The organism is Desulfitobacterium dehalogenans ATCC 51507 (genome assembly GCF_000243155.2).
In the GTDB taxonomy this organism is placed as follows: Bacteria; Bacillota; Desulfitobacteriia; order Desulfitobacteriales; family Desulfitobacteriaceae; genus Desulfitobacterium; species Desulfitobacterium dehalogenans.
This window is the reverse complement of record NC_018017.1, coordinates 2,995,704-3,053,374: the sequence shown is the minus strand read 5'-3', so window position 1 is coordinate 3,053,374 and position 57,671 is coordinate 2,995,704. Positions and strand designations below refer to the sequence as shown.

Sequence of the window (57,671 nt, the reverse complement as noted above, 5' to 3'; positions counted from 1 at the left end):
AACTATAAAAAGAGAAGAGAGCAAATGCAGGCTCTCTTCTCTTTTTATGAAAACGTGTTTATTCGTTAGGGAAAATGAACAAACTAAGCAATGCCAAGCTAATTTTATGAATGCAAAAAGGAAAAGGGTCAAAAGGAGGAAGGTATTTTGAAATCCAAGAGAAGAATATTACTCGGACTGCTAGTGATCGCATTGGCTATTACAGTACTCATAGGCTGTAAGAACCAAAAACCTGGCCCAGGGACAGCTGTTACTCCGCCGCCAACGGGTCAACAGACGGCGCAATATGTGGGCAGTGACAGCTGCAAAACCTGCCACGCAGAATATCATACCAATTTTGAGAAATCCCATCATGCCGGTGCCTTTAAGCCTCTGTCAGATTATTCCTTAACCCAGCCCGCGGGGCAAATCAAGCTTTTTGATTCCAAAGCTACGGATAAGACGGGGAACCTCGATCTGGCCAATAAGGACCAAGTCTATGGGGTCATGATGGATCACTACGTTGTCGCCAAAGCGCCCGAAGGTTTCACAGATAAGGTATATCGTGTTGCTTCCCTCGAAAAGTCGGGAGATAAGTACGTCATCAAACCTGCGAAAGAAACGGATGTTGACAAGGATGGCAAGCCCGACTATACAGCGGAAAGCTATACATGCGGCAGTTGTCATTCACCGGGTATCGAAGTCAGTTCAAAGGACTATGGAGTATCTTGTGAATCCTGTCATGGCCCTGGAGGAAACCATGTTACCGCCACTACGAAGGCAGGAACGATGGATACAAAAGCGGCGGCCAACGCCTGCAATTCCTGTCACGAAAGCAACCCCAGCAAGAACGATAAAGGAGTATGGACAGCTAATACTCACTATGGAGCACGGAACTATTTTGCCAGCAAGCATGGACAAAGCTCCATGAACTGTATGACATGTCACGAAACCCATAAACCTAATGCCAGTGGCTTGCTTCTCAAGGCGGATAAAGCTCAGGATATCTGCGCTAAGTGCCACGAAGGAAAATCCTTTGATCTTGATAAAATGATGTGGAAGAACCCCACCGATGCACGAGGACATTTTACCAAGGATCATAGCTTTGGCGCCCTTCCCTACGAAAAATTAGGCGATGATAAAAAGACGCCTGAGATTGAGATTACTAACCAGGAAGCCATCGATTTGATTACCAAGCTGCTTCCTGATACCGCTAAAAAATAAGCAGACTTTTTAATTGTTTTGTCCAATATAGGCTCCCTTGAGGTAGAAAGAGGATTCTTCCTACGATCAAGGGAGCCTTTTTATACCTATAAAACCCATGCCTTTTGGCGGTACTGCAAAATAAAGATTCTGCTCCCGTTGGCAAGTTGAATAATGCATTTAAGCAGAGATTCAAGACAACTGAGTGAGAATTTCTTGTATAGATGGAAAATTCATAATATTATGATAAGAACACATATTATCGATATAGTCAGGACTTCAGTAGAGTGAGAATAAGCAAAGGAGTGGGGATTATGAAAGAGCCGGTCTGGTATAATTGTTATGAGGAAGGGGTACGGAAAACTCTCGAGATCGAAAACATATCCTTATACGAAATGTTCGAGCGCAGTGCTAAAAGTTTTGGACAGCGGCCGGCTATCGTTTTTGGAGGTAAGACCTGGACTTATACTGACATGGAACTGGATGTCGATCGTTTAGCCAAGGCCTTAATCAGACTTGGTGTAAAGCCCAAGGACCGGATTTCTATCAATATGCCCAACTCTGCAACCTGGATGATTAGCTTCTTTGCCATTATGAAAATTGGCGCCATTGTGGTTCAGACCAACCCCCTCTATGTCGAAAGCGAGCTGAAAGCGCTGATGAATGATTCCGGCGCGATAGGTATGATTACAGTTGCACCCCTTTATCCGAGAGTTCAGGGAATCCGTCAGGAAACCTCTCTTAAATGGGTTCTTGTGGAAGGACTAAGGGCCATGGGTATGGATGAAGGAGAAGGAACTTGTGATTTCCATACTTGCGTTAGTGATGATTCTGAGGTTGAATGGACCAAGCCGGATATTGACCCACAGACGGACATTGCCGTGTTGCAATATACCGGAGGAACCACAGGCACTTCCAAGGGTGCCATGCTCTCCCACAGCAATCTATATGCCAATGCCTATCAGATTTGGGAATGGCTTAAAGGAACACCGGGACAAGAGAAATCCTTATGTGCCATCCCCCTGTTTCATATCTACGCCTTATCCGTCTGTATGAATACTTCGATCTTTGGGGGGAGTGCAGTCATTCCTATTCCCAAATTCGATGCGGATCTCATCTTAAAATTGATTAACGATGAAAAGCCCACCCTTTATCCAGGAACGCCAACCATGTATGTGGCGTTGATTAACCATCCCAAGATTAAAGAGTTTGATGTTTCCTCCATACGAGCATGTGTCAGCGGTTCTGCTCCCTTGCCTGTGGAAGTCGCACTGCGCTTTGGGGAATTGACCGGCGGAAAATTAGTGGAGGGCTATGGATTATCTGAGGCATCTCCTGTGACCCATATTAACCCCTTCTGCAGCGCCCGTGTCGGCTCAATTGGAACCCCTGTTTCCAATACCCAGGCCAAGATTGTGGATATAGAGATAGGGGATAAAGAACTTCCTGTAGGGGAAGTAGGAGAGCTCGCCGTAAAAGGTCCCCAAGTCATGCTGGGGTATTGGCAAAGAGAAAATGAAACCAGAGCGGTGCTGCGGGACGGATGGCTGTATACTGGTGATCTGGCCCGGATGGATGAAGATGGGTACTTTTATGTTGTTGATAGGAAAAAGGATATGATTATCACCGGCGGCTATAATGTTTATCCCCGCGAAATTGAAGAAGCATTGTATGCCCATCCCGCTGTCAGAGAAGCGATATGTGCCGGGGTTCCGGATTCATACTGGGGTGAGAAAGTAAAAGCTTATGTAGTGCTTAGAGAGGCACAGCAAGTTACAGAAGAAGAACTTCTTAATTATTTGAAGAAAGAATTAGCTTCCTATAAAGTTCCTAAGCAAATTGAAATCAGGGATAATCTTCCTAAGACAGCAGTTGGTAAGGTCCTCAGAAGATTTCTGGTTGAGGAGGAAAAACAAAAACTGGAAGAACAGGCCAAGGAAGCTTGATAAAGAAAGCACGGCATGAAAAGTCTAATATATTAAGCAAAAGAAGCGAGTTCAACCTCGCTTCTTTTGCTTGTAAGTGCTCTCTGAGAGAGTCACCTCATTTGCATGGAGATCATGCTGGCCGTCATGATGTCCTTGCACTATTTAATTTGTTTTTACCCTTTAATATCGGTGCCTTTACCCATCTGTTCTTCAGCAAATGCCACCATCTTTTTGACCATGTTACCACCAATTTGTCCGACTTCTCGGGTGGTCATGTTGGCAAAACCTCTTTCCTGGATGTCGTCGTCCAAATGGAGCTCTTCTGCAACTTCCCATTTAAGTTGATCCAATTGTCTTTCGGATTCAGGAACCATCGGCGTTTTATTGCTCATGTAACCTGCCTCCTTTTTTATTAGAACATTTGGGAAATCTTCAAGAGTCATTATTAGAATAACCCAATCAAAGAATTCTATACATAAAAATAAAAAGAGCCCAACACTTTGCTGGGCATAGAGCAGAGGGGTTAGATTGAGGAGGAGTGAAATGAGAAGGTAACTAATGTACCACACAAAATTAGATTGATGTGCATTTCACAATAAGATTGTAACCTATTTCGCAAGCTTTGGCTAGCCCTTTTTAAAATTTCCGAAAATTAAAATTATTTACTTAATACCTCTTTCGAGTGTAGAATGTATTTACATGGTTAGGTAGGACAGAAAGCGGGTAAAGTTTATGAGGACAGCTTATTTTATCCATCTCAATGGTATCGTTCAAGGTGTAGGCTTTCGACCCTATGTCTACCGTTTAGCTCAGGAAATGGGGATTAAGGGATGGGTAAATAATTCCAGTCATGGAGTCACTATTCATGCTGAGGGCCCACAAGTTCCAGCCTTCTATAGGCGCTTGCTTCAAGAGGTGCCTCCTTTAGCGAAAATTACTCATCAAGAATACCGTGAAGTGGCCTTTGCCAATTATCCAGGTTTTGAAATCCTCCAAAGCCAGGATGAAGGACAGGCTGATGTGCTCATTTCACCGGATATAGGGACCTGCGGGAATTGCTTGGCCGATCTCAGGGATCCGGATAATTTACGTTATCAATACCCCTTTACCAACTGCACCAATTGCGGTCCACGCTACACGATTATTCGAGATGTACCCTATGATCGTGTTCACACGACTATGGAAGCCTTTCCCATGTGCCCCGTCTGTGCTCAGGAATATGAAGACCCCCTGAACCGGCGCTTTCATGCTCAGCCTGTAGCTTGCTCCCGATGCGGTCCTACTGTTCAGCTTATGAATGTTCAAGGTGATATTTGCTCTGGTCTGGGTGTTGAACAAATAGCCCGGGGAGAGATTTTGGCCGTCAAGGGGTTAGGCGGATTTCACTTAGTCTGTGATGCAGGGAATCCGGAAGCTGTCCGGCGCTTACGTCAGCGTAAAGAAAGAGGAGCAAAGCCTTTTGCTTTAATGGCTCGTAACCTTGAGGTCATTCAGAGATACCTTAAGATATCGTTGAAAGAGGAAGAACTTTTAAAGAGTTCTTCGGCTCCTATTGTGATATTAGAAAGAAAAAAAGGTGATGAGGAAGGTCTGCCCTATGAGCTTGCTCCAGGACTTCATACCTTAGGAGTGATGCTTCCTTATACCCCGCTCCACGCCCTGCTTTTCGACGGACCCTTTGATTTTTTGGTTATGACCAGCGGGAATCTCAGTGGTCGTCCTCTGATTTATATCAATGAAGAAGCTGTCCGGGATCTAAAAGGGATTGCCGACTATTTTCTCCTTCATAATCGGGATATTTTTCATCCCTGTGATGATTCGGTGGTTCAGGTCATTGGGGATGAGGCTGTCTTTCATCGGCGGGCTCGCGGTTATGTTCCGCTGCCTCAAAAATGTCCAAAGGAGTTCAATGCTTCAATCCTGGGAGTGGGCGGAGAATTGAAAAATGCCTTTTGTCTGGGTGCCGGGAGCAGAGCCTTTACCAGTCAGTATATTGGAGATATGGAAGGGTACGAGAACTTTCAGCGCTTTCGTCAGGAGCTGGCATCCTTCCAAAAGGTCGTACAAATTGTTCCTGAGGTGGTAGCTTATGATGCGCATCCGAATTTCCAGACCACAAACTTTGCCTTGGCAGGTCCATGGCCTCAGAAGATAAAAGTTCAGCATCATCATGCCCACCTAGTGAGTGTCTTGGGAGAGCATGGCATAACAGCCCCTACCTTAGGCGTGGTTTGTGATGGGACAGGCTGGGGTGAGGATCAAAAAATTTGGGGATTTGAGTTTTTAAAAGGGAATGCTGAAGGATATCGGCGTTTGGCTCATTTGGAATATCTGCCCTTGCCCGGAGGAGATACTGGGGCCAAGCATCCCTTGCGTATTGCTTATGCCTATGGGAAAGCGCTGCTCTCCGAAAAGGAATGGCTGATGACGGAGAGATTATGGGAAAGGCTCCCAGCTCATGAGCAAAAGATTCTTAATCAGCAATTAGAAAAAAAACTTCAAATCTTTGAGACATCCAGTGGAGGCAGGCTATTTGACGCTGTGAGCGCCTTGCTTGATATCTGCACGAGAGTTACCTATGAAGGGCAGGCTGCTATTGAATTAGAGAGTCAGGCTACCCAGTGGCTCTTCAGAAATAGTGAAGCCGCTCTTTCTTATAGCAAAACGTCTCCAAATGTTTGTGACCTTGAACCGCGCTATCCTTTAGAGTGGGCTAAGGATGGGGAGTGCTTAATCCTAAAGGTGAAAGAACTATATCAGGGTATTATTCAGGATGTGCTCGAGGGAAAAGACCCCGGTTTTATTGCTTATCATTTTCATGATTCCATCGCTCATGGGATTATCCGGACGGTGCTTAAGCTCCAGGAAAGTGCAGATCCCCTTGTGTTGACCGGTGGAGTCTTTCAAAATAAACTCTTAACGGAAAAGGTATTGGCGCTATGTCAAGCCTTTGCGATCCCAACCATCCGGGCCAAGGAGCTGCCGCCGGGTGATGGAGGACTGGCCTTAGGTCAAGTATTGATAGGGAATGAGAGGTGCTCATAATGTGTATAGCTATTCCTGCCCGGGTCGTATCCATAGATGAGATGCTGGCCAAAGTGGATATGATGGGCAATGAACGTATCGTCGGTACCCATTTAGTGCCTGAGGTGCAAGTAGGTGATTATGTCTTGGTTCATGCCGGGTTTGCGATTGAAATCGTTGACCAGCAGTATGCTAAGGAGACAGAAGAATTATTAATAGAGGAAGCGAATGCTCGTGAAGAATTATAATTCGGGTCAATCTGTTAAAGAAGCGGCGGAAAACTATTTAAGAGAAATCCGGGAATTAGCGGCTGTTCCCTATACCGTAATGGAGGTATGCGGAACCCATACCGTGGCTATTGCTAAGAATGCCTTGCGGGATTTGCTGCCGCCCCAGATTCGCTTGGTCTCTGGTCCCGGGTGTCCTGTATGTGTTACAGACGGCAGCGATATTGATCAGTTTCTTTATCTGGCCGCCCAGCCGAATGTCATTACCGCAACCTTTGGGGATATGATTCGGGTGCCCGGATCGAAAAAAAGTTTGCAAATGCTCCGTGGAGAAGGTGCGGATATCCGCATTGTCTATTCCACACTGGATGCTTTAGATCTTGCCCGGAAGAACCCGGACAAGGAAGTTGTATTTCTCGGGGTAGGCTTTGAGACTACAGTTCCCACGGTGTCTGTCAGCATTGAACAGGCCCAAAAAGAAGGCATCGGGAATTACAGTGTCTTATCCATGCATAAGCTTGTTCCTCCTGTCCTTCGTGCTTTAGCGGAGGACGAGGAGACTGAAGTAGACGGGTTTTTAGACCCGGGTCATGCTTGTGCAATTATCGGAAGCGAAGCATTGGCCTTTATGGCTGAGGATTATGGCATGCCCGGAGTCGTTACAGGTTTTGAGGCTCTGGATATCCTGGAAGGGTTGGCCATGCTTCTCCGGCAAAGAGCCCAAGGCCGCTCGGAAATTGAAATTCAATATCATAAGATCGTAAAACCGGAAGGTAATCCTGTGGCTCAAGCTTTAATTCATAAGATCTTTGAGCCGGTTGATGCAGCATTTCGGGGACTCGGTATCATCCCTCAAGGAGGACTGGGGATTCGTAAGGAATACGAAGATTGGGACGCCGCGAGAAAATTTGATCTCCCGGAGTTTGAGAGCATAGAAATCCCTGGCTGCCGTTGCGGGAATGTCCTGAAAGGGCAGATTGCTCCCACCGAGTGCCCATTATTTGCACGGAAGTGCACCCCCTTGTCGCCTGTGGGACCTTGCATGGTTTCCTCAGAAGGGTCTTGTGCGGCCTATTACCGATATACTCAAAGGAGTGGGATGTAGATGGAGCGAATCATTATGGCCCATGGCAGTGGGGGGCGTCTAAGCCATCAATTGGTAGAGGAGATTTTTCAAAAGCATCTGAGCAATGATTTTCTTAACCAAATGAATGATGCCACTTATATACCCGGAAGTGAAAAACTAGCCATAACCACGGACTCCTTTGTAATTTCTCCTGTTTTTTTTCGAGGGGGAGATATTGGTAAGTTAGCCGTATGCGGTACCGTCAATGACCTGGCCGTATCGGGAGCTCAGCCCCGCTACCTTTCCCTGGCAGTGATCCTGGAAGAAGGATTTCTGATTGAGGATCTCGAAAGAATTGTGATGAGCATTGCTGAAACTTCTCGAAAAGCCGGTGTCCCCATCGTCTGCGGGGATACCAAGGTAGTAGAGCGCGGTAGTGCGGATAAAATCTTCATTAATACTACGGGAATAGGATCGATCCAGGAACGATGGGTAGGGCCTCAGTATATTAAACCAGGGGATTATGTCCTGATCAGCGGTACTATTGGCGATCATGGGATTTCCATTCTTGCCGATCGGGAGGGGCTGGAATTTGAGACTCCTGTCATCAGTGATTGTGCACCTTTAAATCACCTGATCGACAGCTTTTATATGCCGGGAGTGCATTGCATGCGTGACCCTACCCGGGGTGGCGTAGGGACAACCTTAAATGAGCTGGCACGTCAGGCCCATGTCAGCATCCTTCTTGAAGAAGAAAAGCTACCTCTCCATCCTGGAGTCGCAGGAGCTTGCGGAATGTTAGGATTGGACCCTCTTTATCTTGCCAATGAGGGGAAAGTGCTAGTGATCGCTTCACCGGAAGCGGTAGAAGGGGTCTTATCACAGATGAGAGCTCATCCCCTTGGTAAAGAGGCAACGGTTATAGGCAGGGTCGCAGAAGACGATCCGGGATTTGTCCTGCTCAAGACTCCTCTGGGGGGAAAACGAATTGTTGGAATGCTTGAAGGAGAGCATTTGCCAAGGATTTGCTGAAGACCATTGAGATATTAAGAGGTGTGGAGGTTTGGGATGAGAGTTGCAGTCATTGATGGACAAGGCGGAGGAATGGGGAAGCATATCGTGGAACAATTGCGCAAACGCATGCCGGATCTGGAGATATTAGCTCTCGGAACCAATGCTTTAGCCACGGGCGCCATGCTTAAAGCTGGTGCCACCGAAGGGGCTTCCGGAGAAGCTGCGATCTGCTACAACGCCCATCGGGTCGATATTATAGCAGGCTCTTTAGCCATTTCCACAGTTCATGGTCTGCTGGGTGAGATTACACCAGAGATTGCCGGAGCACTATCCTCAAGCCCGGCCCTGAAACTTCTCATACCTATTCAGAGAAGCAATACCATCATAACAGGAATTACCCGTATGCCCTTGCCCCATCATGTCGAGCAATTGGTGGATGAGGTTGAGAGAAGAATAAAAGAGTAAAAAGGAAATAAGAAAGGGAGGCCGCTGACCAAGTAGTTTTGCGGCTTCCCTTGTTGTACTTAGAAAAAGACTTGTCAACTGATTCTCCAGGATTTTGCTTTACACCGTTCGCTCCATAAGCTGCGCGGACAAAACTAACGCTCAAGCTCTCCGCTCCGAAAGGTGCCCGGCCAAATCGCTCCTGCTCAATGGCCGGTTGGAAACGTCCTGTTTCCAACCTTTCTCCGCTACATGCTTTTCGCGAAGTTTTGTTACCGCTCGCTTAAATTCGCTCACTTTTGTAAAGCAAAATCCTTGGGTTATCTTTCGGGTCTGAACAGTGCAGCTACCCGACTCGTATCGCCCTTTTCATCCTCTGCTGGTGCTACGGCAGCGGCATGACCGTCTACTCTGAAAAAGACCCCAAAAAGGGCTAAGAAAGACCCACAAGCGTAGCTTTACGCACAAGAGCGAACGGATTTAGCGGAGGGGCGGTCGGGTCAACGAGGCTTTCTTAACGCAGCGAGCCACTGGTTCACATGCAGAAAGCAGCGGGGTTTGGCAGAGCTGTTAAGAAAGCGAGTTGGCCAGCCCCGGAGCTATAGAGTGAGCGTTGTGCGTAAAGCTACACGACCCGGACAACGTTTTTTATCAGTCAGTGGGCTTCTGATCATTGTTCTTATTGTCGGGGAGCGGTGTAGCACCGCCTGCGGCTTCATTGGCGGTTCCTGCGCCCGGGGTTTGCCCTGCATCGGGATTGGCCGCACCGCCGGCGGTTGCACCCATGGCAAGATTAGCCTGAAGCTGAGCCTGGCGGGCAAAGTCAATTCCTTCGCCAAGGACACGAAGGGCTTCATTGGGGCTGTGGAAGCCCATACTGTTTTCGGCGGCAATATAATCCCAGCGCCACTGGGCTTTACGGTGCAGATCCCGGGCTTTACTCATGGCATCGGCTTTGGCGTTGGGATTTTTATCGGCGGCCACGATAGCATCTATGGCATCACCCAGAGCGTTTTCAAGGATTGTCCGTGTAGCAAAGACTTTATCCTGGGTCGTGATGACCTGATTTTTCAGATAGTCCTCGCTTTGACGATGGCAAGTCTGGCAGGACTCACTAATGGTGTTCAGGGGGCTTTGAATATGGTGGGAGGAGATCTTCGAAGTTCCTTCCTTGACATAAGGCATATGGCAGTCAGCGCAAGCCACACCATTAGCGGCATGAACTCCGGTGGAACTTAGCTCATAATCGGGATGCTGGGCTTTCAGCATGGGAGCCCCGGTCTCAGCATGATTCCAATCTTTAAAGTTTATTTCTTCATAATACTTTTCTGCGTCATCGGCGGTAAGGCCATACTTCCAGGGATAAGTTACTTTCTTATTCTCATCAGCGAAATGATATTCCACATGGCACTGGGCACACACCATAGTGCGCATTTCCTGACGGCTAAGTTGGTTAGGATCAATTCCCCGCTCCTTTAGTGCATTGAGTAGAGTAACCCGGGTAATGCGCAGATTCATGGTCTCCGGGTCATGGCAATCCGCGCAGGCAATGGGGATGGTGATTTGATCTTTGAGCTGCAGGAAAGGGGTGGACCAAAAGTCATCCCCCATTTTCTCGATTAAACCGGGAACTTGAGGGCTTTTGCAGTTCCAACAGGAACTGATGGTTTTTTCGTTAACCCGTAATGTGGTGGTGACATCCTCCAGGGCATAGATATGACCCCGATCATCATTATAGTCTTCTGAGAATCCATAACCGGCAAAAAGTCTCTTTTGGATAGGATATTTTTCAAGATGGGATTCAGGCAAAGAACCTTCGTATTTGGAGTTGCCCTTTGTCATTTCCTTCTGTTTGTTTTGGCTGGCATATTGATCAGGGTAGACCTTTCCCCAGGTCTCGGAATCAAGGGCCCCTTCCGGGATGGTGGCAGCGGTTCGAGGGGAGGGAGTGATTTCCGAAGCACAGCCAAAGACCAGCACAGATGAGACTGCTAAGAACAATGAGACAAGTAAAAAGCTTTTCCAAGGTTTTTGCATTTATGAGCCTCCTATCGAGTGAAGTGGTGTTGAAATGGTTTGTGTACCAAAGGATTGGGTACCTTGTCCGTGGGGGGTATTTCTATGACAATCAAAACATTGAGGACCATCCGCGATCCGGATGTTGGCTACCACCGCTTGATGACAGCGCAGACAATTCTTCTGAATGACATTTTGGCTCCATTCTGAAGTATGCAATACTACCGGTTGATCAAAAGCGTTTTTATAGACATCCTTCATTCCGGAATATCCTTTATAGACCAGGGAATAGGCGATATTGGAACCATGATAAAGATGACAGTCACCGCACCCCACAAGTTCTTCCCGGTGAACACTGTGCAATTGCGTTTCATAAGCTTCTTCCATGATGTGGCAAGTGGTTCCGCAATAATGAGTGGTTGAAGTGTATTCATATATGTAGGCAATAAAAAGGACAAATAGGGCCAGCGCAGGTATGCTGATCACAAGAAGTTTTTTGTATTTACGTGGTATGGGTGCCAAAAACAAAACCTCCTCTCCGTTTTTGTCTAGTATGATGAGCTAGAAGGTTTTTCATTCCCTTAAATGGCTTTACAGGCCAAAATTCTCTTGGTACAATAGGCTTTGGACTTAAACTAAGGAGGAGTCGCTGTGGCTGGACATTCGAAGTGGGCGAATATTAAACATAAAAAAGCAAAAGCTGATGCGCAAAAAGGAAAAATCTTTACAAAGCTTGGCAGGGAACTCATTGTGGCTGCTCGGGCCGGCGGTGGAGATCCTAATAATAATTTCCGATTAAAAATTGCTGTTGAAAATGCTAAATCTGCCAATATGCCTAACGACAATATACAAAGAGCCATTCAAAAAGGTGTTGGGGGCGGAGAAGGGGAAAGTTATGAAGAACTTCGCTATGAAGGCTATGGTCCAGGGGGAGTAGCTATCATGGTGGACATCATGACCGATAACCGCAACCGCACGGCCGGTGAAGTGCGTCATATCTTTTCTAAGCATGGAGGCAATCTGGGAGAAACGGGCTGCGTGAACTGGATGTTCAATGAAAAGGGCCAGTTGACGATTCTCAAAGAAGATTTAAAATTTGATGAAGATGAACTGATGCTTCTTGCTCTTGAAGCAGGGGCAGAGGATCTGCAGCAGGATGAAGAGAGTTTTATTGTCTATACAGCTCCTGATGATATGGAGGCGGTGCGGCAGGCATTGCTCGATCAGGGAATTGAGATAGAGGAAGCGAAGATTAACCAGGTTCCTCAAAATACCATTGAGATAGCCGATATGGATCAGGCAAAGAAGCTGGTTCGTATGATGGAACTCCTGGAAGACCATGATGATTCCCAAGGAGTCTATGCAAACTTTGAGTTTGCTGATTCGATTAACGAAGAGGAACTGGACTAATTGTAACGAATTGAGAGTTCTGCGCTGTTTAATCTGCGTAGAACTCTTTTTGGTATTTCTTAAATACGCTCCCACACAAGGAATACATCGTCTTCCTGTCGAATCTTAATGAAGAGAGAAAGGAAGGCGTTTATGCTTATATTAGGTATTGATCCAGGAACCGCGATTATGGGGTATGGATTAATTGAAAAAAAGGGAAATCGTTTATTTCCAGTGGATTATGCTTGTTGGCGTACACCGGCTCATACACCCATGCCGGAGCGGCTGCTTATGCTTTACAATGAGATTGAGGGATACATAAAAGAAAAACAGCCTCACCATGTGGCTGTTGAAGAGCTCTTTTTTAACCGCAATACTACAACCGCTATTTCCGTGGGACAGGCAAGGGGAGTTGTTTTATTAGCTGCAGCTCAATTTGGCATCCCCGTCTATGAATATACCCCGTTGCAGGTTAAACAAGCTGTTGCAGGTTATGGAAGAGCGGATAAACAACAAATTCAACAGATGGTTAAAGCCCTGCTGGGCCTTCAAGCGATACCGAAACCGGATGATACTGCGGATGCTTTAGCCATTGCCATATGCCATGCCCATAGTGTGAATTTGCTCAATAGAATGGGGGGATCCCTTTGATAGGAATGCTTAGAGGAAAAGTATGGGAAGTTCAAGCGGATAAATTGATTCTGGATGTTCAGGGAGTGGGATATCAACTATCGGCCCCTCATGGACTCTTAGCCAAAGCACATTCCGGTCACGAGCTTATCGTGTATACTCATGTGATTTTGCGGGAGGATGAACTGGCTCTGTATGGTTTTTCCTCAGCGGCTGAGAAAGAACTCTTCTTATTGATGCTTTCTGTATCGGGCATTGGACCCAAGGCAGCCTTATCGATCCTGTCTACTTTAGGCACGGGTCAGACAGAGAGCGCTATCGCCAGTGAAAATATTACTCTTTTGACCAAGGTTCCCGGTATTGGCAAAAAGACGGCACAGCGCTTGATTTTAGAGCTGAAGGAGAAGTTCAAAGGCAGGGTCCTCTCCTCCGACGGGACAGAGGGCTCAGCTATCCTACCCCAAGCTGCTTCTCTTTCGGAAGCTATGGAAACTCTCCTTGCTTTAGGGTTTAGTCAGGAGGAAGCTAAGAAGGCACTCCAAGCCCTTCCGGATTCAGTCCGGGAAGCAAGTACAGAGGAGCAGGTGCGGATAGCCCTTCGATCCCTTGCGGCTTCAAAGTAAAATGGGTGCCGGTTTTTCAGGGATTATTAACATAGAGGAGAAAAGTTATGGAAGAACGGATGATAACTCCCCAGCAGCTTCCAGGGGATCAAGAGGGAGAAGTCCTCAGACCCCATCGGCTGGCGGACTATATAGGTCAGACTAAGGTTAAGGATAATCTGCAGATTTTTATTCAAGCTGCCCTGGCCAGGGGAGAAGCTCTGGACCACGTCCTTCTCTACGGGCCGCCGGGTCTGGGCAAAACCACGCTGGCCAATATTATCGCTACGGAGATGGAGGTAAACATTCGAACCACTTCGGGACCGGCTATTGAGAGACCGGGAGATTTAGCGGCTATACTTACCTCCTTGGAACCCAGGGATGTATTGTTCATCGACGAAATTCATCGTTTAAGCCGTACCACTGAAGAAATACTCTATTCCGCCATGGAGGACGGGTGCCTGGATATTGTCATCGGCAAAGGCCCCAGTGCCCGGTCCATCCGTCTCACCTTACCGCCCTTTACCTTAGTGGGAGCAACCACACGGGCTGGACAATTAGCTTCACCTTTAAGGGATCGGTTCGGAGTCATCAGCCGCCTTGAGTTTTACGAAGTTGAAGACCTGATCAAGATCATTACCCGGGCCGCAGGAATCTTAAATCTTCAGATTACCCTGGAGGGAGCGGCGGAGATTGCCAGGAGATCCCGGGGAACCCCGCGGGTAGCCAACCGTCTCTTGAAACGGGTTCGGGATTATGCCCAGGTCTGGGAAGACGGTATGGTTACTGAAGGATTGGCCGGCAAATCCCTGGACCGGCTTGAAGTTGATCCTGCGGGACTGGATCGCATTGACCAGAAATGCCTCCTTACCATCATTCAGATGTTCGCAGGAGGTCCTGTGGGTTTGGAAACCCTCTCGGCAACCATCGGGGAAGAGGCTGAGACTATAGAAGATGTGGTGGAACCTTATCTACTCCAACAAGGGTTTATTCAAAGGACACCCCGGGGACGAGTAGCCACTGTTCGTGCCTATCAACATCTCAATATTCCTCTAAATCCTTCATCTAAAGAAGGTGGGCAGGAGGACAGTTTATTTGATAGTGCAGACGAATAAGGTTAAGGTGCAGGAATAGATAAAACCTGAAACGGGCAATCTGTTTGAAAAGAGTTGTGAGGTGGTTGAGTTGCTGCCTTTCTCGGACAGATTGTCTTTTCCCGTCAAGAAGGTATTCTTTTTGCTTATGGTCGCTTTTGTTCTGCAGGCTGCCCCTTGTCAGGCGAAAGAAATCGACGTGGAGTTAGTATGGAAATTTAAAGAGGCCGGATGGATTAAAGTTCAGGTGGAGCAAGGAAATTATATTCTTAAAGAAGTGGATAAGGATAAGCAGATTGAGACCCCTTTTCCAGCGGGCTCTGCTCTTGAGCTTACCTGGGGAGGCTGGTCTCCCGCTCTGAAAAAGAACTATGATCCGTTTCAGATTTGGAGGGGAAAAGAGCTGGAGCTGAATCGGAAAGGGGAGTATGGGTCTTTCCTTGTTCAAACTCCGGATGGCCAACAGGTAAGCTATCGGGGGAGCCTGAGGATACGTTGGGAGGATGGCGGTTGTAAGCTTATCAATCGAGTGGAGCAGGAGGACTATCTCAAAGGAGTGGTACCCATCGAGATGAGCAATTCTTGGGCGGGCGACGGTTTAGAGGCGCTTAAAGCACAAGCTGTAGCCGCTAGAACCTATATGGTAAGAAAAACCCGCGCTACATCTCAGATTACGGATTCTCCTGATTATGATCAGGCTTATTTAGGAAGGAATGTCGAAGGTACGGCCAACCAAGCCGTAGAGGCTACGCGGGGAGAAATCATGGTGGATTCCATAACCTACCAGCCTATTGATGCCCTTTATTCTTCTCATAATGGCGGTTATACAGAACGGGCGGAAAATGTCTGGTCTAATCCGGATCCTCATTTTACCTCCCAGCCGGATCCTTTCTCCCAAGGAATCGGAGGCCCGGCCGACCGCTGGCGGTTTATTATTGGGGCGGATGTTCTGGGGCAGGCCTTCGAAATGGGTCCCATTGCCAAAATTGAACTTGACAAACTCCCTTCAGGTAGGGTAAAAAAGGTAAGTATACGGGACATTGATGGTAAGGTTCATGAGGTTGGCGGCAGGGCTTTTGTGCAGAAATTTTATCCCTATGGCCAGCCCATCACCGTCCAAGCCTTTCTGGGCAACTTATTTAATGTGCAGCAGATACCTGGTGATGAACCCCTCTTTTCTTTCGATCTGAAGGAATTGGGTGTTCCCTCCCGCCTAAGCGGGCTGGTCGATAAGCAAAAAGCCCAGGAGGTTGGCTCCGGACCCCGTTTAGGCCGTATTTTAAGCACTGCTCAGGGGATTCGGGAGTTTCCCGCTTCCTATGATGTTTTTGTTTTTAATGGCCGTGGCTGGGGGCATGGGGTGGGTATGTCCCAATGGGGAGCCTATCATATGGCTCAACGAGGATATACCTATGGGGAAATTCTGAAATTTTATTACCAGCAGATGGATTTAATCAAGTACTATTTATAGTGCACAAAGGAGAATCATTTTGAAATTAGAGGATTTCGATTTTGATCTGCCCGTGGATCGTATCGCTCAGCACCCGGTGGAACCCCGGGATTCTTCCCGCCTTATGGTTATGAATCGCTCCACCGGAGAGATTGAGCATCATGTGTTCCGGGAACTTCCCGAACTGCTCCAGGCGGGAGATGTCCTGGTGGTCAATAATACCAGGGTCATCCCCGCCCGATTGATTGGTGAAAAAGAGGATACCCAGGCAAAAATTGAGTGCTTACTCCTTACCCGCCGGGAAAAGGATGTGTGGGAGACCCTGATAAAGCCCGGCAAACGGTTAAAGGCAGGGCAGACTGTGGTATTTGGAGAGGGCCTCCTGCGGGGAGAACTTATGGAGATTTTACCCGATGGCAATCGGCTTGTGAGATTTGATTATGAGGGAGTCTTTGAATCGGTGCTCGATCAATTGGGGAATATGCCCTTGCCACCCTATATTACTGAGCAGCTGGAGGAAAAGGAGCGGTATCAAACCGTCTATGCTAAAGAAAGCGGATCCGCCGCCGCTCCCACCGCCGGTCTCCACTTTACTCCGGAATTGCTGGAGCGCTTAAAGGATAAAGGGGTGGAAATCGTTGAGATCCTGCTCCATGTGGGGCTGGGAACCTTTCGTCCGGTCAAAGTGGACAATGTGGAAGAACATGCCATGCATTCAGAATATTATCGGGTCAGCCATGAGGCGGCGGAGCGGATCAATCGCGCTAAAGGCCAAGGGCGCCGGGTTATCGCTGTGGGAACCACGGCTTCCCGAACCTTAGAATCCGTGACTAAGGAAAATGGCCGGGTCGAAGGGAAAGAAGGGTGGACCGACATTTATATCTATCCGGGCTACACCTTTAAAATTCTCGATGGCTTGATTACGAATTTTCATTTTCCCAAGTCCACCCTGGTCATGCTGGTAAGTGCTTTTGCCGGCAGGGAAGAGATTCTCAGAGCTTATCATATCGCCATCGAAGGGGGCTACCGCTTTTATAGCTTTGGCGATGCTATGATGATATTGTAATAAAGGAAGTGAACGCATTGGCAGTTCGTATAGAAATTCTCAAGGAAGATTCCCGCACCCGTGCCCGCCTCGGCAAGCTTCATACCCCTCACGGGGTGATCGAAACCCCTGTTTTCATGCCCGTGGGAACCCAGGCCACGGTAAAAACTATGACCCCTGAGGAATTAAAGGACCTGGGAGCGGGCATAATATTAAGCAATACCTATCACCTTTTTCTGCGCCCAGGTCATGAGCTCATCCGGGAGGCAGGGGGTCTTCACTCCTTTATGCATTGGGACGGGGCGATTCTTACCGATAGCGGCGGCTTTCAAGTATTCAGCCTCGGTGATTTGCGCAAAATCACTGAAGAGGGAGTGGAATTCCGTTCTCATCTGGATGGCTCAAAGAAATTTTTAAGTCCGGAGATTGCGACCCAGGTTCAGATGGCATTGGGTTCCGACATCGTTATGGCTTTTGATGAATGCACCCCTTATCCCGCCACCCGGGAATATGCCAAAGCTTCTTTGGAGCGTACCACCCGGTGGCTTAAGCGTTGCCAGGAGACCTTGACCACCACGGACCGGCAGGCCCTTTTTGGAATCGTCCAGGGAAGCATGTACGAGGACCTTCGCAAGCAAAGCGCGGCAGAAATCACAGAATTGGATTTGCCGGGTTATGCCGTAGGAGGGCTGAGTGTTGGAGAGCCTAAGGAGCTGATGTATGAAGTCCTGGATTATACGGTTCCTCTGCTGCCTAAAGATAAGCCCCGTTATTTGATGGGGGTAGGTTCGCCGGATGCCTTGATTGAAGGAGTGATGAGAGGGATTGATATGTTTGACTGCGTTCTTCCCACGCGAATAGCACGTAACGGAACCGCTCTTACCCGTTATGGAAAGCTTGTGGTAAGAAACGCTGAGTCAGCCCATGATTTTTCACCGATCGATCCCACCTGCGATTGCTACACCTGTAAAAATTACTCCCGAGCCTATTTAAGGCATTTGATCAAAGCGGATGAGATTTTGGGCTTGCGCCTGATGACGATTCATAACCTGCGTTTCTTAACCAATCTCATGGCTGAGATTCGGACTGCCATCAGAGAAGACCGCCTCCCTGAATATCGGGAGAAGTTCTTCTATGAGTACGGATATTTGAAATAATTTGCTCAATAGGCAGGATTTCTTGGACACAATGGGGAATAAGTTATTCCAGAATAATGGGAAAATATAAGGGACAAATTAAAAGGGGGACAATAAATTTATGGAAAGTGGTACAATGACACTTCTTCTTTACATGGTAGTTTTCTTTGGTATTATGTATTTCTTCATGATCCGCCCACAACAAAAACAAGCTAAGCAAAGACGAGCTATGCTGGATAGCTTGCGCGTTAATGATAAGGTCATAACCGCCGGTGGAATCTATGGGAAGATCCGTAAGGTCAAGGAAGATTCAGTGATTATTCAAATTGCTGATAAAGTGGAAATCGAAGTGACCAAGAACGGTGTGGGTTCCGTAGAAAATCGTGAAATTGTCGTGGAAAAAGAGAAGAAAGCAGATAAAAAGGATAAAGCAGAGAAAAAAGAAGAAGTGGTTGAGCAAGGGCAGACCGCTGAATAAGCAAGCTCACAAGAATGTCCGACCTAATTACGGGTACAATATAGAGGAACGAATAAGCAAGTGGAAGTATCTACTTGCTTATTTCATTGATTTTAAGAATTTAGTTTTGGTTCAAAATAAATTTTTATGTCAGGTGGGGGATGGGAGTGACCTACGAAGAACATATCCAAAGCGAATTACTGCGGTGGCAAAAGAAAATACTGCGCCCACCGGGTTTATTGGAAAAGGGATCGAAAGCAATTCAAAGTAAAGTCAATGAACTCTACCCTAAGAAATTTTTTGATACCCTGACCGTTACCATCAAAGGACTGGTTCGAGGGGTACTATTTGGTCTTGAATATATGCCCAAAGGTAAGCCCATTAAAAACGCCGATCTCATGGAAAGGGATCAGAAGGCCCTGGAATTGCTAAAGAATTATAAGCGAGTGGCGGCGGCGGAAGGCGCTGGAACAGGGGCCGGAGGAATCATACTGGGTATAGCGGATTTTCCTGCTCTGATCGCTATTAAAATGAAATTTCTTTTTGAACTTGCCCATATCTATGGTTATTCCACGGAAAGCTATAAGGAACGGTTATATCTGCTTTTTGTCTTCCAATTGGCTTTTTCCAGTCAGGAGAAACGCCCGGGGGTGTTCCATAAACTGGTCCATTGGGACGAAACAGTCAAAGACTATCCGGAACTAAAAGCCATGGAACTCTTCGATTGGGAGCAGTTCCAGGTGGAATATCGAGATGCCATTGACTTGAGAAAAATGCTTCAAATGCTGCCGGGAATCGGAGCAGTGGTTGGTGCTGTAGCCAATTATGGTTTACTGGAAGATTTGGGTCATGTGGGAATGAATTGCTACCGGTTAAGGATTCTTCAGGAAAAAGGACTTATCCAAATGGATTAGATAAGATAGAGACAAACAGTCTGGGGGGATTTTCGTGAAGCCAGTTACTATAGCTGATCTGAAAGCGGACCCAATCGTTCAGGGATATATCGAAGGGGGAAACAAAAATTTAGCAGCCATCGGATTCACAGAACACGGTCTAAGACATGTAGGCTTGGTGTCCAGTATCGCTTATAATATCCTGGAGAAATTGGGTTACTCGGAACGTGAATGCGAGCTCGCGGCGGTAGCTGCTTATCTTCACGATATTGGTAATGTGATCAATCGGGCGGGACATGCACAGTCCGGTGCGATTCTGGCCGCTCATATTCTGGAACGCCATGCCATGGCTCCTGAAGAAATCGCCATCGTCATTGGAGCGATCGGCAACCACGACGAGAGCGACGGCAATCCGGTAAGCAAAATTTCCGCAGCATTAATTTTGGCGGACAAATCCGACGTGCATCGTTCGCGGATAAGAAACCAAGAACCCGCAACCTTTGATATTCATGACCGTGTCAACTATGCAGTGGAACACTCTTTTCTGAGGGTTTATCCCGAGGATAGAATTGCCTTGGAGATTACCATCAATACCAAGATTTGTCCTGTTATGGATTATTTCGAAATATTCTTAGCCCGCATGCTCCTCTGCCGTAGGGCAGCCTATTTCCTGGGCACTCAATTTGAGCTTAAAATCAATGAAGTAAAGCTGCTTTAAAAATTACCTTTCGTTGACAGCGTGAATAGGCGAGGATTATAATTAAATCTGGCATGGGCAAGTCCCAGGTAAATATTAAGGGAGGAAAAAAGATGAAAAGGGGAAGCATCCTGAAATTAACAGCAACTATATTGCTGATCGTCATCGCGGTAGTATTCTCAATCCAACCCCTTACGGACCCGGAAAAGGGAATTTCGTTGGGACTTGATCTGCGTGGAGGAGTTCACCTTGTCCTGCAGGCTGAACCAGGTCCAGATGGTACACAAGTTACGGCCGAGGATGTTGAAAAGGCCAAAAGCATCATTGAGAGACGGGTCAATGAGATGGGATTGTCTGAGCCGGTCATTCAGACTGATTTAGATAAAAAGCGGGTTATTGTGGATTTAGCTGGAGTTCAAGATCCGGATAAAGCGGTAGAAGCTTTGAAAACCACAGCTAAATTGACGTTTAAAGATGCACAAGGGAACGTGGTTATTGAGGGATCGGATTTGAAGGATGCCCGTGCCGGGCAAGGACAATCCAGTTATGTGGTTCAACTCACCTTTTCTCCAGAAGGAACAAAGAAATTTGCTGATGTGACCAGCCGTAGTGTTGGACAGCAGATCGGCATCTATTTAGATGATCAGCTCCTGCAAAATCCTGTAGTTCAGGTACCTATTGTCAATGGCCAAGCAGAAATCACTGGGTACGCATCTCTGGAAGAAGCTGCTCAATATGCGGTTTTGCTTCGTTCCGGCGCTCTGCCTGTGAGCTTAAGTATTGCAGAGAAACGTTCCGTGGGAGCTTCACTGGGTGTAGATTCCCTGAGCAAGAGCATTAATGCCGGTATTGTGGCTTTAGGGTTTATCATTTTATTTATGTTCGTACTCTATCGCCTGCCAGGGCTTGTTGCGAATATTTCTTTAGTCGTCTTTACTTTACTCGTACTGTGGGCATTAAAGGGATTCGGTGCGGTTCTGACTTTGCCGGGGATAGCGGGGATTCTTCTTTCTATTGGTATGACGGTGGATTTAAACATCATCATCTATGAACGGATCAAGGAAGAACTGCGCCTTGGCAAATCCCTGCGCGCTTCAGTGGAAGCTGGTTTCAGCCGTGCTTTTGTGACCGTCTTTGATGCCAATATTACTACCTTATTTGCTGCGGCTACCCTCTTCTTCCTGGGCACAAGCTCCATTAAAGGATTTGCTATTACTTTGGGTATCGGTATTTTTGCCAGCCTCTTTACTGCGGTTACCTTTACTCGGATGCTTTTGCGCTGGATAGTAGCTATTAATCCACGTATGAATACTGCCTGGTTTGGCGTAAGGAGGGAAGGCTAATGTCTGAAAACAATAATCCCGGCAAGAAAACCACGGCCTCAACTCCTGCGGCTCATGCGGCAACCTATGAAGAGGTTAAAAATTCCATCCCTTTCTATTTTAATGTGGTTAAGCACCGGCACGTTTGGTTCGCAATATCTCTTATTATCCTTGCGATCAGTTTCATCTCCTTTTTCGCCCGAGGGCTGAACCTGGGGGTGGACTTTACCGGTGGGACCATGCTTGATATGAGATTCAATCAACAGGTGACCCAAGAGAAAATCACCGAGGCCATGGCCTCCGTAGGTTTGGAAGGACCGGTGCAGCTTTCCGATAATGATACCGCGGCCTTGATCCGGACCTCCGCTCTGGAAGAAGAACAGCGCAACGAACTTCTTACAGCGCTGCAGACTCAGGTAGGGGAATTAGATAGAGAATCCCTTAAGGAGGATAAGGTCGGACCGGCCATCGGTCAAGAGCTGACCAAGAACGCTTTTTTATCCCTGGCTATTGCAGCGGTCTTAATACTGGCCTATATTAGCTTCCGCTTCCAATTTGCCTATGCTGTGTCAGGTGTTTTGGGCTTACTGTATGCTGTGATCACTACAGTCGGGGTATTCTCCCTCTTTCAATGGGAAGTCGACTCTACCTTTGTGGCCGCCATCCTGACCATTTTCGGTTATGCCATCAATGATACCGTAGTTATTTTTGACCGGATCCGTGAAAACGAACCTCGCATGAAACGAGGGGACAGTTTTGAGGATATGGTGGATAAATCCATTTGGCAGATGATGGGGCGTTCGATCAAGATTGCAGTGACGGTTCTTATCTCCCTTCTATCTATATTTATCCTTGGCGGAGAATCAACCAGAGTGTTTGCTTTAGCCATGATGATCGGTGTAGTAGCAGGAGCTTATTCCTCCATCTTTAATGCCAGCCAGATCTTAGTCGAGATCAAGAAAAGGATGAAGCCGAAGAGGGGCGGTAAACCTGCCCGCGCCAAAGCATAATCCTCAAAGAAATATTAAATCCTTAATGTTTGGCAATCCAACTGTTTTTGCATAATCTAATATAAACCTAAAAATTCCGGGCTGGCTCCCGGAATTTTTATTACACGAGCAGAAAGTATGCCAATAAATTTCTTCCTTAATTTATAATATTATATAGTGCATTTTTTTGAGTTCTGTACTATAATACATTCTAAATAGAAAATAAAGGAGGAGTGGGTGTATGAGGATGTCAGGAGCTCAAGCTGTCATTGAATGCTTGAAGCAGGAAAATGTTGAAGTTGTTTTCGGATATCCTGGGGGTTCGGTTTTAACGCTTTATGATGCACTTTATGAGACTCAGTTTCCTCACATATTGACCCGACACGAACAGGGTGCAGTCCATGCTGCCGATGGGTATGCCCGATCGACCGGGAAGGTGGGAGTGTGTATTGCCACCTCAGGACCGGGAGCTACGAACTTAATTACTGGGATCGCCACAGCCTATATGGATTCCATCCCCATGGTGGCGATTACGGGTCAGGTGGCTGTTTCTCTCATCGGACGGGATTCCTTTCAGGAAGCAGATGTAACAGGAATTACCACGCCGATTACAAAGCATAACTATCTTGTTAAAGATGTCGATGAATTGCCCAGAGTGTTTAAAGAGGCGTTCCATATCGCCCGCACCGGCCGGCCCGGTCCCGTCCTTATCGATGTTGCTAAAGATGTTTTTGCTAAAGAGCTGGATTTTCATTATCCTGATAACGTCCATTTGCGGGGATATCGCCCGATTTTCGAAGGAGACTCCCAGGTCATTGCCCGGGTTGCAGAGGAACTGGGCAAAGCTCAAAGACCGCTGCTCTTTGTCGGCGGGGGAGTGAATCTGGCCGATGTTTCTCCTGCCTTAAGGGAATTGGTAGAATACACCCATACCCCTGTCATAAGCAGCCTCATGGGCTTAGGCTGTATTCCCGATAAACACCCACAACATTACGGTATGGTGGGCATGCACGGAACTTATGCAGCCAACATGGCAACCACTCATACGGATTTGCTGATCGGTCTAGGTGTGCGTTTTGACGATCGGGTTACAGGCCTTGTTGCCGATTTCGCTTCAAAGGCGAAAGTGATTCATTTTGATATCGATCCTGCTGAGGTTAATAAAAACATTATCGCCAATATACGTGTCATAGGGGACTTAAAGTGGTCTATACCGGCTCTGTTGAATCAAGTGAAAGAAAGATCTGCGGAATCATGGATGACTGCCCATATGGAATGGCAGAAACAATTGGATGAATGGCAAAAGGGCAATCCTCTGACCTATGTCCCACGGGAAGGGTTGGTTATGCCTCAGCACTTAATCCAGCAAGTCAGTCATTATGCGGCAGAGGATGCTGTGGTCGTCACGGATGTTGGGCAGCACCAAATGTGGGCCAGCCAATTTTATGAGTATAAACATCCCCGGACTCTGCTCACCTCCGGTGGTTTGGGAACCATGGGATATGGACTTCCAGCGGCTTTGGGAGCTCAAGTGGGATGTCCCGGCCGTCAGATAGTATGTTTTACAGGGGACGGCGGGTTTATGATGAACTGTCAGGAGTTATCCTCGTTGGCGGATTTGAACTTGCCTGTAAAGGTATTTATTCTTAATAATCAGGTCCTCGGTATGGTGGCCCAATGGCAGCGGATGTTCTACAATGGACATTATTCTCATTCTACCCTGAAGGGTCATACGGATTTTGTGAAATTAGCGGAAGCAATGGGTGTCGTCGGTCTAAGAGTCACGGATCCTCAGGAGGTTGACACGGCCATTCAAAAGGCTTTCGCCGTAAATGGGCCTGTAGTCGTGGAGATTCGAATTCCTGCTGACGAAAATGTACTGCCAATGGTTCCGGCAGGAGGTCGTCTTGACCAAATGATTATGGGAGGGTAAGGCATTATGAGACATACATTAGCCGTGTTGGTTGAGAACCGCCCCGGGGTATTGACTCATATCTCAGGATTAATCAGCCGGAGGGCCTTTAATATCGAAAGTATTGCCGCAGGGTATACAGAGGAACCCGATACGACGCGCATAACGGTCGTTGTTCAGGCTGATGAGCTGGAATTGGAACAGGTGGTCAACCAGCTTTCCAAACTCGTTGATGTTATTAAAATAACGAATTTAACAGAAACGGATTCCATTCAAAGAGAACTGGCTATGATTAAAGTGAAGGCCAGCAGCGAAACCCGTTCAGATATTGTGGATATTGTCGATATTTTCCGAGCTAAAATCGTCGATGTAAACCGTGAGACTATGGTTATTGAATTGACAGGAGAAGAAACCAAGATTGACGCTCTTTGTGAAGTTCTTAAGGATTACGGGATTATTGAAATTGTCCGGACTGGAAAAATCGCTTTATCAAGGGGGCCTATTCCAGCAAAACATGGATAGACCTAGAATAAAATCCCAATATAGAAAGGCTTTTAAGTGGTGTGTTGGTTAAAAAGCACATCACTTTTTTATGGGTATCGGAAAAAGAGGGAGATTGAACTGCTGTAGAGAATATTCAACCAGGTGGAAAACGGGAGTTGTATTGACTCGATCATGCCCAGAGGAGTTGAGAAGGTGAATCACGTAAAGGGTAAGTTTATCCGTTTATTCTTTATTCTTGTTATTCTATCCACTCTAATTATCCCGGGATGTTCTTCAAGGTCCAGCGAAGCAGTGCCGCCAAAAGATAGGGCCAATGAGGAGATAATAAATCAAGAGCCAATAAATATGGTCAATGAAGATATTAAAACTGAAGAACCAATAGTGGAACCTGTACAAATCGAGACTATAGATCAAATCGCGGATCCCCCTGTGGAAAATAATGCTCAAGGGCTTTCACAAACTTTGAAACCGTCTATTCCTATTCTTTATTATCATTCTATTGACTATGAAGAGGGCAATGAACTAAGAGTATCTCCTGAGGAATTTGAAACTCACATGGAATTCCTCTCCCAAAACGGCTATGAAAGTATTACCCTGAATGACCTTTATCAGTATTTTTACGAAGGGAAAGTACTTCCTGAAAAGACCTTTGTCTTAACCTTTGATGATGGTTATGAAGATAATTATGCTCATGCTTTTCCTATTGCTGAAAAGTATGGGTATAGCGGAACGATTTTCATGGTGACTGGATGGATTGGGGGAACAGAATATTTAAAGGAGGAGCAATTACTGGAAATGAGCCGGGCGGGCTGGCAGATAGAAAGTCACACCATAGCCCATCCTTATTTAAATAGTCTTTCTAAGGAGCAAATCAAAGAGGAGCTTCTCACTTCAAAAAAGATTTTGGAAGAGATGCTCAGCGAGCCGAAAATTGCTTTTGCCTATCCTTATGGAGTTTATGACTCTTTAATCATTGAGTTATGCCGGGAAACGGGATATAAAATGGGACTGACCACGGACAGAGGATGGGCAGGACCGGAGGATTCTTTCCGAATTAAGCGCGTATATTGTTATGCTCAGATGGGTCTTGATGAGTTCAAAAGAAGAGTTGAAAATGCCAACTATTAAATAAAGCATCTCGAAAACAACCATATATTCTCTAAGCTGCCGATAGACCTAAAAGGATCGGCAGTTTTTATTGAGTTCATATACTAATTAAAAAAAGCAAATGGGAGATTTTGTGAATTATCGGCAGGACATCTCACATATTAATGGAGCGGCCATATCTTGTAGTGTAACCATATATTACCAATCTTGGAGGGAGATAACACTATGGAATTCGGAGCAGCTGGAGCTTGCGGACCTAGCGGGCCTAACTATTTTCAAGGAATCGCGGTGGTAGTTGTAATCATCCTTTTATTGATCGCAATGGGTATTGTGTTCTAAAAATTTTATGAATTAAAAGGAGGGTACTTTATGTACGGTTTAGGATATGGAGCAGGTTTTGGCGGCGCTGGTCTTTGCTGTGGCACTGGCGGAGGCTGGGGAGGCTGTGGCGTAGGCTGGGGCGTTGGAGTAGGAATTATTGCTATTGCAATCTTGATTCTTATCGCTTTGGGCGTAATCTTCGTCTAATCAAAAGCATGCGAAAGGCCACTTTAACAGGATCTATTGTCTTCGCTTATCGAGAGAGTGCAATTTAGGGAGGGTATCAAATGACAGGAACAAATTTGGGAGCAGGAATCGCAATCGTTGTAGTCATCATCTTACTTCTCATTGCTATGGGAATTGTATTCTAAGCAATTAACTCTAAAGTCCCCATAAGAAGCCTCCTCATTCGAGGGGGCCTTTTTTTGCACTATCAGAAAGTATATGCTTGCGCTATATACTTTCTAAGCATAAGGGCAACTAGGCAGCCGCCTTCGCCAGAGGCTTGGCGCCAGCCAAGTTTTCTTTATGATCAGACTTCTATGCAGCTTACTTGACATTCGCACCCTCATGCACCCTGGGGTCGGCAACCTTGCAATAGTGCCAAGAAAGACCGTTGGCGATAACCAACGGCCCTTCCCGGAATACTTATAATGAAGCTTATAGAAAAATAAAGGGGCAAGAAACCTACCTAAGAATAAAGAGATAATAAGCACACTTAAGAAAGCTGAGTGCCAGAGCGGTTTACCACCACCAGCGACGACGCCAAATACCCCAAGGGAATCCAAAACCGAAGCCCCACCAAGGAAAACCCCACCAACCCCACATAGCGCAATTCCTCCCTTAACAAAGATTTAAGATACAGTTTCAATACAAAATATGCTTAAATGGTTAAATATGCCAGTTGTCCAGGAATATATTTCCTATTGATTTTTTTACCATAATACGGGAGATACTAATTCAAAATGTCGTTAGAAAGGGGGATGGACCTTGGCTTTTGTGGTTCTGGTCTTGCTGGAATGGTTGCTTCTGCTGGCGGCTGCCTTGATATTCATAGGTGGAATTCGAGGAGCTTTGGCGGCCGCATTCATAATAAGTGGAATTCTCTGGTATACGCATCCGGATAATTTTTGGCTATGGGAAGTCCCCTTTATAATTGGAGTGTTCATAAGTATAGGAGCTCTTTTATATTTTGCAAAAAAAGCCCGTCAAAGCAATGTTGTGGCGGGTTTAGCTGGGGGTATAGCCAGTTTGGTGGTCTTTGGCGCTTTTTTTACCCCCATTCTTGCAGTGATAGTATGGGCTTTAATTGTAGGTACAGGGTTAATTCCTAAGATCAGGTTAAAAGAAGTGGTATGGGGAATTTCCCCGATTCTCTGGCGTGCGTTGATGGGCATCTTGTGCATTATCATCGGCAATGTTATGATTTGAAAATTCAATACATTTTGTTCTTGTCATTACTATTTAATTTTGTTATTCTGAAATAAGTTAATGTCAAAGTTTTGGACTTATCGCTGATTAGACTGTGGGACTTCTCCTGGAAGTCCTTTTTATATTTTGGTGTTAACCCCTTAAGGTCTCAATATAACATCCACAAAAGTGGAAAGGGTAAGGTATAATATTGCCTATGGAGGTGGAGCATGACAAAAAGAATATGGACAAAACCACGACCCCTTCCTGGGCTTCAAGATAGCAGCAGCTCACTCCCACAGCGCTTAGGGATTTCTCCGGTGGTTGCAGACATTTTAAGCCAGCGGGGCGTCGGGACGGAAGAAGAAATCCTGGAATTTCTAAGCCCCTCCTTACTCAATTTAAATTCCCCTTTTGCCTTTAGAGAAATGGCTAAGGCAGTTGAACGTTTAGAGCAGGCACGGGCTCAAGAAGAAAAAATCCTTATCTACGGCGATTATGATGTGGATGGGGTAACCAGTACGGCATTACTCTATAAAGTATTGACAGATTTAGGGTTTAAGGCGGTCGCCTATATTCCCAGCAGGATGGACGAAGGGTATGGATTACATAAGGATGCCGTATTAAAAGCTTCCCAAGCTGATGTTAAAGTGATCATTACCGTGGACTGTGGCATTACTGCCGTGGATGAAGTGGAGTATGCCCGGTCTCAGGGGATAGATATGATTCTTACCGATCATCATGAGCCGCCTGAAATCCTGCCCCAAGCCTATACTATCCTGAATCCGAAGGTTAAGGACTCTAGATACCCTTTTCGGGAACTCGCTGGAGTGGGAGTAGCTTTTAAGTTGGCTCAGGCCTTGTTAGAGACTTTAGATTGCGGTGGGACGGGAGCCTATGCTGTCCTGGAAATTTTAGATTTAGTAGCCTTAGGGACCATTGCGGACCTTGTCCCCTTAACCCATGAGAACCGTACCATCGTGGCCTATGGCTTACGGCAGATGGAGAATACCATTCATTTAGGACTGCGCACTCTACTTGAGGAGTGTGGTCTATGGGGGAAACCTCTTAAAGCGGGGCAGATCGCTTTTATGGTGGCGCCGCGAATTAATGCTGCCGGTCGGATGGATAGCGCCAGAGCCGGATTGGAGCTGTTGCTCACAGGCCATGAAGATCGGGCTGTCGAGTTAGCACGGTTTTTAAGCCGGGAAAACGCCTTGCGCCAGGACACAGAAAAGGATATCTTTGCAGAAGCAGTGAAGATTTTAGAGGAAGCTCCACTTCCCAGGGTTATTGTTTTATCGGGTAAGAACTGGCACCATGGGGTCATCGGAATTGTGGCTTCTCGCTTGGTGGAGCGCTATTATCGCCCCGTTTTCCTTGTCACGGAGGAAGAGGATATAGGAAAAGGGTCCGCCAGAGGGATAGGAGGCTATCATGTACTAGATGAACTGAAGGCTCAGGCAGAGCTTTTGGAGAAATTCGGTGGACATAGCCAGGCTGCCGGTTTCTCGCTGAAACCGGAGAATATCCCCCTTCTTTGCGAGGCTTTGAATCAAGCAGCTCAAAATTTCCCGGAGGATATGTTTTATGAACGGGTTCGTGTGGACCAATGCGTCCCTTTGGAGGCCCTTGATGCTTCCTTGATGCGCGATTTAGAGCATCTTGCCCCCTTCGGATTTGGTAATCCCAGTCCGGTTCTGGCCGGAAAGGATTATCCCCTCTATATGGCCGATCTAGTGGGGAAAGACCAGGCTCATTTAAAATGTATGTTCGGAACCCAAGGTGAATGGGAAGGAATAGCTTTTCGCAAAGGGGAAGAGTTAGGGAATATTTTAGGGTCTTCAACGGTGGACGTAGCTTTTGGTTTGGACTGGAATACTTTCCGAGGAACCCAGAATATCCAGCTGATGATTAAAGATATTCAACCCAAGGCCCCATGGCAGGAAGATAATGACCACTCAGCGGCTTTGCAGGAGATCGCTTTGGGACCGGAGGAAATGGCTGCAGGAAGCCCATCTTCTCAAGGCTTGAAAGTCATGGATTGGAGAGCTAAAAATCGGGAAGAATGGAGCAAAACCCTTGAAAGCTGGGGTGCTTCAGTCGCCCTTTGGGATTTTACCGGATCAGACCCTCAACGGCCTGAAACGGATCTCAAGGCAGATTGGGCTATGATTATAGGGGTTCCTTCATCGTGGAACGCAGTGAGGGAGATCATGAGGGAGACCCAAAACCAAGGTGGACAAGGCATGATCATTGCCGAGAGTAAGATTGAGGCCCTCGTCTTAAAAGAGCGAACGGGTTATTTATCTCGGGAAGATCTTGTCCAATTGTACAGAGTGTTATATGATTTGGCTATTAAGAATAATCCGTTCACCTGGCAGGTGGAGGGAATTCCCCTGTGGCAAGCCCGAACCGGCTTGAAAATCTTGGAAGAGCTGAATTTGCTCCGCTGTCTGCGCCATAGACCGGGTGCCATCCATATCGAGTGGATCCCCGCCAAGAAAAAGCTGGATTTGGAAGGGGCGCTGCGTTTTCGGAGTGCCAAAAAGCGCTGGCAGGAGACCATGGCGTTTAAAGAAGAATATTGCACTATGCCTTGGCCGGAGTTTCAGACAAGGCTGGGCCGGTACCGATAGAGAACTAAAGAATGGAAAGGTGTGAAGGCATTGGATTTTAGTGAGTATATTCGCGTCATCGATGATTTTCCCAAACCCGGTATTTCTTTTAAGGATATTACTACCCTCTTGAAAGACGGAGAAGCTTACCGAGCAGCCGTTGATGCCATTATTGAGAAAGTCAGGGAGTGTAAGCCGGATATCATTGTGGGACCGGAAGCCCGTGGCTTTTTATTGGGAGCTCCGGTAGCCTACGCCCTGGGCATTGGTTTTGTTCCTGTGCGCAAACCGGGCAAACTTCCCGGTGAGACCGTGGGAGAAACTTATGAACTTGAATATGGCAGTGATACTTTGGAAGTCCACGCCGATGCCATTCAACCGGGACAGCGGGTAGTCATTGTGGATGATTTGCTGGCTACCGGCGGAACCATTTCCGCCACGGCTCGTTTGCTTGAAAAGACCGGTGCCCAGGTGGTGGGAATGAGCTTTTTGATCGAATTAGGCTTTCTGGAAGGTCGTAAGAAGCTGGAAGGGTATAAAATATTTTCCTTGATTAAGTATTAAAAAAGGGGCACAGGAGAGGAGCAGAATAATGTCGATTGGCGAGCTCATGGAAAAATTACATAAAGTGTCTCCGGAAGGGATCAAGCTTGTGGAAAAGGCTTATTCCTTTGCTGAAGAAGCACACCGTGGGCAGCTTCGCAATTCAGGAGAAGAATATATTCAGCATCCTCTGGAAGTGGCCAAGATTTTATCGGAACTGGAAATGGATGAGGCCACCATTGCGGCGGCATTCCTTCATGATGTAGTGGAAGATACCAAGTACACTATCGAAGATATTGAAAGAGAATTTGGCTCTCAAGTGGCTATCCTGGTCGATGGAGTGACAAAACTAGGGCGGATTGAGTACAAGAGCAAGGAAGAGCTTCAGGTTGAGAACCTGCGCAAGATGTTCTTGGCTATGGCTAAGGATATTCGGGTGATTCTGATCAAATTGGCGGATCGTCTTCACAATATGCGGACCCTGAAATTTCATTCTGAAAAAAAGCAAAAAGAGATTGCTCAGGAAACTCTGGAAATTTTTGCGCCCCTGGCTAACCGCCTGGGTATTTTTCGCATTAAATGGGAGCTGGAGGATCTCTCCTTCCGCTACTTGAAACCTCAAGAGTATTATGATTTGTCAGAAGGAATCGCTTTAAAACGGGCGGAACGGGAAGTCCAGATTAATGAAGTGATCACCCAGTTATCCAAACGCCTGACTGAAGTGGGCATCAAAGCGGATATATCAGGCCGCCCCAAGCACTTTTACAGCATCTATCGGAAAATGATTACTCAACATAGAGAGCTCAGCGAAATCTACGATCTAACGGCTGTTCGGGTTATTGTCGATTCAGTGAATGACTGTTATGGCGCTCTGGGAATCATTCATACGATGTGGAAGCCCTTGCCCGGCCGGTTTAAGGACTATATCGCCATGCCCAAACCCAATATGTATCAGTCCTTGCATACGACCTTGGTTGGGGCCCATGGAGAGCCCTTTGAGATCCAGATTCGTACCTGGGAAATGCATCGCACCGCTGAATACGGTATTGCCGCCCACTGGAAATACAAAGAGGGCGCAGGAAAACCTGTAGGTGGTAATTTTGAGCAAAAGCTTTCCTGGCTGCGCCAGCTGTTGGAGTGGCAGCATGATTCACGGGATGCCGGAGAATTCATGGAATCACTCAGAATAGACCTTTTTGCGGATACGGTTTTTGTCTTTACACCCAAGGGAGATGTGGTGGAGCTTCCCGCAGGATCCTGCCCGATTGATTTTGCTTACCGGGTTCACACGGATGTAGGACACCGTTGTGTGGGCGCGAAGATTAACAGCCGCATTGTACCTCTGGAAACCAAATTGACCAATGGCGATATTGTCGAGATTTTGACTTCAAAACAAAGCAATGGTCCCAGCCGGGATTGGTTGTCTTTCGTAAAAACATCCCAGGCCAAAAACAGAATTCGTGGGTGGTTTAAGAAGGAAAAGCGGGAAGAGAACGTTGCCCGGGGCCGGGAGGGAATCGAGCGGGAGGTACGCAAGCTTGGCTTAGATCCGACTCAAGTACTTAAATCCGATATTCTTTTGAAGATTGGTAAAGCTTACAATATAACCAGTGTGGAGGATCTCTATGCCGCCATGGGGGACGGCGCAGTTACAGTGAATAAGGTCCTTATGCGCTTAAAGGAAGACCTGACCAAGGATGAGCGGGAACGGCTTCAGTTGGAGGCCCTTCAGCAGGGAGAAGGTAAGTCTTCCAGTGGTTATGGTAAGGCGAGCCAAGGGGTAAGGGTCAAGGGAGTGGACAATATTCTCATTCGTTTTTCCCGTTGCTGTAACCCTTTACCTGGAGATGATATCGTGGGCTATATTACCCGGGGGAGAGGGGTCTCCATTCATCGCCGCGAGTGTGATAATATCAAATTTCATTCTCAGGAAGAACAAGCCCGGATGGTTGAAGTCATCTGGGATACGGAAGTCGAATCCATCTATCCGGTGGATTTGGAGATTTTCGCCTTAGACCGGCCGCGTTTGGTTACGGATGTGATGAATGTGGTAGTGGAGAGCCGAACGAATATTTTAGCGATTAATGCCCGAGTGGCTAAAGATAAGAGTACCCATATTCAATTGAGTATTGAGATTCGCAATCTTGGACATTTGTATAATGTCATGCAGAAGATTCGGCGGGTTAAGGATGTCACATCTGTGGAACGGGTACATTTAGGAGGACGTTAACTTTGCGCAGTGTTGTTCAGAGAGTGACCCAGGCCTCAGTGACTGTGGAGGGAGAAATCGTTGGCCGGATTGGAGCCGGATTGTTGGTTCTTTTCGGAGTAGGACAAGGAGATACCGTATCTGACCTGGACTGGATGGTGGATAAAATCGTCGGACTTCGACTCTTTGAAGATGAGGAAGGGAAGATGAACCGCTCTATCCAGGATGTAGGCGGGGAAATTCTCATGGTCTCTCAATTCACCCTTTATGGAGATTGTCGTAAAGGAAAACGCCCCAGCTTTTCCACAGCGGCACCTCCCGAGATGGCTAAAAACCTTTTCCAGCAGGCTGTGGAAAAAATACGGGGCTGTGGACTCCATGTGGAAACAGGGATCTTTCAGGCCGAGATGCAGGTGGCCCTGGTCAATGATGGGCCGGTAACCTTGCTTATCGATAGTGAGAAGAACTTCTAATTTTATTACCAATTATCTGAAAGTAGGAAAGTATGCTTTTGATGGAGGGATCTACATGATTGAGTGTCGTGCGGTAGGATCTATGGGGGCTAATTGTTATCTTGTGAGCTGCCCGGAAACCAAGAAGGCGGCTATCATCGACCCGGGAGCCAATGGTGCCGGGATTCAACGATGGATAGCTGAAGAAGGAGTTCAGGTGGAATATATCCTGCTTACTCATGGACATTTTGACCATATTGGTGCTGTGGATGAATTACGTGAGCTTTATCAGGCGAAAGTAGGGATTCATAAAGAGGATGCCATTATGCTGACCAGCGGCGCTCATAATCTTTCCCGGATGTTGGGAAGATCCTATGACTATAAATCGGCAGATTTTCTGCTGGAGGATGGTCAGGTAGTGCAGGTGGGAAACCTGACCCTTACAGTGATCGCCACACCTGGACATACCCCCGGGGGAGTGTGTTTTCTGACCTCAGAAGGGCTGATCAGCGGAGATACTCTTTTTGATGGTTCCATCGGACGGACGGACTTTCCCGGTGGATCTTACCAAGAATTGATCGACTCCATTGTAAAGAAATTGCTTGTTTTGCCTGAGGACACTAAGGTATACCCGGGCCATGGACCGGAAACCACGATCGGGAGGGAAAAGCGGGATAACCCGTTTTTGCGATGAACATCATTTTAAAAAGCAATACTTTATCCCGCTCCGAATTGGAAGCGGGTCTTTCCTTAAGCCGGGCCTTTTTTCCGGAGGCCCAGGTGGAGTTTGAAGAGGAAGATAACCATCAATCAACGGTTTCAACGAATCTAAGTCGTGAAAATGATGCAGTCAATGATGAACTGGGTATTCTTCACATTGATATTCATTATCCGGATGCTCCCTGGCGAATTGAAGGGTATTTTAACTGCAAAACCGGTTCAAATTTTACTGAAGTCTCAATCACCCTCAATGAGGAACAGATAAAATTCCTTTTATCCCATCCCTATGTGGGAAAGGAAGGAAAACGAAAGCTCTTATTAAAGAGGGGGCTTATCGCTCTTTTTTCTCAGAGAACAGGGCACACTCCCCCTTGGGGAATCCTAACGGGAATTCGCCCCAGCAAAATTCTCCATCGCTTAAAAGAGGCAGGATACCCTTTAGAAGACAGGGAGGGATCTCTGCGCGAGGTGTACGCAATCCGTGAGGATAAAGCCCAATTGCTTCAAGAAGTGGTGTCCATTCAGCAGCCTTTCCTGGAGACGATGAAGAACCATCCCATGGATGTGGCCGTCTATATCGGGATACCCTTCTGTCCTAGCCGTTGCTCCTATTGCTCCTTTCCCGCGTATTCATTAAAGCGGAGCAGAGAGCCTCTGGAGCACTATCTGCAGGGGTTAGGGGAAGAGATCAGGGCGACAGGAGAATGGATGCGAACTGCAGGCCTTACGGCGGATTCCCTTTATCTGGGCGGAGGAACACCTACCATACTTACCACTGCGGAGATCCGTTGCCTGATTGCTTTAATGATGACCCATATTCCCCATAAAGAAGCCTTAGAGTTTACCGTGGAAGCAGGCCGGCCTGATACCTTGTCCCAGGAGAAGCTTCTAGCTCTCCGTGCAAGCGGGGTCAATCGATTGAGCATCAATCCTCAAACCATGCATAATCGAACGCTGCAGCGGATTGGCCGTGCCCATACAGTAGAGGATATCCTCAAAGTCTATGGACTTGCCCGTGAGATTCCCGGCTGGATCATTAATATGGACTTGATCATAGGGCTGCCTGGAGAAGGGGTTAGGGATATCCAGGAGACTTTGGAGCAGATCAAAGCGCTGGAACCGGATAATCTTACAGTTCACGCCTTAGCCATCAAACGAGGTTCCAAGGAACATGAGCAGGGCTTGACGCAGAATTTGGGCAGAGAACTGGAGGCTATGCAGGAAGTCGTTATGGCCGCTGCTCGTTCTATGGGAATGCAGCCCTATTATCTCTATCGCCAAAAGCAGATCGCCGGCAATCTGGAGAATATCGGCTTTGCCAAGCCCGGCCTGGAATGCCGATATAATATTGGGATCATGGAAGAGTACCAAGCGGTTATCGGCCTGGGAGCGGGGGCTTCCAGCAAAATTGTAAACCTGGCGGATTTTTCCCTGGTCAGTTTCCATCATCCGGCCAATTGGCAGGTTTACCTGGAGCGATGGGGAGAGACCCAAAGGAAGAGAGCGGAAGCAGAAAAAATCCTTGGATAGACTTAACCGAATCCGGCTTTTAGCTTAACATTATTATGCTATTTTAAGATTGACTAAGTCTCCGGGTGGCACCGGAGCTTGATGACCGGTTCTCCGGTCTTTTTTTTACCCTATATACAAAAGTTTAAAATTATATTTACTTAAGTTTAATAATGGATTAACATTAATAGTGTAATATTCCTTTAGCAGCTAGGAAAACGACTGAAGTCCACGGTAGTCGGTGAATTGGTAGGGGAGGGGTATTTATGCTTCATAACAGGAAAGAAAACAGGTACAAAGAGCACATGGTCAAAGCATTTTGTCCGTCTTTCTTATCCTTACTCTCTTCCGGTTTAAGGCGGGTGTCTGTTGAAAGATGTTCACAGCGCCGGGTAGCCATGTCCCGGTATCAGCATCATTATTATAAAGAATGAAAGCGAGTCTCCTGACGGTAGTTAGGACTCGCTTTCGTTTTTTATAGGGCAATCATTGCAGACAAAAGTCGGTGAGGAGGGTGATTATGTACAGCATCACTTACGGAGAGGTGACCTTCGAGGAAATGTATCAGCTGATCAGAAACTACACGGCTCACGGCAGTAAAATCGAATACAAGCTTGCCGTCGGGACGGACAGTCAGAATTTCTCCTATACCAAAGTGCCCATCACCATTGGGGTGCACAAGTTCGTCAACAATGTGGGCCGGGGCGGGATTTTCTTTTCGGAGATCAGAAAGGTTATGAAAATAACCAACACCAAACAGAAAATTCTCTTTGAGACCGGCCTGAGTCTGGAGTATGCCAAAAAGCTCCAAGAACGCTTTGAGAAGGATAACATCTTCTGCGATATCGCCGTCCATGTGGATGTGGGCTGCAATGGCCCCACTGCCCAGTTCATGGATGAGGTGGTCGGCTGGGTCCAATCCTGCGGCTTCTTCTGTGAGGTTAAGCCTAACTCCTATATGGCTTCCAGTGTGGCCAACAGGCTCTCAAAATAAAACAGGGGAGGAAGGATACTATGAAGAAAACCTTTGTACTGGACACGAGCGTTTTGCTCCATGACCCCAATGCCATTTTCTGCTTTGAGGACAATGAGGTTGTCATCCCCTATGCCGTCCTGGAAGAGCTGGAGCATAAAAAAAGATCGCTGGACGATGTTGGGCGCCTGGCCCGCCAGACTATCCGTTTTCTTGATCATTTGCGCGAAAGAGGGCAACTTTCCCAGGGAGTTGACCTCCCGGAGGAAGGGAGGTTAAGAATCGAGCTCAACCATTCTTCCGGAGCCATCCTGCCCCTCTTTTCCGATCTTTCCCTGCCGGATAACCGGATCCTCGCCGTGACCCTCAATCTGGCCAATGAAGAGGAACGCCCGGTTATTCTGGTCACCAAGGATGTGGCAATGCGCGTCAAGGCGGATGCCCTGTCCATCCAGACCGAGGATTTTTATAACGATAAAATTGACTTTACCCCTTTAAATGAAGAGGTTCTGATCATAAATCTCAAGGATGCCGAAGTAGCCGAACTTTACGAAAAAGGCTCGGTTTTCCTGCCGGACAAGGCAGCACCCAATAGCTGCGTCAAAGGAGTTCTTACGGATCAGACGGAAATTCTCTGGACGGAGTAATGATGGGTACAAAGCCTCTCCGGGATGCATCCTTTCCCTCCGGACATTCCACCGCCATCTTCTGTATAGCTACCGTGCTGGTTCTGGCTATTCCCTCCTCATTCATCCTTTTCTATAGCCTCGCCTCCATCGTCGCTTTCTCCAGAGTTTATCTGGGTATGCATTATCCGTCGGACATAATGATCGGCGCAAGCCTGGGGACCATAACGGCCCTCTTGATGGGGTAGAAGCTTTGCATGTTTGGCTATATATGGCATAATAAACGTACTCAGGAATGTAGTGATTAATAACAACCCTGCCCTGAACTGATTTTAGGGCAGCGGTTGTTTTTCGTATGTGATATGCGAACTTTTTTCCAGGTTAAATACTCTTACTTATAGAAAGAGAGGTGGCGAAGTGGAACAAGAGGCTATAGACAGAGTGAAACAAGCCCGAAAAGGGGATAAAGAAGCCTTGATTCAACTGATCATGAGTCGGAAGCAGGACTATTATCGTCTGGCTTATATCTATATGAAGGATCAGGAAGATGCTTTGGATGCTATGGAAGACATGATCCTCAAGGTGTTCGAAAATATTAGGGGTCTAAAGGATGAAACGGCATTTTATAGCTGGAGTAAAACCATTTTAGTTAATTGCTGCAAACAAAATTTGCGTCAAAAGAAAAAAGTTATCTTGCTCCAGGAGCTGCCTGAAGGATCCTATGAAGGGTCATTTCATGAGCATGAAGAACAAATGGCCTTTGAAGCCTATTTGACCCAATTGAAGCCACACTATCAGGAGGTTCTAAGGCTGCGATTTCTACTGGATATGGATTATCAAACCATCGCTGACCTATTAAAAATTCCCCTGGGTACAGTGAAATCAAGAATGCACACAGGGCTACAAAAGTTAAAACAAAGGATGGAGGTGGAACAGGGATGAAGAATATTGAGGAATTATTCGAAAGGGGCAAGGCTCAAATGGATAGCACCCAAGTGCCGGATGAACTGGAAATGAGGCTGCGCTATGCCCTGGAAAAAGCGGAGCAAAAGCCCTTGTCCTTTTATCAACGCCATGCCAAACAAATGAAGATCGCCGTGGCTCTTGTCTTCGCTCTTCTTATCAGCTTTAATTATGATGTCATTGCTTCCTATGGCAAGCAACTTTTCGGCTATGATCAAGTGATGGACGGAACCCTGAGAGAGCTGAATAATCTAGGCAAAGGCCAGCTGATTGGCAAAAGCCATACCTTTCCTAATGGAGTGTCTTTGACGGTGGATTATGTGATGCTGGATGAAAACCAACTCCTTCTTTTCTACACGGTAAAGGCCCCGTCAGGAGATGCAAGTGAAGCCTTATTCCCCGTTATATCCCTGAAGGGCTTCTTCGGAGAGAGCCGGTTTATAAGTTCTCAAGGTTTAATCAATGAAGGAGAGTCGGAGGTAAAGTATATCGCCAGCTTTGAGCCCACGTCCCTTCTGACCAGAAGGCTAACGCTCAATTTTGCCCTCAATGAACCAGGAGTAAGTACTCCTGCTGAAATCACTTTTGCCTTGGACAGAAATACAGCTATGGGGCACATTTTAAAGAAAGAGCTTAATCAAGCTATCACTGTGGATCAAACGAAACTAAAATTCCTGTCCATTGTGGCTTCCCCTACCCAAACTGTGATTAAGGGATCTGCCCAGAGCATTTTGGGCTTAGCTATAGATACCCTAAGTGGTGAGCGCTTTAGGCCAACGGATATCAATCTCCGCTTAATTGCTAATGGTGAAGCGGTAGAAGCGAAAGGGAGAGGACTGAGTACAGACATGAAAGGCATCACCTTCCAGACCAATTTTGATGCTTTGCCTGTCCCTTTAAAGGAGCTAAAGCTGGAACTGGTGAGTTTTAGTGCGGATCACGATGTAAACCAGCAGTATAACCTGAGCAGGGAGGAGAAGAATCAAGTCCTGAATATTCTCGGACAGCTAGTGGAGATTAATTCGATCGAAGCAACCAACGGTGAGACCTTGATCACCTTAACCAGTGAAGAAAGCCTGGTTCTGACCAAAGTCTATCTCCTTGCCGATGGAAAGAGGATTGCTTTAGAGGAGACCATCAATGATGACTACGAAAAAAGCTTGGACGGCACAATTAAGCACCAAAGGACTCTGCGTTTCCCAGGAACGGGAAAAGATCTCCAACTGGAGGTTCTGCGGATGACCTACAGTAAGAATTATAATAAAGTGATAGATATCCCTTTAGACTAAACTAAGGGGTGCTGGAACACCGCTCAAGGATCATCTGAGGCTTTAGGTCAAGGATGATTCTTTTTGCATCGGTTAATGATATAATAGCAGTATGAATATGGAAATATGAATTCCTATTATAAAAAAGTTTAGGAGGCATAGTGTGAAGGATCCGCAAAGCATTTACGAAAAAAGAAAACAAACCTATGAAGACTTAAGTAAGAAACAGAAGCAAACAGCGAATCAGTTAAGCAATTATCGGCTGTTTTCCTTTTTATTGGGCTTCACTGTCGCTGTTTTTCTATACCTAAAAGTCAGCGGTGTTTCAGGAATAGTGACAGGGATCCTCACTCTGGGGGTTTTCCTTTACCTTGCTTCACGCCATCGCCATGTCCGTACACAATTGCGATATTCAGAGATTCTCACCGGCCTTAATCAAAAGGGAATCCAGCGTTTACAAGGGGAATGGGTGAAGTTTAAGGAGCAGGGAGTAGAATTCAGTGAAGAAAAACACCCCTATGCCATCGACTTGGATCTTTTCGGTCAGGCGTCCATCTTTCAATGGATTAATTCTGCGCAAACTCCCTTGGGAAGAGTGACCTTAAGCCAAGTTCTCAAAACTCCCTTTAAAAATCATGAAGAACTATTAAAGAGGCAGGAAGCTATCGCAGAATTAGCCCGAAATTTAGGATGGCGTCAGCGTTTTGAGACGGAAGGAGTCGTTGCATCCCAGCAGTTTCAAGCAGTGGAGCCCTTTATCCTTTGGGCTAAGGAAAGAGAAGAGGCTTATTTAAAGCCTGTTCTCAAGCTGGCCGTAACGGTTCTTCCGGCTATAACTTGCATCATGGGAGCCCTCTATGTGTTTTGGGGTGCAGTGCCCTGGCAGGTTCCCGGACTATTGGTTGCTGTCCAAATCGTTCTGCTCCAGTTGTATAATAAAGGGCGTTCCAAAGTTCTATCCATGGTCTATAAGCATGAAGCCAGTCTGAAGACCTATGCCGATATGCTAAAGCAGCTTGAGAAGAAGAAATTCCGCTCAGCAGAGCTCCAGAGACTTCAGCATATTCTGCGTGATCAGAAAGGGCAATCTGCCTATGAACAGATTCAGAAGCTCTCAAAGATTGTGGAGAGGATCTCCAATCGTGAAAATGCCATGTTCATCTTTATCAATATTCTTTTACTTTGGGACTATCATTGCATGATTGCCCTTGAAGAATGGAAGAGCAAATCCGGCGGTCTCCTGAAAAGCTGGCTGGAGGTTATCGCGAGATTCGAGGAATTATCCAGCCTGGCCACCATTCCATTTGAGAATCCGGATTGGGTATTCCCGGTGATAGTAGAAAAAAGCGCTGAACAACGAGGGCTGACGGCCCGTCAAATGGGTCATCCCCTCCTTACCCGTAAACGCGTGACCAATGATTTCACTCTAAAGGAACCCTCGGGGATCGCCCTCATCACCGGGTCCAATATGTCGGGAAAGAGTACTTTTTTACGCACTGTGGGGACGAATCTTCTTATTGCCTATACGGGTGCGCCGGTGTGCGCTCAGGAATTCCGCTGCTCCATTGTGGAAATATGGACCTGTATGCGTGTTAGTGATAATCTTGAGCAAAGCATTTCCTCCTTTTATGCGGAAATATTGCGGATCAAGCAGATTGTGGAAGCGGCCAAAGGGAATGAGCCGGTCTTCTTTTTACTGGATGAGATTTTTAAGGGAACCAATTCCCATGACCGCCACCAGGGAGCCATCGCATTAATTCAGCAATTGCAGAAAGAAGGAGCATTAGGGCTGGTATCAACCCATGATCTGGAACTCGGTGAGCTGGAGAGAGAAAGCAAGGGAAGGATCAAAAATTACCACTTTCGTGAATACTATCAGAACAAGGAAATATATTTTGATTATAAACTCAGGGGAGGAATATCCACCACACGCAATGCCTTATATCTGATAGGGCTGGCTGGGATTGAAATTGAAAATAATAAGTAATTTTTAAAATTTATTAAGTGGATAAAAATAGAGGGTTTAAGGATTTAGACTTAGAATAACTAAATATTTGGTATTATTGCAGGAAGTAAGACTGCGAACAATGGAGGAGCTCATGGATGTTTTTGTAGCTCGTCAGCCAATCCTAGACTCACAGGGACATATTCATGCTTATGAACTTCTGTTCAGGGAAAGCATGGACAATTACTTTAAGAGCGGTGACGGGGACTCAGCCACAAGTTCACTGATATCCAGCAGTTTTTTTCTCATGGATTTTAATAAGCTGACCATGGGCAAGCCGGCCTTCATCAATTTTACTGCCAATTTGCTCAAGGAAGGAATGGCGACCTTACTCCCCAAGAACCAGGTGGTCATCGAGATTCTTGAAGATGTGGACCCTGATCCGGAAGTTGTAGCAGCCTGTAAGAGCCTTAAAGCAAAAGGATATCAAATCGCTTTGGATGATTTTGTATTCAGGCCGGATTATCGCTCCTTGATCGAACTGGCCGATATTATTAAGGTGGATTTTCGGGCCACTCAGGGCTATGAACTGCAGGCCTTGATCAAACGATTAAATGAACTCAATATACGTTTCTTAGCTGAAAAAGTAGAAACTCTTGAGGAGTATGAGAAGGCTAAGGATTTTGGCTATGGATTGTTTCAGGGGTATTTTTTCAGCAAGCCGAATATTGTTCAGGGTAAAGACATTTCCGCAAATAAATTGAATTACTTAAGATTATTGCAGCAGGTTAATTCTCCTGATGTGAACATAGAGGAACTGGAGAAAATCATACGAGCAGATATCTCCCTTACTTACAAATTATTAAAATTTATCAATTCCTCAGCCTTTGGTCTGAACTCTCAGATTTCCTCCATCAAGCAAGCCTTAACCCTATTAGGGCCTAAAGAGGTAAAAAAATGGGCCTCCGTTATCGTGATGGGTAAAATCACCGACGGAAAACCCGATGCCCTTGCTATTCAATCCTATGTCAGAGCCAGCTTTGCAGAAAAGCTATCCCCAAAAGTCGGCTTAGTGGGCATGGGCTCCAATGCTTTCTTATTGGGACTTTTCTCCTTGATCGATGCCTGCCTGGATCGCCCCCTTGCGGAGATTCTTCAAGAGCTTCCTATCGAAGCACCTGTCAAAAACGCTCTTTTAGGGCAACCCAATGGATACTGTTATTTGCTGGATTTGATCATTGCCTATGAGCAAGGGAATTGGTCTGTAGTGAACCGATTGCTTAATAAGTTCAGTATCGAGGAAGAATGTGTTCCTGAGTATTATTTGAAAGCTTTGGAGGAAGCACATGAACTGAACCAATAAGAATACGAATCAAGAAGAGGGAACCTTCGCCTCTTGCCTCAGGGCAAGGGCGGAGGTTCTTTTGGTTATCAGTTTGCTTTAACCTTTAACTATTAATGGTACATTGTAGAATAAGGACACAGAAAAGATAGATGGGTTTGATACACTCATACCTGAGGAGGGAAGATGGATGATCAAGATCCTTTTGGTGGAGGACGATCTGCAATTACAAGAGATCATAGAGGATTATTTCACCGCAAAAAGCGCCGGTGAAATCGAACTGGTCTGTGCGGCCGACGGAGCCGACGGATTGACTCATGCTCAGGAAAAGGACTATGATCTGGTGCTGCTGGACGTTATGCTGCCGGAAGTGGATGGTTTCACGATCTGTCGGGAACTCAGGCGTCACAGCGATGTCCCCATTATGTTCCTGACGGCCCGCCAGGCGGAAGCGGACAGACTTCATGGTTATGGTCTCGGTGGTGACGACTACATGGTAAAGCCCTTTTCTCTGGCGGAACTCTATGCCAAGGCCAACTCTTTGATTCGCCGGGCCAAGGGTATGATACGGGATGACCTTATGAGCGTAGGAAGAATCAGCCTCGATCCTTACAGAGGTACAGCCTCCGTAGATGGAAGAGAGGTTGAACTAGCCCCGAAGGAATATGCTCTCTTAAAGTTGCTGATGGAGAATGCCGGGAAGATTGTCACCCGGGAGACTCTGCTAGTGAGGATCTGGGGCTATGATTTTTCCGGGAGCGACCGGGTGGTGGATAACCATATCAAAAAGCTCCGGCAGACTTTGGAAGAAGGGGCGGAACAGATTAAAACCGTGGTTAAAAGCGGCTATCGTCTGGAGGAGAGGAAATGAAAAAGAAGATCTATCTGCGCACTTTTGGCTGGCTGATGGGGATTTGGTTGGTATTTATGATCGGGTTTTCAATCTTTGTCATATCTGAGGAAGAAAACAAAATCAAGGAAGAGTTTATGGAGCGTTCAAGGATCATCGGTGTCAGTGTGGATCGTATTATTAATGATTTCAATGATGTCCAAGACAATGAGGGTAAAAAGACTGCTATCCAAGAAGAACTCAGCCGAACCCTCAATTCCTTTACTTCTTATCAGGGGTATGAAGCCGCTGTTTACACTAAGGAAGGGGAGCTGATCTCCAGCACCAATGAATATTGGACCTGCCAATATACTTCCCGCCAGGAGGGAAATACCTTTTATACAGACTATGCTGTACTTGATCCCAAAAAGTGGTTCAGTACTGAAGAGATTGCAGAAATGGAGGAGTATTTGTATGGCAGGCATCATCCAATAGAGGTTGGGGATCTCCAGGGTTATGGGGTGGGCCTTGAGGGATTTTGGCTTGACGGAGCCGAGGTTATCCCGGATACGATCAGAGTAACCAAGTTTTTGGCGGGCACCTTTAATGAGCAGGGGGAGGCTACCTCCGGCAGCGGGGAAAGGTTAGAAGAACCGATCTACCGCTCCGATTATGTAGATGCCGGGGAGTTGCCCTATTATGAACATGGAGGCATACAGGGGAATATTATCTTCTATCCTGACGGGAAATTGAGACTCCGCAGCGACGAACGCCAGCTTGCCTTGCGGGAGGCCTTGCTCGATAAACATGTCTTTGAAGAAACCATTGAGGCATATTATGCTTTTTATGCGCCTGAAAATGCGGCTAACCGCGGGTTTTCGCAGCCACCGGCCCTTGAGGTCAGGGAGGGTTTCACTTACCGTTTTATCACCCCTTATCTTTACCAAGGCACGGCTAAACTCCGGGAAGTTGGCATCTCTGTCGGTGACTATTGGGTCCTGACCGCCAATGAGTTTAATAGTTTGACCGGAGCTCTGCCCATTCTTATTCTGGTCTGGGTAAGCTGTTTTCTAATCTTCAGCTTTACCGCCGGGATCCTTTCGGCTCAGACCTGGAAGACCTTCCGCAGCCGTGAGGAGCTGGAGCAACAGCGCCGGGATATGACCAATGCCATCGCTCATGACTTAAAGACCCCTCTGGCCATTATCTCCGGCTATGCAGAGAACCTGGCTGAGAATGTCCACACGGAAAAGCGGGAGCATTATGCAGCGGGGATTCAGGAGAATGTCCGGCGCTGTGACCGTATGATCAAGGATATGCTGGAACTCTCCCGCATGGAGAGCGGCGGGGTGATTCTTGTCTTAGAAGAGGTTTCCTTACGGGAGATCACCAAGGAGATACTGTCCAGGTATGAGAATGTCTTTGTGGCAAAAGAGATTATGCTGACGGTAGATGGTACAGCTGGGATCAGGGCCGACAGGCAGCTTATAGAGCGAACCCTGGATAATTTCATCAGCAATGCCGCCGCCCATACAGCAGTGGGGGGTACGGTGAAGGTAAGCATTACGGCGGAGAGGTGGAGTATAACCAATACCGGTTCACCTATCCTGGCGGAAGAGCTTGATTCCATCTGGCGCGCCTATTATAGGCTGGATAAGTCAAGAATGGGCAGCGGTTCCGGCCTTGGATTGTCCATCGTCCGCTCGATCCTGGAGCTACATGGCTTCAACTATGGGGCGGAAAATACGGAGGCAGGGGTGTGTTTCTGGTTTGCATGGTAAAGAGTGAGGGATAAGGAGCTTGAGCGGTCCACGGAATATTGGTAAACTGTCCATAGATAGGATAGCTGTTAGGTGGTGGACAAATGAAAAGATTGCTTTTGATGCTTTTGCTCTTATCCTTTGCGCATTTAGCCGGCGGATGCAATGACACTATAGATACTACAGAAATCGAGCCGGCAAGCACTGCCTCTGGTCAAGAAGATCAGTATGGGCAAGGAGCTAATTCCGGGAACTCTGATCAAGCCCATCCTGATTCCGATGGGGAGGACACTGCTGCTTATGCCAGGTATCGGGGAGACTGGAAAATCAAAGTGAACCGGGATGAAGATCTCTATCGCATGACAGCTTTGATAGAGTACTATGGCTCAACGGGAATTCATATTGCGGAAGTCAATCAGCAGGAAATTCAAGGAAGTATCCACAGTGTAAAAGGAGCCCCCAGCTATCGGCAGGCTGAGGTAGCCTTTTCCGGTGTCATAGAAGAGGGCGTATTGCGCACTGCTTACGAGGATCTTGCCTGGGGATACGCCGGAACTATGGAGCTGAAATTTGAAGGGGATCATATCGTAGCTAAAATAACCAGAGATGGATTTGAGCCTTCTATGTGGGGAATACCGGAGGGAGAGTTCGTCTTCGTCAGAGCAGCAGCTACGGAGAGGGTAGAGTTGTCTGAATCAGAGAAGGCTGACCTGGAAACCTTCCTGCGTCCTACGGCAAAAGGGATCATGGAGCCGTTCGAGGAGGATGCTTTGACAGATAAGATCATGATCGATTTCGCCTGCCGAAGTCTCGCTTTGGGAATCATTGATCCCAGCGCATTTGAGGACAGGGTGGTTAGGGGAGCAGATATCGTCTTTGCGGAGTCGGTGCTGGATGATATCATCAACAGGTACTTTAACTCTGGGGTAAAAGAGCACAGAGCCTATGAAATTGGTACATACAAGAAGGGGAGATACAGTGTGCCGGCGTTGGGTGGAGTAACAGAATATCCCCAGCTGCAGCGATTGCTGAGAGATAAGGAACATCCCGATCGCTATTACGCCATAGTGGACTACCTATTGGAGTATCCGGGAGAAGGCAGAAAGCTCAACTACCAATACCTTATCAAACTTCATAAGAGCAATAACGCTAGTCATGGCTATAGTATTAAAGTCATCAAAGAGGTGGAAGATCCTATCAACTTCGCCTTGATAGATTATTAGCCTGAGAGAAAGGGGTTATGTGCTGTGAAACTAGCGGAAGCATTGATTCTGCGAGCGGATTATCAAAAAAGAATACAACAGCTGAGGAACAGGCTGGAGCATTGTGTTAAGGTTCAAGAGGGAGAAGAACCGGCGGAGAATCCTCAGGTGTTGTTAAGTGAGATTGAGGCCATCTTCAAGGAATTAACGGGGTTGATCCAAAGGATCAACAGAACTAATTGCCAGGTCAGGTTTGATGAGAAGCGGACTCTGGCCGATGCTTTAGTAGAACGGGATCTGCTGCTCAATAAGAGGGGAATTCTTGCTCAGGTTGCTGTGAATGCCTCCATCAAACATGATCGGTTCAGCCGCTCCGAGGTGAAATTTATCAGCACCATAGATGTTGCGGAGACCCAAAAGCAGGCGGACCAATTGTCGAGGGAATTCAGAGAACTGGATACCCGCATCCAGGGCATGAACTGGACTATCGATCTCATGGAATGATTATTTACAATGGAATAATTGCAGTGGTAGCTGATTTGGCAAAGGTGAGTACAAACCCGCCAACTGGGCAAGTTGGATTTGATGGTAGTATTGGGGCGATACTGTGGTTCGACTCCACATTGAACAAGTTAAGCCCAGTAATGTGACACCAGTACAACTCATTGTTATTGTAACGACCGCGTACTGATTTGCGAATTCAGTGAGGGTGGGTATGGGGAAATAAAGCAACAAAACAAAAATAAGATCGGAGTGCTCCGATCTTATTTTTGTTTTGTTGCTTTATCGATATAGCGATCCGATTTGTTGGGGCTGGGAGTATTATCATCAGCATTAGGGGCATGGGTGCGGGTTTTGTCCGTTTGCTTGTCAGACATAATCAATGACCTCCTATCTTTGTTGTTTAGGTTTTCCCGGAAGTGCTTTGGACATGCAAACGTTTATATGATTTTCACTTTATATGATGCTCATAGTGAAAGCTTTGGCAGGAATTTTGACTACCATGATCTTTCTTTGGATAAACTGTAATAAGAAAAGGTGTAATAAGAAAACTGGTTTTGACAGATTGACAAATGTTCCTTCTCTCGTTAAGATATTGTAATATAACAGGTTTACATAATTGATATCTTGAATTTCTGAGAAACTCTTGGGAAGAGACTGTGCATCATCTCTCTACAGGGAAGGCTGGCCTGGACTGAAACCAGCCTGGGAGACGCTTAGGAGGACACCCCAGGTACAGAAAGGAAAGCGCTTGGTCTCGTTATCGGCTGCAAAAGTGGGCGGAATAGAGATTGGAACTCTAAAAATCCGTCAATAAGGGTGGCACCACGGGAGCTCTCGTCCCTTGCTTCATGGCAAGGGAGGGGGCTTTTTATTGTTGTCATATAAGATGAAATAGATTCCAGGAAGGAGTTTAATGATATGGCTATTCAACGTCCGAAAGGAACACAGGATTTACTGCCCGGAGTAGTGGAACAATGGCAAGACCTTGAGGAGCAGATTCGGAAGATCTGTAAGGAATATGGGTATCAGGAGATCCGTACCCCTATGTTTGAAGCCACAGAGTTGTTTCAACGCGGGGTGGGTGAAACCACAGATATCGTCAATAAGGAAATGTACACCTTTCTTGATAAAGGAGATCGCTCCATTACCCTGCGCCCGGAAGGGACAGCCTCGGTATGCCGTGCTTATGTAGAGAATAAGCTCTATGGCGGTCCTCAGCCTGTAAAGCTCTACTACATTGGACCCATGTTCCGTTATGAACGTCCCCAATCGGGAAGATTTCGGCAATTTCATCAGTTTGGAGTAGAGGTCTTGGGAGCGGATAAGCCCATGGTGGATGCGGAAGTCATTACCCTGGTATGGGATTTGTACAGTCGTTTAGGGTTGAAGGGATTGGAAGTTCATGTGAACTCTGTCGGATGTCCGACCTGCCGCCCGGAGCATAAGAAAAAACTTCAGGAATTCCTGGCTCCGCGTCAAGAGCAGCTCTGTAAAGACTGTCAGTCGCGCTTTGAGAAGAATCCCTTACGGATACTGGACTGCAAGAACCCTTCCTGCCAGGAGATCACTCAGGGAGCGCCGACGACCTTGGACACCCTCTGTGATGAATGTGCGGAGCACTTTAAGGAACTTCAAAGCTTATTGAGCGCTGCCGAAGTCGACTATAAAGTCGATCCCCGCCTGGTGAGAGGATTGGATTATTATCGTAAGACCGCTTTTGAAGTGCTGGTAGAGGATATTGGCGCTCAAAGTGCCATCTGCGGAGGAGGTCGTTATGACGGCCTTGTCCAGGAGGTAGGCGGCCCCTCAACCCCCGGCATCGGTTTTGCCATGGGGATGGAGAGGGTGCTGGCGGCCCGGAAGCTTGCTCAGGCGGAACAGGAAGAGGCAGGGAAAGACTATTTGATGCTGGTGGCCTTAGGGGACCAGGCTCAAAAAGAGGGCTTCGGCATCATCAGCCGTTTGCGGAAGAAGGGAATACCTGCCGGTATCGACTTGTTGGGGCGGAGTCTCAAAGCCCAGCTTAAGGCGGCAGACCGGGTTCACGCTCCCTACGCCGCTATTCTTGGCGAAGAAGAGCTTCATAAAGGAATCATTGTTTTGCGGGATCTCCGCTTGGGAGAACAAGTTGAATTACCGATTCAGGACTTTGAAGAGGATATGCTGAAGAGATATAGGGAGGATGGAAATCAATGACCTTATTAGCTAATCGAACCGAATCAGGAAGCTTAAGACTGAGCCATGCCGGAGAAGTGATTCACCTTTTAGGTTGGGTACAACGCCGCCGGGATCACGGGGGAGTTATCTTCGTAGATCTCCGCGACCGCTCAGGCTTTGTACAGGTTGTATTTAACCCCGATATGCCTGATTTTGCAGCAGCAGAACGCCTGCGTTCAGAATATGTGGTAGCTATTAAAGGAAAAGTGCGCCCGCGTCCGGAAGGAGCGACCAACCCCAATCTGGAGACCGGAGAAATTGAAGTCGTGGCTGAGTCTTTGACCATCTTAAATGGGGCAAAAACACCGCCTTTCTATATCCAGGATGATGTGGATGTGGATGAGATGGTTCGCCTTAAATATCGTTACCTTGACCTGCGTCGTCCGGAAATGCAGAAGGTCTTCAAGATTCGTCACCAAGTCACCCAAGTTATGCGGAATTTCTTCGACAGCCAGGGGTTCTATGAAATCGAGACCCCGGTGCTGATTAAATCTTCACCGGAAGGGGCCAGAGACTATCTCGTTCCCAGCCGTGTTCACCCCGGGGAATTCTATGCTTTGCCCCAATCTCCGCAGATTTTCAAGCAGCTCCTTATGGTCTCAGGCATGGAGAAATATTTCCAAATCGCCCGCTGCTTCCGCGATGAAGACTTACGGGCAGATCGTCAGCCGGAATTTACACAATTGGATGTAGAGATGTCTTTTGCAGAAGTAGAAGACATTCTGCCCATGATGGAAGAGTTGATGGTTCGTATTTTTAAAGAGACCACCGGCCGTGATATTCCTCATCCCTTCCCACGGATGACCTACAAAGAAGCCATGGAATTGTATGGCTCGGACAAACCGGACATCCGTTTTGGTATGGAAATGGTGGATGTGGCGGAATGCGTCAAAGACTCCAATTTTAAGGTCTTTACTGATACCTTGGCCAAAGGCGGACGGGTTAAAGGTCTTTGTGCTAAAGGCTGTGCAGGGATGCCCCGCCGTGAGTTGGATGGCTTGGTTCAATTTGTCAGCATCTATGGCGCCAAGGGACTGGCCTATATCGTTTTGGCGGAAGAGGGAATCAAATCCCCCATCGCTAAATTCTTCACCGAAGAACAGCTTAACGACCTGATTGCCAAGCTGAAAGGAGAGACAGGGGATATCCTCTTCTTCGTGGCGGATAAGGAAGCGGTCGTCGCCGATGCTCTGGGGCATTTAAGACTGGAGTTAGGAAAACGGTTAGGACTTATACCCGAGGATGCCTTTAATTTCTTATGGGTTACAGAATTCCCACTCCTCGAGTGGGATGAAGAGGAGAAGCGCTTTATTGCCATTCACCATCCTTTCACTTCACCGATGACCGAGGATTTGCCCCTCTTAAAGACAGAACCTGGTAAAGTCAGAGCCAAGGCTTATGATATGGTTCTTAACGGAACAGAACTGGGTGGAGGAAGCATTCGCATCCATCAAAGAGAGGTTCAGGAGCAGATGTTTGACCTATTAGGCCTTACCCCTGAAGAAGCCAAGGCTAAATTTGGTTACTTGTTGGATGCCTTTGAATACGGTACTCCGCCTCATGGAGGGATTGCCTTCGGCTTAGACCGGTTGACCATGCTCTTAACGGACAAGGATAATATCCGGGATGTGATCGCTTTCCCCAAGACTCAAAGCGCATCGGATCTCATGATTCAAGCTCCATCTTCTGTTGACGAAAAACAATTGAAAGAATTACACATCAAAAGGGATATTCTGCCGGGTAAAACAAAATAATAGTAAAGATATCAGATGGAGCAATACACTCCATCTGAATTTTAAATGGCAAAACCTTTGACAAAAGAAGAGACTTTGCTTTATAATATGGGGTGTACCCCCTATGGGTATCAGAGAGGGGAACGTGTAGTGCAGGAAAACTCTGATTTAGCACAAAAAGAAGATATTATCCGGCGTTTAAAGAAAATTGAAGGCCAGGTTAAAGGTCTTCAACGTATGGTGGATAATGAAAAGTATTGTGTGGATATTCTAATTCAAGTTGCAGCAGTACGCGCAGCCATTAATAAAGTCGGCGTTTTAATCTTTGAAAACCATTCGCGGGAATGTTTGCAAAAAGCTGTGGAAGAAAACCACCAGGACGAATCCATCGATGAATTAATTACGGTTTTATCGAAATTTATTAAGTAGCTCATTATCTAATCTATGATGTTAATTCATAGTATCTAAGTTAATGCAAACGAATTTGAGGAGGGTATATTCATGGCAGGTGAAAATGTTAAGACCTTTACAGCAGCAAATTGGAATGAAGAAGTTTTGGGTTCTGACAAAGCCGTATTAGTAGACTTCTGGGCAGCTTGGTGTGGTCCATGCCGTATGGTTGCTCCGATCATTGAGGAGCTGGCAAATGAAATGGCGGGAAAGGTTGTCATCGGTAAGCTTAACGTGGATGAGGAGCCGGCAATTTCTGGTCAATACCAAGTGATGAGCATCCCCACCTTAGCTGTTTTCAAAAACGGGCAGCTGGTGGATAAGAGTGTTGGCTTCCGTGGTAAGGCCGATCTCGTCAAAATGATTGAGAAGCATGCCTAATAATAAAAGAAGCTAAAACGGTGCCATTCGGCACCGTTTTTAAATTAATCCAGATTCCTTTTTCCGCGATTGCCGCGGTCCTGTCCCACTCCGGAGGGAATAAAGAAATTCTCCCCCCGGACCGCTTTGGGTAAATACCCTTGCTCCACCCAATGACCGGGGTAGTCGTGAGGATAGAGATAATCTTTGCCATGGCCTAATTTTTTGGCTCCCGGATAATTAGCATCTCGAAGATGCTCAGGGACCTGACCTGTGGGATGGGAGCGGACATAGCCCGTGGCCCTGTCGATGGCCATAATGGTGCTGTTGCTCTTGGGTGCTGTGGCGATGGCCAGGACGGCCTGGGCTATAGGGATTCTGGCTTCAGGAAACCCCACCCATTCCAGGGCATTGGCTGCCGCATGAGCCTGGAGCATTGCCATAGGATCAGCCAGTCCCACATCTTCAGAAGCATGGACGATAATCCGGCGCACGATAAACCGAGGATCTTCTCCCGACTCTAGAAGGACTGCCAACCAATAGAGGGCTGCATCGGGATCGGAACCACGCATGCTTTTGATAAAGGCGGAGATAATATCGTAATGATTATCTCCATTTTTATCAAAACGCATAGCTCTTTGCTGTATGGATTCTTCAGCTACAGACAAGGTAATACGACGCACTCCCTGTTCAGGAGGGGTGGTGAGTACGGCCAATTCCAAAGCGTTCAAGGCCCGCCGCAGATCCCCGTTGGCGAAATTAAGCCAATGCTCCCAAGCCTCCGGCCCAATGCTTACCGAGTAATTTCCCAGCCCTCGTTCCTTATCTGCCAGAGCTTGTGTCAAGCCGCTGCGAATATCTTCTGTCGTGAGAGGCTGGAGGCGAAAGAGGGTGGAACGGCTTAACAGAGCCGAGTTAAGCTCGAAAAAAGGATTTTCGGTGGTCGCTCCGATAAAGGTAATGGTCCCATTCTCCACTGCGGGGAGCAAGGCATCTTGTTGACCTTTATTAAAACGATGAACTTCATCACAGAAGACAAGGGTTTTCTTTCCATAGAGATGAAGCTGCTCCGTAGCCGTCTGAATGATCTCCCGAAGTTCTTTGACACCGGCAGCCACTGCATTAATGCGCACAAAGGCGGAGGAGGTTGTATTGGCGATGACTTGGGCCAGGGAGGTCTTACCTGTTCCCGGAGGTCCGTAAAGAATGAGGGAAGTGACCCGATCCGCTTCGATGGCCCGGCGGAGAAGTTTTCCCTTGCCGATGATTTCGGATTGCCCGATATACTCATCAAGGGTCCTGGGACGCATCCGCTCCGCCAGAGGGGCTACTTGATGAGGGTTAAAGGAAGCTGAAAATAAGTCCATATGAAACAATTCCTTTCTGAAAAGGCATTAACGATGAGAAGATAGAGATTTGACCTAACCCTAGTATACTTTGTTTCTTAATTGAAGCAAAGAACCGTGAATAAGCAGTACATTAAGAAAACCTCTACAACTCATTATAATCAAAATAGAGATATATCATAAGGGCCGTTGATGGTCATATGGAAATATATAGGTAAACGAAGAAAAGCACTAGAAACCAATGATATTTCATAAAAAAATCTGAGCAATTTGCTCGGGATTGTCTTGACAAATCCCGAGTGTTTTTGTAAGATATCCATAAAAAGAGATGTTTCATATTACTTAGTGGACGATAGAATTACTGAAAAGGAGTGGGGGGTTTGAAGCTTTCTACGAAAGGCCGCTATGGTCTCACGGCCATGGTTGATCTAGCTTTAAATTCAGGCGAAGGGCCGATCTCCCTAAAAAGTATAGCTGATCGACAAGGATTGTCTGAGCACTATCTCGAGCAACTGATTTCCGGACTTCGCAAAGCCGGATTAGTGAAAAGCATTCGAGGAGCACAAGGTGGATATGTCTTGGGTAAGAAAGCAGAAAAAATTAGAATTGGCGATATTATTAGGGTTTTAGAAGGACCGATAGCACCGGTAGAGTGTGAAGCCAATGGAGATCCTGAATGCTGTCAGAAGTCGGATTATTGTGTGACGCGGACCATTCGGGAGAAGGTTCGTGACCCTATTGAAGATGTCTTGGATTCCATCAGCTTGGCCGACCTGGTTAAAGATCCTCAGACCATGAGTACAATTGCAGACTCCGGATAATGAAGCTTGCATTTTAATCAGTGAATAATCCATTAATCAAGTTACTAGGAGGAACCACAATGCGCAGAGTATACCTTGACCATAGCGCGACAACTCCAGTCGATCCTGAAGTTGCTAAGCTCATGATGACTTATTACACAGAGAAATATGGAAATCCCTCCAGTGTTCACAGCTTTGGACGGGACGCCAAAGCAGCCTTGGAGAACGCCAGAGAGTCTGTTGCCAAGCTTCTGGGTGCACAACCTACAGAAATCACCTTTACCAGCGGCGGCACAGAGGCAGATAACCTTGCCATAATCGGAACGGCTGAAGCTCAGAGCAAAAAAGGAAAACATATCATCACTTCAGCTGTTGAACACCACGCTGTCCTGGAGACCTGTGAATTCCTTGAGAAGAATGGCTATGAGCTCACCATTGTTCCGGTGGATGAAGAAGGACTTATCGCTGTTGAAGATGTTGAAAAGGCCATTCGACCCGATACGATATTGATTACGATCATGCACGCCAATAACGAAGTGGGAACCATTCAGCCTATTGCTGAGATCGGGAAGTTAGCTCGGGATAAAGGGATTGTCTTCCATGTGGATGCGGTACAATCCTTTGGCAAGATTCCCATCGATGTGGTAGCTATGAATGTGGACCTGATGACCGTATCAAGCCACAAGATTTATGGACCGAAAGGGGTAGGAGCTCTTTACATCCGCAAAGGTGTCCGGGTTATTCCCCGCATCTATGGCGGTGGCCAAGAGAAGAAACGCCGTTCCGGTACAGAAAACACTCCTGGAATCATCGGTTTCGGCAAAGCCTGTGAGATAGCTGCTCAGCGGATGGAAGAGGAAGCTGCCCGGGAAGCCAAGCTAAGAGACAAGCTTCTCGAAGGCATTATGGAAAAGATAGATTACGTGAAATTGAATGGACCTCAAGGAGAGAAACGCCTCCCTGGTATTTTGAATGTCAGCATTCAATTCATTGAAGGTGAAGCACTTCTTTTAAGCCTTGATATGATGGGCATTGCTGCTTCCAGCGGCTCAGCCTGCACCTCCGGATCTTTAGATCCCTCTCATGTCTTGCTGGCCATGGGATTGACTCACGAAATTGCTCATGGTTCCTTGCGGTTCTCCTTCGGACGTCAGAATACGGAGGAAGATGTGGATTATGTCTTAGAACAATTACCAAAAATCGTAGAACGGCTGCGGATGATGTCTCCGCTCTACGACCAGGCCAAACATAGCAAATGCAGTCAGGCAAAAGCGCAATAAAAGGAGTGAAGAGATATGTATACAGAAAAAGTAATGGATCATTTTATGAATCCCCGTAATGTGGGTGAGATTGAAAATCCTGACGGTGTCGGTGAAGTGGGTAACGCTAAATGTGGCGATATTATGCGTATTTATTTAGATGTTGATGGAGATATTATAAAAGACGTTAAATTTAAGACCTTTGGCTGTGGAGCCGCTGTAGCTACCAGCAGCATGGTCACGGAAATGGTTAAAGGCAAGACGATAGAAGAGGCTCTCAAAATTACAAATGCTGCTGTTGCCGAAGCCCTTGACGGACTTCCCCCAGCTAAGATGCATTGCTCTAACTTAGCTGCTGATGCACTGCACGAAGCTATTAAAGATTATCATCAGAAAACTTTAAAGGTATAGGGATGAGGAAATGACGCTTACCGAAAAGAAAAAGGTAGTGGTCGGTATGAGCGGCGGCGTGGACAGTTCCATGGCCGCCGCTTTGCTTAAGGAAGAAGGATATGAGGTCATCGGGATAACCCTCCAAACCATGCCCTCCGGAGGTCCGGATGATGTTGGAGGGTGCTGTTCCATTACAGCCATAGATGATGCCCGGCGGGTAGCCCACCAACTAGGTATACCTCATTATGTACTGAACTTTCGCACTATCTTTGAGGAAAATGTCATCGATTATTTTACGAACGCCTACCTCAGTGGTGAAACACCGAATCCATGTACCATGTGCAACCGGGTAGTGCGCTGGGGAGAGTTTCTGAGGAAAGCACGGGCTTTGGGGGCCGATTATCTGGCCACAGGTCATTATGCTAAAGTCCTCCAGGATCCCCAGAGCGGACGCTACCTCATGAGCCGACCGGTGGACGTCTGGAAGGACCAAACCTATATGCTCTATACTTTGAGTCAAGACCAGCTCAAGCACACTCTGTTTCCCCTGGCAGACTATAAGAAAGAGCACATCCGCGAGATGGCTGCGGAACGAGGACTACTTCGGGTCTCCCGGAAGCCTGATAGCCAGGAAATATGTTTTATTCCAGATGACGATTATGTCTCTTTCATTCGTGAGCGGTCACCGGGGAAGATTAAGCCCGGCAATTTTGTTGACCAGAAGGGGAATATTCTGGGAAGGCATCAGGGCTTGGTCAACTATACCGTCGGCCAACGGAAAGGTTTGGGGGTAACCTTTGGTAAACCCATGTTTGTTCTCGGCTTTAATGTAGAAAGCAATGAAGTGATCTTAGGTGAGGATCAAGAGGTTTATGCACCTTCTCTTCTGGCTACGGACTTAAATTGGATAGCCATTCCTGACCTGGAGGGTCCCTTGGATGTTCAGGCAAAAATTCGTTATAAAGCACCTCTCGCTGAAGCGAAGATTATTCCTTTAAAGGATTTTGAAACACTGCCCGGAGCCATCGGTCCGGTGGTGCGGGTGGAATTTGGCACCCCTCAACGTGCTATTACTCCAGGACAAGCCGTGGTCTTTTATCAAGAGGATCTTGTCATCGGTGGCGGCAAAATTATCACAGGATCTTTTTATAAGTGAATGAATGGGCAAGTAAAATACTGGGCATAGTATCATAGAACCATAAAAGTTTCGAAGGGAGGGGAAAAATGCGACGAGCACGGGAAATCGTTGGTTTACCTGTATTATGTTTAAAAAACGGAAACCAGATTGGCTGGGTAAAGGATGTGGTTTTCGATGAAAGCAGCAGGAAAATTAGCGGTATTCTCTTGGAAAACGCTCACATTTTTCACTCCGAAAAGGGTTTGCCGCGAGAAGTTGTAGCTGCTGTTGGTAAAGATGCCTTAACTGTGAGAGACCATGTGGTTCAAAAAATTCAAGGGATTAAATGGTCGCAAAAAGTTGGCAATCAAGTTTTTACCCAAGGCGGGGAAGCAAAGGGCACGATTGAGGATGTCTTTCTTGATGATTCAGCAGAGAACATTGTGGGTTTCGAAGTTTCGGACGGCCTTTTTTCCGATCTTATGGATGGCCGTGGCGCAATTCTGCAAGCGGACGTAATGGTAGATGGGAAAGATGTCTTAATCGTTGAAGACCAGGTATCCCCCTGGGACCAGGGAAATGAAGGGGGTTCACTATCATGAATTGTCCAGTTTGTAGTGGTCGCGCTATCGGTAAGGTAGGAGTGGGTCAGTTTTATTGTTGGGATTGCTGTG

General features: G+C 46.9%; 54 protein-coding genes and 1 pseudogene (1 of these 55 only partly in view). 51 read left to right on the top strand and 4 right to left on the bottom strand.

The window, feature by feature from the left end:
- Positions 1 to 147 precede the first annotated feature (147 nt).
- Together DESDE_RS14795 and DESDE_RS14790 are read left to right on the top strand one after the other, a co-directional pair.
- Positions 148 to 1,203, top strand: coding sequence for a cytochrome c3 family protein (locus DESDE_RS14795; protein ID WP_014794832.1), 1,056 nt, complete (start codon positions 148 to 150; stop codon positions 1,201 to 1,203).
- A 293-nt stretch (positions 1,204 to 1,496) separates the two neighbouring features.
- The gene (locus DESDE_RS14790; protein WP_014794831.1) at positions 1,497 to 3,128 is read left to right on the top strand and encodes a long-chain-fatty-acid--CoA ligase; all 1,632 of its coding nucleotides are present in this window, start codon (positions 1,497 to 1,499) and stop codon (positions 3,126 to 3,128) included.
- Positions 3,129 to 3,283: 155 nt separating this feature from the next.
- Here DESDE_RS14790 and DESDE_RS14785 read toward each other — a convergent pair whose 3' ends face one another.
- On the bottom strand, positions 3,284 to 3,502 hold the full coding sequence (locus DESDE_RS14785; protein ID WP_014794830.1) for an alpha/beta-type small acid-soluble spore protein: 219 nt from the start codon (positions 3,500 to 3,502) through the stop codon (positions 3,284 to 3,286).
- A gap of 340 nt (positions 3,503 to 3,842) precedes the next feature.
- Here DESDE_RS14785 and hypF point away from each other — a divergent pair, with 340 nt between their 5' ends.
- The 5 genes from hypF to DESDE_RS14760 are packed head-to-tail and all read left to right on the top strand — an operon-like array spanning position 3,843 to position 8,906.
- Positions 3,843 to 6,155 carry a carbamoyltransferase HypF gene (gene hypF, locus DESDE_RS14780; protein ID WP_014794829.1) on the top strand — a complete coding sequence of 771 codons (2,313 nt, stop codon included), beginning with the start codon at positions 3,843 to 3,845 and terminating at the stop codon, positions 6,153 to 6,155.
- The gene (locus DESDE_RS14775; protein ID WP_014794828.1) at positions 6,155 to 6,382 is read left to right on the top strand and encodes a HypC/HybG/HupF family hydrogenase formation chaperone; all 228 of its coding nucleotides are present in this window, start codon (positions 6,155 to 6,157) and stop codon (positions 6,380 to 6,382) included. Before hypF ends, DESDE_RS14775 begins: the two co-directional genes overlap by 1 nt.
- Positions 6,363 to 7,466: a hydrogenase formation protein HypD gene (gene hypD, locus DESDE_RS14770; RefSeq protein ID WP_014794827.1), complete on the top strand. Its 1,104-nt coding sequence runs from the start codon at positions 6,363 to 6,365 to the stop codon at positions 7,464 to 7,466. Before DESDE_RS14775 ends, hypD begins: the two co-directional genes overlap by 20 nt.
- On the top strand, positions 7,467 to 8,459 hold the full coding sequence (hypE, locus tag DESDE_RS14765; protein WP_014794826.1) for a hydrogenase expression/formation protein HypE: 993 nt from the start codon (positions 7,467 to 7,469) through the stop codon (positions 8,457 to 8,459).
- A gap of 36 nt (positions 8,460 to 8,495) precedes the next feature.
- The gene (locus DESDE_RS14760) at positions 8,496 to 8,906 is read left to right on the top strand and encodes a DUF3842 family protein (RefSeq protein WP_014794825.1); all 411 of its coding nucleotides are present in this window, start codon (positions 8,496 to 8,498) and stop codon (positions 8,904 to 8,906) included.
- 630 nt (positions 8,907 to 9,536) lie between these two features.
- Here the strand turns inward: DESDE_RS14760 and DESDE_RS14755 are convergent.
- Positions 9,537 to 10,922 (bottom strand): ammonia-forming cytochrome c nitrite reductase subunit c552, encoded by a 1,386-nt coding sequence (locus DESDE_RS14755; protein ID WP_014794824.1) that lies wholly within the window; start codon positions 10,920 to 10,922, stop codon positions 9,537 to 9,539.
- The gene (locus DESDE_RS14750) at positions 10,923 to 11,423 is read right to left on the bottom strand and encodes a cytochrome c3 family protein (protein WP_014794823.1); all 501 of its coding nucleotides are present in this window, start codon (positions 11,421 to 11,423) and stop codon (positions 10,923 to 10,925) included.
- Between the two features lie 129 nt (positions 11,424 to 11,552).
- On the opposite strand from DESDE_RS14750, the gene DESDE_RS14745 reads away from it, so the two are divergent.
- The 38 genes and pseudogenes from DESDE_RS14745 to trxA all read left to right on the top strand — a co-directional run bounded on the left by DESDE_RS14745 (position 11,553) and on the right by trxA (position 52,103).
- Positions 11,553 to 12,311 (top strand): YebC/PmpR family DNA-binding transcriptional regulator, encoded by a 759-nt coding sequence (locus DESDE_RS14745; protein WP_014794822.1) that lies wholly within the window; start codon positions 11,553 to 11,555, stop codon positions 12,309 to 12,311.
- Positions 12,312 to 12,443: 132 nt separating this feature from the next.
- Complete coding sequence (ruvC, locus tag DESDE_RS14740; protein ID WP_014794821.1) at positions 12,444 to 12,941, top strand: crossover junction endodeoxyribonuclease RuvC; 498 nt, start codon at positions 12,444 to 12,446, stop codon at positions 12,939 to 12,941.
- Entirely contained in the window at positions 12,938 to 13,543 is a 606-nt protein-coding gene (gene ruvA / locus DESDE_RS14735; protein WP_014794820.1) for a Holliday junction branch migration protein RuvA, read from the top strand. The genes ruvC and ruvA overlap by 4 nt, the downstream gene beginning before the upstream one ends.
- A 47-nt stretch (positions 13,544 to 13,590) precedes the next feature.
- On the top strand, positions 13,591 to 14,637 hold the full coding sequence (ruvB, locus tag DESDE_RS14730; protein ID WP_014794819.1) for a Holliday junction branch migration DNA helicase RuvB: 1,047 nt from the start codon (positions 13,591 to 13,593) through the stop codon (positions 14,635 to 14,637).
- Between the two features lie 70 nt (positions 14,638 to 14,707).
- The gene (locus DESDE_RS14725; RefSeq protein WP_014794818.1) at positions 14,708 to 16,087 is read left to right on the top strand and encodes a SpoIID/LytB domain-containing protein; all 1,380 of its coding nucleotides are present in this window, start codon (positions 14,708 to 14,710) and stop codon (positions 16,085 to 16,087) included.
- 19 nt (positions 16,088 to 16,106) lie between these two features.
- On the top strand, positions 16,107 to 17,132 hold the full coding sequence (gene queA, locus DESDE_RS14720; protein WP_014794817.1) for a tRNA preQ1(34) S-adenosylmethionine ribosyltransferase-isomerase QueA: 1,026 nt from the start codon (positions 16,107 to 16,109) through the stop codon (positions 17,130 to 17,132).
- A 17-nt stretch (positions 17,133 to 17,149) separates the two neighbouring features.
- The gene (gene tgt, locus DESDE_RS14715) at positions 17,150 to 18,268 is read left to right on the top strand and encodes a tRNA guanosine(34) transglycosylase Tgt (RefSeq protein WP_014794816.1); all 1,119 of its coding nucleotides are present in this window, start codon (positions 17,150 to 17,152) and stop codon (positions 18,266 to 18,268) included.
- Positions 18,269 to 18,368: 100 nt separating this feature from the next.
- On the top strand, positions 18,369 to 18,725 hold the full coding sequence (yajC, locus tag DESDE_RS14710; RefSeq protein WP_014794815.1) for a preprotein translocase subunit YajC: 357 nt from the start codon (positions 18,369 to 18,371) through the stop codon (positions 18,723 to 18,725).
- Between the two features lie 146 nt (positions 18,726 to 18,871).
- Positions 18,872 to 19,618: an EcsC family protein gene (locus DESDE_RS14705; protein WP_014794814.1), complete on the top strand. Its 747-nt coding sequence runs from the start codon at positions 18,872 to 18,874 to the stop codon at positions 19,616 to 19,618.
- 34 nt (positions 19,619 to 19,652) lie between these two features.
- A complete protein-coding gene (locus tag DESDE_RS14700; RefSeq protein WP_014794813.1) occupies positions 19,653 to 20,315 on the top strand; it encodes an HD domain-containing protein in 663 nt (220 codons plus the stop codon).
- A gap of 92 nt (positions 20,316 to 20,407) precedes the next feature.
- On the top strand, positions 20,408 to 21,637 hold the full coding sequence (gene secD / locus DESDE_RS14695) for a protein translocase subunit SecD (protein ID WP_014794812.1): 1,230 nt from the start codon (positions 20,408 to 20,410) through the stop codon (positions 21,635 to 21,637).
- Entirely contained in the window at positions 21,637 to 22,626 is a 990-nt protein-coding gene (gene secF, locus DESDE_RS14690) for a protein translocase subunit SecF (RefSeq protein ID WP_014794811.1), read from the top strand. Before secD ends, secF begins: the two co-directional genes overlap by 1 nt.
- A gap of 220 nt (positions 22,627 to 22,846) precedes the next feature.
- The gene (ilvB, locus tag DESDE_RS14685; RefSeq protein WP_014794810.1) at positions 22,847 to 24,538 is read left to right on the top strand and encodes a biosynthetic-type acetolactate synthase large subunit; all 1,692 of its coding nucleotides are present in this window, start codon (positions 22,847 to 22,849) and stop codon (positions 24,536 to 24,538) included.
- Between the two features lie 6 nt (positions 24,539 to 24,544).
- On the top strand, positions 24,545 to 25,039 hold the full coding sequence (gene ilvN, locus DESDE_RS14680) for an acetolactate synthase small subunit (RefSeq protein WP_014794809.1): 495 nt from the start codon (positions 24,545 to 24,547) through the stop codon (positions 25,037 to 25,039).
- Positions 25,040 to 25,213: 174 nt separating this feature from the next.
- Positions 25,214 to 26,149 (top strand): polysaccharide deacetylase family protein, encoded by a 936-nt coding sequence (locus DESDE_RS14675; RefSeq protein WP_014794808.1) that lies wholly within the window; start codon positions 25,214 to 25,216, stop codon positions 26,147 to 26,149.
- Between the two features lie 348 nt (positions 26,150 to 26,497).
- Positions 26,498 to 26,656, top strand: coding sequence for a hypothetical protein (locus tag DESDE_RS22105; RefSeq protein WP_014794806.1), 159 nt, complete (start codon positions 26,498 to 26,500; stop codon positions 26,654 to 26,656).
- A 792-nt stretch (positions 26,657 to 27,448) separates the two neighbouring features.
- The gene (locus DESDE_RS14670; RefSeq protein WP_242831413.1) at positions 27,449 to 27,880 is read left to right on the top strand and encodes a hypothetical protein; all 432 of its coding nucleotides are present in this window, start codon (positions 27,449 to 27,451) and stop codon (positions 27,878 to 27,880) included.
- Positions 27,881 to 28,089: 209 nt separating this feature from the next.
- Positions 28,090 to 30,498: a single-stranded-DNA-specific exonuclease RecJ gene (gene recJ, locus DESDE_RS14665; protein WP_014794804.1), complete on the top strand. Its 2,409-nt coding sequence runs from the start codon at positions 28,090 to 28,092 to the stop codon at positions 30,496 to 30,498.
- A 21-nt stretch (positions 30,499 to 30,519) separates the two neighbouring features.
- A complete protein-coding gene (locus DESDE_RS14660; RefSeq protein WP_014794803.1) occupies positions 30,520 to 31,041 on the top strand; it encodes an adenine phosphoribosyltransferase in 522 nt (173 codons plus the stop codon).
- Positions 31,042 to 31,069: 28 nt separating this feature from the next.
- Entirely contained in the window at positions 31,070 to 33,250 is a 2,181-nt protein-coding gene (locus DESDE_RS14655; protein WP_014794802.1) for a RelA/SpoT family protein, read from the top strand.
- 2 nt (positions 33,251 to 33,252) lie between these two features.
- A complete protein-coding gene (gene dtd, locus DESDE_RS14650) occupies positions 33,253 to 33,702 on the top strand; it encodes a D-aminoacyl-tRNA deacylase (protein WP_014794801.1) in 450 nt (149 codons plus the stop codon).
- A gap of 55 nt (positions 33,703 to 33,757) precedes the next feature.
- Positions 33,758 to 34,375: an MBL fold metallo-hydrolase gene (locus DESDE_RS14645; RefSeq protein WP_014794800.1), complete on the top strand. Its 618-nt coding sequence runs from the start codon at positions 33,758 to 33,760 to the stop codon at positions 34,373 to 34,375.
- Positions 34,372 to 35,931, top strand: coding sequence for a coproporphyrinogen dehydrogenase HemZ (gene hemZ, locus DESDE_RS14640; protein WP_014794799.1), 1,560 nt, complete (start codon positions 34,372 to 34,374; stop codon positions 35,929 to 35,931). Before DESDE_RS14645 ends, hemZ begins: the two co-directional genes overlap by 4 nt.
- 499 nt (positions 35,932 to 36,430) lie before the next feature.
- Positions 36,431 to 36,904, top strand: a complete 474-nt coding sequence (locus DESDE_RS14635; RefSeq protein WP_014794798.1) for a ribonuclease H-like YkuK family protein — start codon at positions 36,431 to 36,433, stop codon at positions 36,902 to 36,904.
- Between the two features lie 20 nt (positions 36,905 to 36,924).
- A pseudogene (locus DESDE_RS14630) lies at positions 36,925 to 37,515 on the top strand (PIN domain-containing protein); the annotation flags it as partial.
- Positions 37,516 to 37,529: 14 nt separating this feature from the next.
- Positions 37,530 to 37,757: a phosphatase PAP2 family protein gene (locus DESDE_RS21295; RefSeq protein WP_242831259.1), complete on the top strand. Its 228-nt coding sequence runs from the start codon at positions 37,530 to 37,532 to the stop codon at positions 37,755 to 37,757.
- Positions 37,758 to 37,926: 169 nt separating this feature from the next.
- Positions 37,927 to 38,451, top strand: coding sequence for an RNA polymerase sigma factor (locus DESDE_RS14620; protein WP_014794796.1), 525 nt, complete (start codon positions 37,927 to 37,929; stop codon positions 38,449 to 38,451).
- Positions 38,448 to 39,761: a DUF4179 domain-containing protein gene (locus DESDE_RS14615; RefSeq protein WP_014794795.1), complete on the top strand. Its 1,314-nt coding sequence runs from the start codon at positions 38,448 to 38,450 to the stop codon at positions 39,759 to 39,761. The genes DESDE_RS14620 and DESDE_RS14615 overlap by 4 nt, the downstream gene beginning before the upstream one ends.
- 142 nt (positions 39,762 to 39,903) lie before the next feature.
- Positions 39,904 to 41,727: a MutS family DNA mismatch repair protein gene (locus tag DESDE_RS14610; protein WP_014794794.1), complete on the top strand. Its 1,824-nt coding sequence runs from the start codon at positions 39,904 to 39,906 to the stop codon at positions 41,725 to 41,727.
- A gap of 112 nt (positions 41,728 to 41,839) precedes the next feature.
- The gene (locus tag DESDE_RS14605) at positions 41,840 to 43,048 is read left to right on the top strand and encodes an EAL and HDOD domain-containing protein (protein WP_014794793.1); all 1,209 of its coding nucleotides are present in this window, start codon (positions 41,840 to 41,842) and stop codon (positions 43,046 to 43,048) included.
- Positions 43,049 to 43,217: 169 nt separating this feature from the next.
- Positions 43,218 to 43,898 (top strand): response regulator transcription factor, encoded by a 681-nt coding sequence (locus DESDE_RS14600; protein ID WP_014794792.1) that lies wholly within the window; start codon positions 43,218 to 43,220, stop codon positions 43,896 to 43,898.
- Positions 43,895 to 45,637 carry a sensor histidine kinase gene (locus tag DESDE_RS14595; RefSeq protein ID WP_014794791.1) on the top strand — a complete coding sequence of 581 codons (1,743 nt, stop codon included), beginning with the start codon at positions 43,895 to 43,897 and terminating at the stop codon, positions 45,635 to 45,637. The genes DESDE_RS14600 and DESDE_RS14595 overlap by 4 nt, the downstream gene beginning before the upstream one ends.
- 83 nt (positions 45,638 to 45,720) lie before the next feature.
- Positions 45,721 to 46,839, top strand: a complete 1,119-nt coding sequence (locus DESDE_RS14590) for a hypothetical protein (RefSeq protein ID WP_014794790.1) — start codon at positions 45,721 to 45,723, stop codon at positions 46,837 to 46,839.
- 24 nt (positions 46,840 to 46,863) lie between these two features.
- Positions 46,864 to 47,322, top strand: coding sequence for a DIP1984 family protein (locus DESDE_RS14585; RefSeq protein ID WP_014794789.1), 459 nt, complete (start codon positions 46,864 to 46,866; stop codon positions 47,320 to 47,322).
- A 918-nt stretch (positions 47,323 to 48,240) separates the two neighbouring features.
- Positions 48,241 to 49,518: a histidine--tRNA ligase gene (gene hisS / locus DESDE_RS14580; RefSeq protein WP_014794787.1), complete on the top strand. Its 1,278-nt coding sequence runs from the start codon at positions 48,241 to 48,243 to the stop codon at positions 49,516 to 49,518.
- Positions 49,515 to 51,293 (top strand): aspartate--tRNA ligase, encoded by a 1,779-nt coding sequence (gene aspS, locus DESDE_RS14575; protein WP_014794786.1) that lies wholly within the window; start codon positions 49,515 to 49,517, stop codon positions 51,291 to 51,293. The genes hisS and aspS overlap by 4 nt, the downstream gene beginning before the upstream one ends.
- Before the next feature lie 129 nt (positions 51,294 to 51,422).
- A complete protein-coding gene (locus tag DESDE_RS14570; protein WP_028305591.1) occupies positions 51,423 to 51,701 on the top strand; it encodes a metal-sensitive transcriptional regulator in 279 nt (92 codons plus the stop codon).
- A gap of 72 nt (positions 51,702 to 51,773) precedes the next feature.
- Positions 51,774 to 52,103 (top strand): thioredoxin, encoded by a 330-nt coding sequence (gene trxA, locus DESDE_RS14565; RefSeq protein WP_014794784.1) that lies wholly within the window; start codon positions 51,774 to 51,776, stop codon positions 52,101 to 52,103.
- A 44-nt stretch (positions 52,104 to 52,147) separates the two neighbouring features.
- On the opposite strand, the gene DESDE_RS14560 is transcribed toward trxA, so the two are convergent.
- Positions 52,148 to 53,449: a replication-associated recombination protein A gene (locus tag DESDE_RS14560; protein ID WP_014794783.1), complete on the bottom strand. Its 1,302-nt coding sequence runs from the start codon at positions 53,447 to 53,449 to the stop codon at positions 52,148 to 52,150.
- Positions 53,450 to 53,808: 359 nt separating this feature from the next.
- Between DESDE_RS14560 and DESDE_RS14555 the strand changes: the two genes are divergently transcribed.
- From DESDE_RS14555 to DESDE_RS14530, 6 genes are all read left to right on the top strand, one after another.
- Positions 53,809 to 54,249 (top strand): RrF2 family transcriptional regulator, encoded by a 441-nt coding sequence (locus DESDE_RS14555; protein ID WP_014794782.1) that lies wholly within the window; start codon positions 53,809 to 53,811, stop codon positions 54,247 to 54,249.
- A 59-nt stretch (positions 54,250 to 54,308) separates the two neighbouring features.
- Entirely contained in the window at positions 54,309 to 55,508 is a 1,200-nt protein-coding gene (gene nifS, locus DESDE_RS14550) for a cysteine desulfurase NifS (RefSeq protein ID WP_014794781.1), read from the top strand.
- Positions 55,509 to 55,523: 15 nt separating this feature from the next.
- The gene (nifU, locus tag DESDE_RS14545) at positions 55,524 to 55,898 is read left to right on the top strand and encodes a Fe-S cluster assembly scaffold protein NifU (RefSeq protein WP_014794780.1); all 375 of its coding nucleotides are present in this window, start codon (positions 55,524 to 55,526) and stop codon (positions 55,896 to 55,898) included.
- Positions 55,899 to 55,908: 10 nt separating this feature from the next.
- Positions 55,909 to 57,036: a tRNA 2-thiouridine(34) synthase MnmA gene (mnmA, locus tag DESDE_RS14540; RefSeq protein ID WP_014794779.1), complete on the top strand. Its 1,128-nt coding sequence runs from the start codon at positions 55,909 to 55,911 to the stop codon at positions 57,034 to 57,036.
- Between the two features lie 68 nt (positions 57,037 to 57,104).
- Positions 57,105 to 57,599, top strand: a complete 495-nt coding sequence (locus tag DESDE_RS14535; protein ID WP_014794778.1) for a PRC-barrel domain-containing protein — start codon at positions 57,105 to 57,107, stop codon at positions 57,597 to 57,599.
- On the top strand, positions 57,596 to 57,671 hold the beginning of the coding sequence (locus DESDE_RS14530) for a hypothetical protein (protein ID WP_014794777.1). The gene runs 119 nt beyond the window's last position; 76 of the gene's 195 nt are visible here — the first part of the coding sequence; the start codon lies at positions 57,596 to 57,598; its stop codon lies off the right edge, out of view. The genes DESDE_RS14535 and DESDE_RS14530 overlap by 4 nt, the downstream gene beginning before the upstream one ends.

Bases quoted from the DNA above. Each gene is read 5' to 3' on its own strand.
- recJ (WP_014794804.1), top strand. From the start codon at position 28,090: ATGACAAAAAGAATATGGACAAAACCACGACCCCTTCCTGGGCTTCAA.
- DESDE_RS14535 (WP_014794778.1), top strand. From the start codon at position 57,105: ATGCGACGAGCACGGGAAATCGTTGGTTTACCTGTATTATGTTTAAAA.
- DESDE_RS14655 (WP_014794802.1), top strand. From the start codon at position 31,070: ATGTCGATTGGCGAGCTCATGGAAAAATTACATAAAGTGTCTCCGGAA.
- DESDE_RS14785 (WP_014794830.1), bottom strand. From the start codon at position 3,502: ATGAGCAATAAAACGCCGATGGTTCCTGAATCCGAAAGACAATTGGAT.
- hypD (WP_014794827.1), top strand. From the start codon at position 6,363: ATGCTCGTGAAGAATTATAATTCGGGTCAATCTGTTAAAGAAGCGGCG.
- DESDE_RS14755 (WP_014794824.1), bottom strand. From the start codon at position 10,922: ATGCAAAAACCTTGGAAAAGCTTTTTACTTGTCTCATTGTTCTTAGCA.
- ruvC (WP_014794821.1), top strand. From the start codon at position 12,444: ATGCTTATATTAGGTATTGATCCAGGAACCGCGATTATGGGGTATGGA.
- DESDE_RS14615 (WP_014794795.1), top strand. From the start codon at position 38,448: ATGAAGAATATTGAGGAATTATTCGAAAGGGGCAAGGCTCAAATGGAT.
- DESDE_RS21295 (WP_242831259.1), top strand. From the start codon at position 37,530: ATGATGGGTACAAAGCCTCTCCGGGATGCATCCTTTCCCTCCGGACAT.
- DESDE_RS14605 (WP_014794793.1), top strand. From the start codon at position 41,840: ATGGATGTTTTTGTAGCTCGTCAGCCAATCCTAGACTCACAGGGACAT.
- nifU (WP_014794780.1), top strand. From the start codon at position 55,524: ATGTATACAGAAAAAGTAATGGATCATTTTATGAATCCCCGTAATGTG.
- DESDE_RS14760 (WP_014794825.1), top strand. From the start codon at position 8,496: ATGAGAGTTGCAGTCATTGATGGACAAGGCGGAGGAATGGGGAAGCAT.
- DESDE_RS14635 (WP_014794798.1), top strand. From the start codon at position 36,431: ATGTACAGCATCACTTACGGAGAGGTGACCTTCGAGGAAATGTATCAG.
- secF (WP_014794811.1), top strand. From the start codon at position 21,637: ATGTCTGAAAACAATAATCCCGGCAAGAAAACCACGGCCTCAACTCCT.
- DESDE_RS14590 (WP_014794790.1), top strand. From the start codon at position 45,721: ATGAAAAGATTGCTTTTGATGCTTTTGCTCTTATCCTTTGCGCATTTA.
- nifS (WP_014794781.1), top strand. From the start codon at position 54,309: ATGCGCAGAGTATACCTTGACCATAGCGCGACAACTCCAGTCGATCCT.
- aspS (WP_014794786.1), top strand. From the start codon at position 49,515: ATGACCTTATTAGCTAATCGAACCGAATCAGGAAGCTTAAGACTGAGC.
- hypF (WP_014794829.1), top strand. From the start codon at position 3,843: ATGAGGACAGCTTATTTTATCCATCTCAATGGTATCGTTCAAGGTGTA.
- secD (WP_014794812.1), top strand. From the start codon at position 20,408: ATGAAAAGGGGAAGCATCCTGAAATTAACAGCAACTATATTGCTGATC.
- ilvN (WP_014794809.1), top strand. From the start codon at position 24,545: ATGAGACATACATTAGCCGTGTTGGTTGAGAACCGCCCCGGGGTATTG.
- ruvB (WP_014794819.1), top strand. From the start codon at position 13,591: ATGGAAGAACGGATGATAACTCCCCAGCAGCTTCCAGGGGATCAAGAG.
- DESDE_RS14645 (WP_014794800.1), top strand. From the start codon at position 33,758: ATGATTGAGTGTCGTGCGGTAGGATCTATGGGGGCTAATTGTTATCTT.
- DESDE_RS14775 (WP_014794828.1), top strand. From the start codon at position 6,155: ATGTGTATAGCTATTCCTGCCCGGGTCGTATCCATAGATGAGATGCTG.
- hemZ (WP_014794799.1), top strand. From the start codon at position 34,372: ATGAACATCATTTTAAAAAGCAATACTTTATCCCGCTCCGAATTGGAA.
- DESDE_RS22105 (WP_014794806.1), top strand. From the start codon at position 26,498: ATGTACGGTTTAGGATATGGAGCAGGTTTTGGCGGCGCTGGTCTTTGC.
- DESDE_RS14595 (WP_014794791.1), top strand. From the start codon at position 43,895: ATGAAAAAGAAGATCTATCTGCGCACTTTTGGCTGGCTGATGGGGATT.
- DESDE_RS14790 (WP_014794831.1), top strand. From the start codon at position 1,497: ATGAAAGAGCCGGTCTGGTATAATTGTTATGAGGAAGGGGTACGGAAA.
- hypE (WP_014794826.1), top strand. From the start codon at position 7,467: ATGGAGCGAATCATTATGGCCCATGGCAGTGGGGGGCGTCTAAGCCAT.
- DESDE_RS14600 (WP_014794792.1), top strand. From the start codon at position 43,218: ATGATCAAGATCCTTTTGGTGGAGGACGATCTGCAATTACAAGAGATC.
- yajC (WP_014794815.1), top strand. From the start codon at position 18,369: ATGGAAAGTGGTACAATGACACTTCTTCTTTACATGGTAGTTTTCTTT.
- DESDE_RS14560 (WP_014794783.1), bottom strand. From the start codon at position 53,449: ATGGACTTATTTTCAGCTTCCTTTAACCCTCATCAAGTAGCCCCTCTG.
- hisS (WP_014794787.1), top strand. From the start codon at position 48,241: ATGGCTATTCAACGTCCGAAAGGAACACAGGATTTACTGCCCGGAGTA.
- trxA (WP_014794784.1), top strand. From the start codon at position 51,774: ATGGCAGGTGAAAATGTTAAGACCTTTACAGCAGCAAATTGGAATGAA.
- ilvB (WP_014794810.1), top strand. From the start codon at position 22,847: ATGAGGATGTCAGGAGCTCAAGCTGTCATTGAATGCTTGAAGCAGGAA.
- mnmA (WP_014794779.1), top strand. From the start codon at position 55,909: ATGACGCTTACCGAAAAGAAAAAGGTAGTGGTCGGTATGAGCGGCGGC.